At 66.6% G+C, this 54,534-nt stretch carries 54 protein-coding genes and 4 pseudogenes (1 of these 58 only partly in view); 18 read left to right on the top strand and 40 right to left on the bottom strand.

Annotated elements, in window-relative coordinates:
- A pseudogene (locus tag ACP69S_RS09570) lies at window positions 1-118 on the bottom strand (IS481 family transposase); the annotation flags it as partial.
- Between the two features lie 262 nt (window positions 119-380).
- On the opposite strand from ACP69S_RS09570, the gene ACP69S_RS09575 reads away from it, so the two are divergent.
- Genes ACP69S_RS09575 through ACP69S_RS09590 form a run of 4 tightly spaced genes read left to right on the top strand, consistent with a single transcriptional unit; the run spans window position 381 to window position 1,900 of the window.
- On the top strand, window positions 381-608 hold the full coding sequence (locus tag ACP69S_RS09575) for a hypothetical protein (protein WP_425996610.1): 228 nt from the start codon (window positions 381-383) through the stop codon (window positions 606-608).
- A 16-nt stretch (window positions 609-624) separates the two neighbouring features.
- Window positions 625-1,248: an HWE histidine kinase domain-containing protein gene (locus tag ACP69S_RS09580; RefSeq protein WP_425996611.1), complete on the top strand. Its 624-nt coding sequence runs from the start codon at window positions 625-627 to the stop codon at window positions 1,246-1,248.
- The gene (locus ACP69S_RS09585) at window positions 1,233-1,547 is read left to right on the top strand and encodes a hypothetical protein (protein ID WP_425996613.1); all 315 of its coding nucleotides are present in this window, start codon (window positions 1,233-1,235) and stop codon (window positions 1,545-1,547) included. Before ACP69S_RS09580 ends, ACP69S_RS09585 begins: the two co-directional genes overlap by 16 nt.
- The gene (locus tag ACP69S_RS09590; protein WP_425996615.1) at window positions 1,544-1,900 is read left to right on the top strand and encodes a response regulator; all 357 of its coding nucleotides are present in this window, start codon (window positions 1,544-1,546) and stop codon (window positions 1,898-1,900) included. The genes ACP69S_RS09585 and ACP69S_RS09590 overlap by 4 nt, the downstream gene beginning before the upstream one ends.
- A 678-nt stretch (window positions 1,901-2,578) precedes the next feature.
- On the opposite strand, the gene pseG is transcribed toward ACP69S_RS09590, so the two are convergent.
- The 3 genes from pseG to ACP69S_RS09605 all read right to left on the bottom strand — a co-directional run bounded on the left by pseG (window position 2,579) and on the right by ACP69S_RS09605 (window position 5,096).
- Window positions 2,579-3,586, bottom strand: a complete 1,008-nt coding sequence (gene pseG / locus ACP69S_RS09595) for a UDP-2,4-diacetamido-2,4,6-trideoxy-beta-L-altropyranose hydrolase (protein ID WP_425996617.1) — start codon at window positions 3,584-3,586, stop codon at window positions 2,579-2,581.
- Window positions 3,583-4,299, bottom strand: coding sequence for a cytidylyltransferase domain-containing protein (locus tag ACP69S_RS09600; protein WP_425996619.1), 717 nt, complete (start codon window positions 4,297-4,299; stop codon window positions 3,583-3,585). The genes pseG and ACP69S_RS09600 overlap by 4 nt, the downstream gene beginning before the upstream one ends.
- A 119-nt stretch (window positions 4,300-4,418) precedes the next feature.
- Window positions 4,419-5,096, bottom strand: a complete 678-nt coding sequence (locus tag ACP69S_RS09605) for a winged helix-turn-helix transcriptional regulator (RefSeq protein ID WP_425996621.1) — start codon at window positions 5,094-5,096, stop codon at window positions 4,419-4,421.
- Between the two features lie 191 nt (window positions 5,097-5,287).
- On the opposite strand from ACP69S_RS09605, the pseudogene ACP69S_RS09610 reads away from it, so the two are divergent.
- Window positions 5,288-6,128, top strand: a pseudogene (locus ACP69S_RS09610) (DUF899 family protein).
- Here ACP69S_RS09610 and ACP69S_RS09615 read toward each other — a convergent pair.
- The 7 genes from ACP69S_RS09615 to fdxA all read right to left on the bottom strand — a co-directional run bounded on the left by ACP69S_RS09615 (window position 6,086) and on the right by fdxA (window position 12,263).
- The gene (locus tag ACP69S_RS09615) at window positions 6,086-7,267 is read right to left on the bottom strand and encodes a mitochondrial fission ELM1 family protein (RefSeq protein ID WP_425996622.1); all 1,182 of its coding nucleotides are present in this window, start codon (window positions 7,265-7,267) and stop codon (window positions 6,086-6,088) included. The pseudogene ACP69S_RS09610 and the gene ACP69S_RS09615 sit on opposite strands and share 43 nt — an antisense overlap.
- 192 nt (window positions 7,268-7,459) lie before the next feature.
- The gene (gene greA / locus ACP69S_RS09620; protein WP_425996624.1) at window positions 7,460-7,933 is read right to left on the bottom strand and encodes a transcription elongation factor GreA; all 474 of its coding nucleotides are present in this window, start codon (window positions 7,931-7,933) and stop codon (window positions 7,460-7,462) included.
- A 175-nt stretch (window positions 7,934-8,108) separates the two neighbouring features.
- Entirely contained in the window at window positions 8,109-9,785 is a 1,677-nt protein-coding gene (locus tag ACP69S_RS09625) for a methyl-accepting chemotaxis protein (protein WP_425996626.1), read from the bottom strand.
- A complete protein-coding gene (locus ACP69S_RS09630; RefSeq protein WP_425996628.1) occupies window positions 9,782-10,063 on the bottom strand; it encodes a hypothetical protein in 282 nt (93 codons plus the stop codon). Before ACP69S_RS09630 ends, ACP69S_RS09625 begins: the two co-directional genes overlap by 4 nt.
- A gap of 201 nt (window positions 10,064-10,264) precedes the next feature.
- Complete coding sequence (locus ACP69S_RS09635; protein ID WP_425996630.1) at window positions 10,265-10,930, bottom strand: glutathione S-transferase family protein; 666 nt, start codon at window positions 10,928-10,930, stop codon at window positions 10,265-10,267.
- Between the two features lie 186 nt (window positions 10,931-11,116).
- Window positions 11,117-11,632 carry a CarD family transcriptional regulator gene (locus tag ACP69S_RS09640; protein ID WP_425996632.1) on the bottom strand — a complete coding sequence of 172 codons (516 nt, stop codon included), beginning with the start codon at window positions 11,630-11,632 and terminating at the stop codon, window positions 11,117-11,119.
- Between the two features lie 289 nt (window positions 11,633-11,921).
- Window positions 11,922-12,263, bottom strand: coding sequence for a ferredoxin FdxA (gene fdxA, locus ACP69S_RS09645; protein WP_425996634.1), 342 nt, complete (start codon window positions 12,261-12,263; stop codon window positions 11,922-11,924).
- A 251-nt stretch (window positions 12,264-12,514) separates the two neighbouring features.
- On the opposite strand from fdxA, the gene ACP69S_RS09650 reads away from it, so the two are divergent.
- Window positions 12,515-14,599 (top strand): putative bifunctional diguanylate cyclase/phosphodiesterase, encoded by a 2,085-nt coding sequence (locus ACP69S_RS09650; RefSeq protein ID WP_425996636.1) that lies wholly within the window; start codon window positions 12,515-12,517, stop codon window positions 14,597-14,599.
- 214 nt (window positions 14,600-14,813) lie between these two features.
- Here the strand turns inward: ACP69S_RS09650 and ACP69S_RS09655 are convergent, their stop codons facing one another.
- The 3 genes from ACP69S_RS09655 to ACP69S_RS09665 form a co-directional block, all read right to left on the bottom strand.
- Window positions 14,814-15,095: an RNA-binding S4 domain-containing protein gene (locus tag ACP69S_RS09655; protein ID WP_425996638.1), complete on the bottom strand. Its 282-nt coding sequence runs from the start codon at window positions 15,093-15,095 to the stop codon at window positions 14,814-14,816.
- Window positions 15,092-17,638 carry a helicase-related protein gene (locus tag ACP69S_RS09660; RefSeq protein ID WP_425996640.1) on the bottom strand — a complete coding sequence of 849 codons (2,547 nt, stop codon included), beginning with the start codon at window positions 17,636-17,638 and terminating at the stop codon, window positions 15,092-15,094. Before ACP69S_RS09660 ends, ACP69S_RS09655 begins: the two co-directional genes overlap by 4 nt.
- 162 nt (window positions 17,639-17,800) lie before the next feature.
- Window positions 17,801-18,283, bottom strand: coding sequence for an Lrp/AsnC family transcriptional regulator (locus tag ACP69S_RS09665; protein WP_425996641.1), 483 nt, complete (start codon window positions 18,281-18,283; stop codon window positions 17,801-17,803).
- A 113-nt stretch (window positions 18,284-18,396) separates the two neighbouring features.
- On the opposite strand from ACP69S_RS09665, the gene ACP69S_RS09670 reads away from it, so the two are divergent.
- On the top strand, window positions 18,397-19,029 hold the full coding sequence (locus tag ACP69S_RS09670) for a glutathione S-transferase family protein (RefSeq protein WP_425996642.1): 633 nt from the start codon (window positions 18,397-18,399) through the stop codon (window positions 19,027-19,029).
- A gap of 9 nt (window positions 19,030-19,038) precedes the next feature.
- On the opposite strand, the gene ACP69S_RS09675 is transcribed toward ACP69S_RS09670, so the two are convergent.
- A complete protein-coding gene (locus ACP69S_RS09675; protein WP_425996643.1) occupies window positions 19,039-19,533 on the bottom strand; it encodes a type II toxin-antitoxin system VapC family toxin in 495 nt (164 codons plus the stop codon).
- Window positions 19,533-19,778 (bottom strand): type II toxin-antitoxin system Phd/YefM family antitoxin, encoded by a 246-nt coding sequence (locus ACP69S_RS09680; protein ID WP_425996644.1) that lies wholly within the window; start codon window positions 19,776-19,778, stop codon window positions 19,533-19,535. Before ACP69S_RS09680 ends, ACP69S_RS09675 begins: the two co-directional genes overlap by 1 nt.
- 202 nt (window positions 19,779-19,980) lie before the next feature.
- On the opposite strand from ACP69S_RS09680, the gene ACP69S_RS09685 reads away from it, so the two are divergent.
- Window positions 19,981-21,351: a cation:proton antiporter gene (locus ACP69S_RS09685; RefSeq protein ID WP_425996646.1), complete on the top strand. Its 1,371-nt coding sequence runs from the start codon at window positions 19,981-19,983 to the stop codon at window positions 21,349-21,351.
- A 67-nt stretch (window positions 21,352-21,418) separates the two neighbouring features.
- On the opposite strand, the gene ACP69S_RS09690 is transcribed toward ACP69S_RS09685, so the two are convergent.
- Together ACP69S_RS09690 and ACP69S_RS09695 are read right to left on the bottom strand one after the other, a co-directional pair.
- Complete coding sequence (locus ACP69S_RS09690) at window positions 21,419-22,978, bottom strand: tryptophan halogenase family protein (RefSeq protein ID WP_425996648.1); 1,560 nt, start codon at window positions 22,976-22,978, stop codon at window positions 21,419-21,421.
- Window positions 22,979-23,025: 47 nt separating this feature from the next.
- On the bottom strand, window positions 23,026-24,663 hold the full coding sequence (locus ACP69S_RS09695; protein ID WP_425996650.1) for an amidohydrolase: 1,638 nt from the start codon (window positions 24,661-24,663) through the stop codon (window positions 23,026-23,028).
- Between the two features lie 77 nt (window positions 24,664-24,740).
- Here ACP69S_RS09695 and ACP69S_RS09700 point away from each other — a divergent pair, with 77 nt between their 5' ends.
- A complete protein-coding gene (locus tag ACP69S_RS09700) occupies window positions 24,741-25,316 on the top strand; it encodes a methylated-DNA--[protein]-cysteine S-methyltransferase (RefSeq protein WP_425996652.1) in 576 nt (191 codons plus the stop codon).
- A gap of 310 nt (window positions 25,317-25,626) precedes the next feature.
- Here the strand turns inward: ACP69S_RS09700 and ACP69S_RS09705 are convergent, their stop codons facing one another.
- A complete protein-coding gene (locus tag ACP69S_RS09705) occupies window positions 25,627-26,076 on the bottom strand; it encodes a DUF3617 domain-containing protein (protein ID WP_425996654.1) in 450 nt (149 codons plus the stop codon).
- 234 nt (window positions 26,077-26,310) lie between these two features.
- Here ACP69S_RS09705 and rpmB point away from each other — a divergent pair, with 234 nt between their 5' ends.
- Window positions 26,311-26,616, top strand: a complete 306-nt coding sequence (rpmB, locus tag ACP69S_RS09710) for a 50S ribosomal protein L28 (protein ID WP_425996656.1) — start codon at window positions 26,311-26,313, stop codon at window positions 26,614-26,616.
- Window positions 26,617-26,941: 325 nt separating this feature from the next.
- Here rpmB and ACP69S_RS09715 read toward each other — a convergent pair whose 3' ends face one another.
- From ACP69S_RS09715 to cobT, 4 genes are all read right to left on the bottom strand, one after another.
- Window positions 26,942-27,223 (bottom strand): hypothetical protein, encoded by a 282-nt coding sequence (locus ACP69S_RS09715; RefSeq protein ID WP_425996658.1) that lies wholly within the window; start codon window positions 27,221-27,223, stop codon window positions 26,942-26,944.
- A gap of 352 nt (window positions 27,224-27,575) precedes the next feature.
- Window positions 27,576-27,881 carry a hypothetical protein gene (locus tag ACP69S_RS09720; RefSeq protein WP_425996660.1) on the bottom strand — a complete coding sequence of 102 codons (306 nt, stop codon included), beginning with the start codon at window positions 27,879-27,881 and terminating at the stop codon, window positions 27,576-27,578.
- A 175-nt stretch (window positions 27,882-28,056) separates the two neighbouring features.
- Window positions 28,057-29,109, bottom strand: coding sequence for an esterase-like activity of phytase family protein (locus ACP69S_RS09725; RefSeq protein ID WP_425996662.1), 1,053 nt, complete (start codon window positions 29,107-29,109; stop codon window positions 28,057-28,059).
- Window positions 29,106-31,034, bottom strand: coding sequence for a cobaltochelatase subunit CobT (cobT, locus tag ACP69S_RS09730; RefSeq protein ID WP_425996664.1), 1,929 nt, complete (start codon window positions 31,032-31,034; stop codon window positions 29,106-29,108). Before cobT ends, ACP69S_RS09725 begins: the two co-directional genes overlap by 4 nt.
- 105 nt (window positions 31,035-31,139) lie before the next feature.
- Between cobT and ACP69S_RS09735 the strand changes: the two genes are divergently transcribed.
- The gene (locus tag ACP69S_RS09735; RefSeq protein WP_425996666.1) at window positions 31,140-31,316 is read left to right on the top strand and encodes a DUF1328 domain-containing protein; all 177 of its coding nucleotides are present in this window, start codon (window positions 31,140-31,142) and stop codon (window positions 31,314-31,316) included.
- A gap of 159 nt (window positions 31,317-31,475) precedes the next feature.
- Here ACP69S_RS09735 and ACP69S_RS09740 read toward each other — a convergent pair whose 3' ends face one another.
- Window positions 31,476-32,636 (bottom strand): DUF3089 domain-containing protein, encoded by a 1,161-nt coding sequence (locus ACP69S_RS09740; RefSeq protein WP_425996668.1) that lies wholly within the window; start codon window positions 32,634-32,636, stop codon window positions 31,476-31,478.
- Between the two features lie 142 nt (window positions 32,637-32,778).
- On the opposite strand from ACP69S_RS09740, the gene ACP69S_RS09745 reads away from it, so the two are divergent.
- A complete protein-coding gene (locus ACP69S_RS09745; protein ID WP_425996670.1) occupies window positions 32,779-33,450 on the top strand; it encodes a hypothetical protein in 672 nt (223 codons plus the stop codon).
- Here ACP69S_RS09745 and ACP69S_RS09750 read toward each other — a convergent pair.
- The 4 genes from ACP69S_RS09750 to groES form a co-directional block, all read right to left on the bottom strand.
- The gene (locus tag ACP69S_RS09750) at window positions 33,447-33,773 is read right to left on the bottom strand and encodes a hypothetical protein (protein ID WP_425996885.1); all 327 of its coding nucleotides are present in this window, start codon (window positions 33,771-33,773) and stop codon (window positions 33,447-33,449) included. The genes ACP69S_RS09745 and ACP69S_RS09750 overlap by 4 nt on opposite strands.
- Before the next feature lie 355 nt (window positions 33,774-34,128).
- Entirely contained in the window at window positions 34,129-34,860 is a 732-nt protein-coding gene (locus tag ACP69S_RS09755; protein ID WP_425996672.1) for a hypothetical protein, read from the bottom strand.
- A gap of 264 nt (window positions 34,861-35,124) precedes the next feature.
- On the bottom strand, window positions 35,125-36,768 hold the full coding sequence (gene groL, locus ACP69S_RS09760; RefSeq protein WP_425996674.1) for a chaperonin GroEL: 1,644 nt from the start codon (window positions 36,766-36,768) through the stop codon (window positions 35,125-35,127).
- A 63-nt stretch (window positions 36,769-36,831) separates the two neighbouring features.
- On the bottom strand, window positions 36,832-37,122 hold the full coding sequence (gene groES, locus ACP69S_RS09765; protein ID WP_007665932.1) for a co-chaperone GroES: 291 nt from the start codon (window positions 37,120-37,122) through the stop codon (window positions 36,832-36,834).
- A 45-nt stretch (window positions 37,123-37,167) separates the two neighbouring features.
- On the opposite strand from groES, the gene ACP69S_RS09770 reads away from it, so the two are divergent.
- Entirely contained in the window at window positions 37,168-37,680 is a 513-nt protein-coding gene (locus ACP69S_RS09770) for a VOC family protein (RefSeq protein ID WP_425996676.1), read from the top strand.
- A gap of 43 nt (window positions 37,681-37,723) precedes the next feature.
- Window positions 37,724-38,149 carry a DUF4345 family protein gene (locus tag ACP69S_RS09775; protein WP_425996678.1) on the top strand — a complete coding sequence of 142 codons (426 nt, stop codon included), beginning with the start codon at window positions 37,724-37,726 and terminating at the stop codon, window positions 38,147-38,149.
- Window positions 38,150-38,232: 83 nt separating this feature from the next.
- On the opposite strand, the gene ACP69S_RS09780 is transcribed toward ACP69S_RS09775, so the two are convergent.
- The 4 genes from ACP69S_RS09780 to ACP69S_RS09795 form a co-directional block, all read right to left on the bottom strand.
- A complete protein-coding gene (locus ACP69S_RS09780; RefSeq protein WP_425996680.1) occupies window positions 38,233-38,790 on the bottom strand; it encodes a methylated-DNA--[protein]-cysteine S-methyltransferase in 558 nt (185 codons plus the stop codon).
- A 90-nt stretch (window positions 38,791-38,880) separates the two neighbouring features.
- On the bottom strand, window positions 38,881-39,654 hold the full coding sequence (locus ACP69S_RS09785; RefSeq protein WP_425996682.1) for a peptidoglycan-binding domain-containing protein: 774 nt from the start codon (window positions 39,652-39,654) through the stop codon (window positions 38,881-38,883).
- 96 nt (window positions 39,655-39,750) lie between these two features.
- Window positions 39,751-41,058 (bottom strand): acyl-CoA dehydrogenase family protein, encoded by a 1,308-nt coding sequence (locus ACP69S_RS09790; RefSeq protein ID WP_425996684.1) that lies wholly within the window; start codon window positions 41,056-41,058, stop codon window positions 39,751-39,753.
- 103 nt (window positions 41,059-41,161) lie between these two features.
- Window positions 41,162-42,163 carry a transporter gene (locus ACP69S_RS09795; RefSeq protein WP_425996686.1) on the bottom strand — a complete coding sequence of 334 codons (1,002 nt, stop codon included), beginning with the start codon at window positions 42,161-42,163 and terminating at the stop codon, window positions 41,162-41,164.
- Window positions 42,164-42,336: 173 nt separating this feature from the next.
- On the opposite strand from ACP69S_RS09795, the gene ACP69S_RS09800 reads away from it, so the two are divergent.
- The 3 genes from ACP69S_RS09800 to ACP69S_RS09810 all read left to right on the top strand — a co-directional run bounded on the left by ACP69S_RS09800 (window position 42,337) and on the right by ACP69S_RS09810 (window position 45,297).
- Window positions 42,337-42,939, top strand: coding sequence for a GNAT family N-acetyltransferase (locus ACP69S_RS09800; protein WP_425996688.1), 603 nt, complete (start codon window positions 42,337-42,339; stop codon window positions 42,937-42,939).
- Window positions 42,940-43,054: 115 nt separating this feature from the next.
- Window positions 43,055-44,356, top strand: a complete 1,302-nt coding sequence (locus ACP69S_RS09805; protein WP_425996690.1) for a hypothetical protein — start codon at window positions 43,055-43,057, stop codon at window positions 44,354-44,356.
- A gap of 47 nt (window positions 44,357-44,403) precedes the next feature.
- Entirely contained in the window at window positions 44,404-45,297 is an 894-nt protein-coding gene (locus tag ACP69S_RS09810) for a hypothetical protein (RefSeq protein WP_425996692.1), read from the top strand.
- A gap of 17 nt (window positions 45,298-45,314) precedes the next feature.
- Here ACP69S_RS09810 and mutL read toward each other — a convergent pair whose 3' ends face one another.
- On the bottom strand, window positions 45,315-47,219 hold the full coding sequence (gene mutL / locus ACP69S_RS09815; RefSeq protein ID WP_425996694.1) for a DNA mismatch repair endonuclease MutL: 1,905 nt from the start codon (window positions 47,217-47,219) through the stop codon (window positions 45,315-45,317).
- A gap of 251 nt (window positions 47,220-47,470) precedes the next feature.
- Here mutL and ACP69S_RS09820 point away from each other — a divergent pair, with 251 nt between their 5' ends.
- Window positions 47,471-48,418, top strand: coding sequence for a TraB/GumN family protein (locus ACP69S_RS09820; RefSeq protein WP_425996696.1), 948 nt, complete (start codon window positions 47,471-47,473; stop codon window positions 48,416-48,418).
- 64 nt (window positions 48,419-48,482) lie between these two features.
- On the opposite strand, the gene ACP69S_RS09825 is transcribed toward ACP69S_RS09820, so the two are convergent.
- The 7 genes and pseudogenes from ACP69S_RS09825 to ACP69S_RS09855 all read right to left on the bottom strand — a co-directional run.
- Window positions 48,483-49,052 carry a DUF3035 domain-containing protein gene (locus ACP69S_RS09825; RefSeq protein ID WP_425996698.1) on the bottom strand — a complete coding sequence of 190 codons (570 nt, stop codon included), beginning with the start codon at window positions 49,050-49,052 and terminating at the stop codon, window positions 48,483-48,485.
- A 97-nt stretch (window positions 49,053-49,149) separates the two neighbouring features.
- Window positions 49,150-49,659, bottom strand: a complete 510-nt coding sequence (gene lspA, locus ACP69S_RS09830) for a signal peptidase II (protein WP_425996700.1) — start codon at window positions 49,657-49,659, stop codon at window positions 49,150-49,152.
- Between the two features lie 13 nt (window positions 49,660-49,672).
- A pseudogene (locus tag ACP69S_RS09835) lies at window positions 49,673-49,854 on the bottom strand (hypothetical protein); the annotation flags it as partial.
- Entirely contained in the window at window positions 49,838-52,759 is a 2,922-nt protein-coding gene (gene ileS, locus ACP69S_RS09840; RefSeq protein WP_425996702.1) for an isoleucine--tRNA ligase, read from the bottom strand. The pseudogene ACP69S_RS09835 and the gene ileS, both read right to left, overlap by 17 nt.
- A 317-nt stretch (window positions 52,760-53,076) precedes the next feature.
- Window positions 53,077-54,165: a S1C family serine protease gene (locus tag ACP69S_RS09845; RefSeq protein ID WP_425996704.1), complete on the bottom strand. Its 1,089-nt coding sequence runs from the start codon at window positions 54,163-54,165 to the stop codon at window positions 53,077-53,079.
- A 53-nt stretch (window positions 54,166-54,218) separates the two neighbouring features.
- Window positions 54,219-54,338 (bottom strand): annotated as a pseudogene (locus ACP69S_RS09850) (hypothetical protein); the annotation flags it as partial.
- Between the two features lie 13 nt (window positions 54,339-54,351).
- A protein-coding gene (locus ACP69S_RS09855; RefSeq protein ID WP_425996706.1) for a bifunctional riboflavin kinase/FAD synthetase crosses the window boundary here: on the bottom strand, window positions 54,352-54,534 show its final stretch. It continues 759 nt past the right edge of the window; the window shows 183 of its 942 coding nt (coding positions 760-942); its start codon lies beyond the right edge, outside the window; its stop codon occupies window positions 54,352-54,354.

A 54,534-nucleotide genomic window follows, 5' to 3' on the forward strand; every position in this document is an offset into this window, starting at 1 on the left:
CGGTCTTGGGGTTGATCCCATGACGCTTCGCCAGGCCCCTCAGGCTCTCTTGACTATGCTGTATCGCTCGACGGACCGCCGCTGTCGTTGTGGCGCTCCCGTGGTGTACCTGCCCCATAACGCATCCTTCCAACCATCGGAAAATAGTGCACCATCAAAGTCCGGGACCAAACATCTAGGGTTTGCGCCGCGCTCGCCTTAACCATGCAACTGAAATTAGTCAAAGCTTGACCGATCGCCTCGCCTTGTAGCGGAATCCGGCCGTGCTAGTGGTGAGATTCAGTCGCTTGGAACCCGCCTAAATCCTTCTCGGGAAAGGGATCGAGCGATTTCCAGAGGGACTCAAGCGTCGCGTTCTATCCACTAGGTTCGCCTTCCGAGTGAGTACCGGCGAAGCCTTGATGATGTTGGATCTGGCGACCAGCGACGCTCCCAGAGGGCCAACAGATACGGCTCTGCTGACCCTGGTCGAGACCATCGAGGCTCTCGCGGGCGCCCGCACAATCGATGACGTCGCTTCGGTGGCGCGGTCCTCGGCCCGCCAGATCTCGGGCGCCGACGGCGTCGCCTTCGTGCCGCGACGAGGGCGACTGCTGGTACCTGGATGAGGACGCCATCGGCCCGTTGTGGAAGGGCCGGCGCTTTCCGCTGACCGCCTGCATCTCCGGCTGGGCCATGCTCAATCGGCAGACCGTGGTCATCCCCGACATCTATCTGGACGACCGTATCCCGCACGACGCCTATCGCCCGACCTTCGTCAAAAGTCTGGTGATGACGCCGGTACGGCCCGAAGATCCTATCGCCGCCATCGGCGCCTATTGGGCCGACCGCCACACCCCGTCGCCGGACGTGGTGGCCAAGTTGCAGGTCATGGCCCGCGCCAAGGCGGCGGCGCTGGAGAGCGGCCGGCTTTACGCCTCGCTGAACGAGTCGCTGGAGCGTCGCTCTTTCCTGCTGCGCGAACTGGATCACCGGGTGAAGAACACCCTGGCCTCGGTGCAGTCGATCGCCAGCCAGAACCTGCGCACGGCGCTGTTGCCCGCAGCCTTCGCAGAGTCGTTCGAGGCGCGGCTGATGGCTCTGTCGCGGGCTCACGAACTGCTGACCCGCCAGGCCTGGGGACGGGCCGACCTGCGCGATATACTGGCCACCGCCGTGGAGCCGTTCGGGGACTGGAAGGCCGGCGCTTCACCGCGCGCGGCCCCGCCATCGACATCAGCCCCGAGACGGCCGTGGCCATGCACATGACCCTGCACGAGCTGGTGGTGAACGCCGCCAAGTACGGCGCTTTGTCGGCTTCCAATGGCCATGTGGTTGTCGACTGGGAGATCGAGAATGCGCCCGGCGGGCGGGAGCTGGTCCTGCGCTGGATCGAGCGCGGCGGGCCCAGAATCGCGGCCCAGCCCACCCGGGAAGGGTTCGGCTCACGACTGATCAAGCGGGGCCTGGCGCGGGATCTCAATGGCTCGGCGGTAATGGCTTTCGAGCCTGACGGTCTGTGCTTCACCCTGCGGATCCCCTTGTCGACGCGAGTAAGTCCGGCATGACCAAGCGCATCATGATCGTCGAGGACGAGGCCCTGGTGGCCATGATGGTCGAGGACCTGCTGGGCGATCTGGGCTGCGAGGTGGCCGGCTCGTTTGGTGCGGTCGGCGAAGCTCTGATCTGGCTGGACGGCAGCCAGGCCGACCTCGATGGGGCTGTGCTGGATGTGAACATCGGCGGCGAAATGGTGTTCCCGGTCGCCGACGCCCTGCGCCTGCTCGGTGTGCCCTTCGTGTTCGCCACCGGCTATGGTGACCTGCCGCGCCGAGGATTTGAAGACATTCGTGTACTGAGTAAGCCTCTCATTATCGGCCAACTGCGTCAGGCGGTCGAGGAATTCGGCGAAGCGGCCTGACTCCTCTTCAGGAGTCGCGGCCGCCAGCCGGCGCGATACGCGCTCTCCGTTCACAGCTTCGCAACCTCACGCGGGAAACCGCCGAGTTGGTGGGAAGGGTCGCGGAGCGCCCGGGCCTCGCCCGGATGAGGGGTATTTCAAGTACCGTTTCGACGAAGACAGACGCTCCGCGTGATCGTTATCCCTCTGGCCGGGGCGCGCAGGTCTCGTTCAACCTTTCACCCCCATCCGGGCTTGCCCTGCCTCGCGACGGACCCAGCCCTGAAGCTGCAAGCCACGCCGATTCCGGAGGACCCGGAACGAACCTTCGGGCGGGCGGGGATCCTGGCAGATCCCCGATGGACAGGTTTACGTCCCCTGTCCTCACTTTAAGCACGCCGACACGGACATTCGTCCGACCGGTGGCCCCGCTCGATCACGCCTGACAGCCGTCGCTGGTCGCCGGCCGGACGCCCTTCCCGTGCTGTCAGGTGGAAACAGTATGCGGGCGGTTTCAGCGCGTCTGATCGGCGCGCTCCAACTATTTTTAGTACGTTGATATCGTTGCGCTTCCTATCGGAAAGCTCAGGGATGGAGGGCAGCCAATCCCCGTTCTCAAGTTCAGGCGTCCCCGACCAGTGCGCCGAAGGGCTGTTAAAGAGCCGTGCGGGCGTGGTGGCCGCGGGGCGTTCGGCGGCCTCAGGCCCCGGCGATCCGCGCTCGGAACGTCGTCGCCACCCGCTGGGCTCCGCCGCCGTCGCAGACCTGGGCGCTGGCTGTCGATAGCGCTGCGCGCAACTCCGCGTCATCTATCAGCCGGTCGATCTGGGTCCTGAATGCCGTCTCGAACGTCCCGGTCGAGACGTCGAGGCTTGGGCTCGCGCCCACCGCTTCTAGCGCCATGGCGGCGGCGATCTGGTTGTCGGCCAGGATCAGGGTCAGGGTCGGCAAGGCCAGGACGCAGCGCTCCCAGCTGGTCGAGCCGCCGGCCCCGATGGCGAGGTCGGCGTTCAGGGTCAGGCGAGGCATGTCCTGGGTGTCGATGTGTAGAACCAGGCGCGGATCTTCAAGGGCGCGCAGGCGTGGCAGGCTGGGCGCGCCGCTTCCCACTGCCACGTCCAGGACGATGTCGCCCAATCGGGGCAGAAGCAGATCGACCACGCGGCCGGTGATCCCTCCCACATCGGTCAGGCCCAGCGAGATCAGGATGCGCCGCACGGGGCCGCCGGCCACGCGGCGGGCCAGGGCTGCCTCGCGCAGGGCCGGGAAGGCCGGACGCACTGGCGCGTGGTTGGGACCCAGCAGCAGCACCGCCCCCGGCGGGGTCAGGCCGGCATAGTCCTCCGCCCGCCGCGCCGGGCCGGCGTCGAGCACCAGATCGGCCTCCAGCGGGCGGTTGGCCAGGTCGTCGATGACCAGGGTGGGGCGGCCCCTGGCCAGGGCGCGGTGGTCGGGGGCGGAGAGGCCGTAGTGGTCAAACACCACGGCGTCGAAAGGCTCGGCGGCCACGGTGCTAAGGGTCTCAGGCGCGAAGGTGGCCAGCACCGAATCGACTGCCGGACGCGCCAGAAAAGCGCAGGTCGCGCCAGCGTCCGTCAGGGCCTGGGCCAGGGTCAGGGACCGCATCACATGACCGCCGCCGACATCGGGTCCGGCGTCGCAGACGAAGAGGATGGCGGGGTGCCCAAGGGGAGAAAGGAGAGTCATCCGCGCCGGTCGCCGCCGTAATTGGCCAGGTCCGGCCGCTTGGCGACGAAGGCCTTGATGTCGGCCGAACTGAAGTTCCTGCTCGTGGGATAGAGGTGGTCGTAGACCGTGGCGACGAAGGCGTAGTCGTCCGGCCGGTCGACCGTCCAGCGGATGGCGTCCTCGCCCGGGGTGGCTGGCAGCCAGGCGATCTTCCATTGCAGAGGGTTGTTCCAGACATCCCAGGTGACGTGCTCGCGAGCCTCAGGGCTGTCGGCCTGCCGCGCCGCGCGGCGCAGACCGTCGGCGGTGATCACCTCGACGTCCAGCCCCTTGGGCCAGGCCGCGCCGTCGGGGCTGTTGCTGGCATAGTCGGCGCCGGTCGACAGGTGCAGGTCGATGGTCGCGTCGATCAGTTCGGGATCGGCCAGCGGGCAGTCGGCGGTCAGGCGCACCACGTGGTCGGCGGGGTGGGCGTCCAGGGCGCCGATGAAGCGCTCCAGCACATTGTCCAGCGGCCCGCGGTGCACGGCGATCCCTTCCTTGCGGACGGCGTCGGCCAGCACATCGTCGCCGGGCTGGTCGCTGGTGGCCACCACCAGCTTGTCGATGCGGCGCGAGCGGGCCACTCGCTCGATCTGCCGCACGATCATCGGCTCGCGCAGGATGGGCATCAGCACCTTGCCCGGCAGCCGGGTGGAGCTCATGCGGGCCTGGAGGACAGCAAGGATCAAGGGCGCGCGATCAAGTAGACGAGGGGTTCATGGTGAGTCCTCCACCTTTCGTAGACCATAGTGAGCCGCGCCTCGCGGGACAATGAACGCGGCCAAGACGGCGCGAGGCCGGCGAGGCCTCAGCGCGGCGTCGCCGTGTCCGGCGCGGGCGCGGGCAGGGGGAACAGGGTCAGGAAGCGCTGGACGACGGCCGGGTCGCCCTCGATCCGGACCGCGCCCGAGGCAGTCAGGGTCGCCACGTCGCCAGCGTCATAGAGCAGAGCGGCCAGCGGGTCGGTCCCGGCCTCGATCACCGCGTCGGGAGCGGTGGTCGTCCCGGGGCGCACGTCCAGCGTCTGGTCCTCGATACGGGCGACGAAGCTCTGGTCGCCCAGCCGCAGCACGAGGACCGCGTCGAAACCCCAGGCCGCCTCGGCGTTGAACATCATCCGCAGCGACAGGACCAGCGAGGCCGCGCTCATCGGCAGCTCCCCGGGCAGGGTCGGCGAGCGCGCCGCCCAACGACCCAGGTCCTTGATCACCCCCTCCAGCTGGGCGCCCCACTCGGTGAGTTCATAGACCCACGAGGCGGCCGGTGGCGGCAGCTTGCGGCGGCGCACCACCGAGCCCTGCTCCAGTTCCTCAAGGCGCTGGGTCAGGACATTGGGGCTGATGCCAGGCAGGCCAGCGCGCAGGTCGGTGAACCGCCGCGGACCCAGCACCAGTTCACGCACCACCAGCAGCGCCCAGCGCTCGCCCACCAGGTCGAGGGCGTGGGCGGCGGCGCACCCGTCGTCATAGCTGCGCTTGCCGGCCATTAGGACAGAGCTTCCAGAATTGATATTGCCCCTAAACCAGATAGGTTTTTTTAGGAGTATAAGATCTTTGTATAATACCATACCGCGCCCCGACGCCGCAAACCGTCATTGAAGTCGAAGATGCAGGAGCCGAGCATGGGCCTTCATCCATCGTATCGCGAGTCGAATGGACGCAGGCCCGCAAGGCGCTGCTGGCGCGCGCGAAGGCCTATAAGCGGCTGCGCGACGAGCTGTCCGCCGAGCGCCGCGCCCTGCTGTGGGTTCGGATCGACAAGGACTATATGTTCGACGGTCCGCAGGGAAAGCTGGCCTTCGCCGACCTGTTCCGGGGCCGCAGCCAGCTTATCCTCAAGCACTTCATGTTGGGTCCCGGCTGGGACGGCTGCGTGGGCTGCTCGTTCGAGGTCGACAACCTCTTGGGAGCCTTGACGCATATCGAGCATCACGACGCAGTCTTCGTCAGCGTCGCGCGCGCCCATCGCCGAGATCGAGGCCTACAGGGCGCGGATGGGCTGTGGCATCCACTGGGTGTCGTCGTTCGACAGCGATTTCAACTTCGATTTCGAAGTCTCGTACCGGCCCGAGGCGATGGTGTCGGGCGACACCACCTACAATTACGAGACTAAGCTGGTTCCGATCGAGGAACTGTCGGGCCTCAGCGTGTTCTTCAAGTCCGAAGCAGGCGAGATCTTCCATACCTATTCGACCTTCGGGCGCGGCCGGCGCGCTGATCCTGGCGCCGCTGGCGATATGGAGCAGGGCGCGGGCCTGGTTCTCCGGCGGGGCGGCCGGGCTGGTCGGCATGGGCCTGATCGTGGCCGGGGCCCTGTTGACGGCCAACGCGATCCGACACCTGGGACATCACACGGCCCGGGCGCGGGCCAACCAGACGTCGCTTCTGGCCCAGATCGCGGCCCAGCCAATCTGCTCGGGACCCTCGGCCGCCAGACCGCCACCTGTCGGGTGACTGGCGGAACGCCGAGGCGGAGCTATTGGGCTTTGGGCTTGCGCCTGGCTCCGGGTTTTGGCTGAGCGGGTTTAGCGGCGCCTGGCGTGGCGGCCTTCGTTCTGGGCTTCCGAGTCGCCTTGGGCGCAGCTGCCGATTGCGGCGCGCTCGCGGCGACAGGTTCGGGCGTGGCGGCGACTTCGGTCTCGACTGCAACCTCCTTGACCACTGTCTCCCCCCGCATCCGCGCCAGCACTTCGCGGGCGGCCCGACCCGTCTCGTCCACCGGCTCATAGCTCCAGCCATGATAGGCCCCGCCATAGGGCCGGGCGGCGCCCTGGCGTTCCAGTTCCTCGTGGAAGATGCGGAACTTCAGGCTGGAGCCCTCCATCTTCAGGATGAAGACCGGCTTGCCCGTCGAGGCGGCCTCGGTGGCCATGTTGGTCGAGTCCTCGGTGACGAGGATGTAGTCGGCGGCCGCCAGGAAGGCGAAATAGGGATTTGGACCTTCACCGTCCCAGATCATGCCGGGCAGATGACGCAGGCGGGCGGTCAGCAGGGCGCGGGCCGGCTCCGGCGTGCGGCGCGAGAAGGTCATCAGCAGGGATCCGCCATCCTGCTCGAGCGGGATCTGGATCTGGTGGGCCATCTGGGCGGCGCGTTCCACCGGCAGGTCGAAGGCTTTTGACTTGCCGCCCAGCAGCACGGCGACGCGCGGGCGGGGCAGGTCGTCGAGCTGGGCCTTGAAAACCTCATACTCGCTGGCGAGCCGCGTGGCCGTGACCCGATGCGGCGAGCCGGTGATCGGCAGGATGTTGTCGCCGCTCAGCCGGTCGTGCTTGGGCGGGATCACCAGGTCGAACATCTGGGGCGGGACACGCGGGTCCTGGATCTGGACCACGAAGGTTTTGCCGCCCGACCAGCGCTTGGCGCGGATCGACAGGGGCAGGGTGGCGCGGCCGGCGGCGATCCACAGGTTGGGCCAAGGACCGTTGATCTGGCTTTCGGGCGTCAGCCAGCGGCGCGGGAGCAAGTTCAGCCACCAGGGCAGACGACCGATGCGGCCGGTCCAGCTGACGCGCTTGACCTCGATGGTCGCCTCGCCGCCCTGGGCTCGCGCCTCGCGAGCGACCGCTTCGGCCAAGCCTATGGCCTGGGCCTCGATGCCGGCGCGACCGTCGGAGATGGCCCAGATAATCACGGGAAGTTTCGCGGGTGTCTTCAAGGGGTCTTCCCGGCGAGCACGGTCATGCAGACAAGGCCGCTCCCGAGGGAGGCGGCCCTGCTCCATGGTCTCGCTTTATGGCGCGGGTTTGGCAGCCGAGCCACTCTGAAAGAGTGGCTCTAACTAAGGTTGGAGCGTGACGGTCGCCGAAACCGGCTTCCACTTTCGGCTGTCACGCTCTCGCCTAGAGGCCTACAGCCACTCCACCTTGAGGATCTCGTAGGCCTTCACGCCGCCTGGCGTGTTGACCTCGACGACCTCGCCCACTTCCTTGCCGATCATGGCGCGCGATAGCGGGGAGGACAGCGAGATGCGGCCCTCCTTCACGTCGGCTTCGTGATCGCCAACGATCTGGTAGCGAGCCTCTTCCTCGGTGTCTTCGTCGACGACGCTGACCGTCGCCCCGAACTTCACCTGCTTGCCTGAAAGCTTGGAGACATCGATCACCTGCGCGCGGGCGATCTTGTCCTCGATCTCGGCGATACGGCCTTCGATCCAGCCCTGACGTTCCTTGGCCGCGTGATACTCGGCATTTTCCGAGAGGTCGCCGTGTTCGCGCGCCTCGGAGATCGCCGCGATCACGGCGGGACGCTCGATCGTCTTCAAACGCTTCAGTTCTTCGTCGAGGGTTTGATAGCCCCCGGCGGTCATCGGCACTTTTTCCATTGCGGATTTTAGCTCGGTTCGCCTTGGGAGGAGAGACGTCCCGTCGCTGGCGCTCGCGACCGGGGGCTGAAAGGATAAGAGGCGCGTTCACGATAAGCAAGGGGGCGGGCGCCCCCGTTCCGTTCACGAGCGGAAATTGGCTCTGGTCTTCAGACCTTTTCCGGGGGCGGGCGGATCAGAATTCCTGCCAGTCTTCCTTGACCGCGACGGCGGCCGAACCGCGTCCGGGGCGAACGGCGGTGTTGGGCCGCGCGCGCGGCGGCGGCGCGCTGACGGCGATGTCAGCCCCTTCCGAGACCTTGAACCGGCCCACCAGCGCGGCCAGTTCACCCGCCTCGCCCTTCAGCGAATGGGTGGCGGCGGTGGCCTGCTCGACCATGGCGGCGTTCTGCTGCACCACATGGTCCATCTGGTTCACGGCGGCGTTCACCTCGTGCAGGCCGGTGGACTGTTCGTTGGCCGAAGCGGCGATCTCATTGACCAGGGTGTCGATCGAGGCGACCTGACCGACGATGCGCTGCAAGGCTTCGCCGGTCTGGCCCACCAGCGCGACCCCGGCGCCGACCTGCTGGGTCGAGGTCGAGATCAGGGTCTTGATTTCCTTGGCGGCGTCGGCCGAGCGCTGGGCGAGCGCCCGCACTTCCTGGGCGACGACGGCGAAGCCTCGGCCGGCTTCACCGGCCCGCGCGGCCTCAACACCGGCGTTCAGGGCCAGCAGGTTGGTCTGGAAGGCGATCTCGTCGATGACGCCGATGATGTTGCCGACCTTCTGCGAAGAGCCTTCGATCTGGGTCATGGCGGCGACCGCCTGCTCGACGATCTCGCCCGAGCGCTGGGCATCGGTGCGGGTGTTGGCGACCACTTGCGAGGCCTCCTTGGCGCCCGAAGCGGTCTTGCGGACCGTGGCGGTGATCTCGTCGAGGGCGGCGGCGGTTTCTTCCAGGCTGGCGGCCTGCTGCTCGGTGCGGCGCGACAGGTCGTCGGAGGCCTCGGCGATTTCGTCGGCCCCGGCGCTGACGGCCCGAGTGGTCCGCGAGATGGCCTGCATAGCCGCCTGCACACGCTCGGCGGCGGCGTTGAAGTCGGTTCGCAGCGCCTCATAGGCCTGGGCGAAGCGAGTCGTCAGGCGGACGGTCAGGTCGCCCTTGGCCAGGTCGGCCAGGCCTGCGGCGATGGAGGCGACGGCCTCGGCGCGCTGGCGCTCGGCGATCGCTTCGGCCTGGGCGGTCTGGGCGCGATTGGTCTCTTCGGAGCGTCGGGCGCCTTCGGCGACATCATTGGCCGCGCGGACGGCTTCAACGGCTTGTTCGGCCTCGGCGCGGGCCTTGTTGGCGGTGGCGAACATGTTGTTGACGCTGAAGGTGGTGGCGACCAGGGCGCCGGCCTCGACGATCAGGATCACGGCGTGGACCAACACCCGTCCAAGGCTGGCCGAGCCGGGGAAGACGGCCTGGGGCAGCAGGAAGCTCAGGCCAAGATGGTGCACGGCCACGGTGGCGGCGGCGGCGGCGATGACCTTCCAGTCGCAATAGACCACAAGCAGGGCCAGGGCGGCGAAATAGGCCATGTGCATGTCGACCTGCCAGGCGTGACCGCCCATGGCCGCGACCAGCAGCGAGACTTGGGCCATCAGGGCCACGCCCGTCAGGGACCGGCCCAGCGAGCCGGCGACTTGGATCGCCAGAGTGGCGGCGCCGGCGGTGATGATCGAGGCGATGGCGACGCCGAGCATGGGTTCATGCACCGCGGCGCGGGCGCCCAGAACGACGCCGACCATAACCCAGGTCAGCAGGACGACCAGCTTGCCGCCGGCCTGGCGTTGAGTGTCGAGGCTGGGAAGGGCGAAGGTCATGGGCGAGCTTCCTTGGGCGCGCAGACGCCCGCGAGGTCAGGGTCGAGAAGGATCAGGGCGCCGGCTGACCGGGCGCGTTGCGCCAGGTCCGTCGGGTCGCCCCGGAGAATGAGGATGAACGGCGCCGAGCCTGTCGCGGCGATGTCGCCGGCCGAACCGGCGGCCGCGACGGCTTGGGCGGGGCTCCACCAAGGCGGAAAGATCGCGGCGACGCGCGACGGGTCTCGCGGAGCGGCATTGACGGTCGCCGCCGCGAACAGACCCGAAAAAATCGCCAAGGTTGTGGCAAGGATCGGCCCAAGGGAAGCGGCCGCCTTTGCAAACATTGTCGTGGTCTTCGCCAAGATTCAGTCGTGCCTGAATGGCCCGAGAAGAATTTCCCGCAGCCGATCTCTCACCAGTGCTGAACTTTGGTTTCCCAAATCTTAAATCACCGCATTGCGCGACATTTTAGCGCTTCGAAAAAGTGCAAGTCCTGCTCAACTCGCGTAATCGTAAGGGCCGCCGCGTTCCAGGGCTGCGCGATAGGCAGGGCGCGCATGGATCGCCTTCAGGAACGCCTTGATGTTTGGCCGCGACGTCGCTCCGGCCCGCGCGGCGGCGGCCTCGAGCGGGAAGCTCATCATGATATCGACGGCCGTGAAGTCCTGGCCGGCGAACCAGGCTGTCCTGGCCAGTTCGGCCTCCCAGTAATCGACATGGACCTTGATCTGCGGATCGACGAAGCCGGTCTGGGCCTTGCTGGCGATGACCTTGACCAGCCCCTTCAGCAGGCCGGGCGCGCGGGTGGGCAGGGCGGTGAAGACCAGCTTCAGGAGCAGCGGCGTCATGGCCGAGCCCTCGGCATAGTGCAGCCAGTAGGTGTAGCGCAGGCGCTCGGCGGTTCCCGCCGCCGGGATCAGGCGGCCCTGGGCATAGGTCTCAATCACGTAATCGACGATGGCCCCGGTTTCGGCGACGGTCTTATCGCCATCGACGATCACCGGCGACTTGCCCAGCGGATGGATGGCCAGCAGCTCAGGAGGAGCCAGCATGGTGGTCGCATCGCGCTCGTAGCGTTTGACCTCATAGGCGACGCCAAGCTCCTCCAGCAGCCACAGGACCCGCTGGCTGCGGGAATTATTCAGGTGATGGACGATGATCATGGCGGGCTCTCCGGTCTAAAGGGCAGGGTCGCGCGGGGGCGTCCGCGTTAGTCAAGCAGGATCGGGCCAAGTCGCCGCTAACTGAGCAAGCTGTCGTCCCCCGCGACGTGCTTGTGATCCCCCAAACGACAAACGCCCCCCGCCGCGAGGGCGAGGGGCGTCGTGTCTTCAGCCGTGAAGTCCGCCTTAGGCGGCTGCGGCGGTCGCCTTGACCAGCGACTTGGTCAGGATGCCGATAGCGGCTTCGCGGTCGATGCGCTCGATTGCGGCGACTTCGCGGGCCATGCGGTCCAGGGCCGATTCATAGAGCTGACGCTCCGAATAGGACTGTTCCGGCTGGTTCTCGGCGCGGTGCAGGTCGCGGACGACCTCGGCGATCGAAATCAGGTCGCCCGAATTGATCTTGGCTTCGTATTCCTGGGCGCGGCGCGACCACATGGTGCGCTTGACGCGGGCGCGGCCCTTAAGAGTGGTCAGGGCTTGCGACACGACATTGCCCTCGGCCAGAGGGCGCAGACCGGCGGTCTTGGCCTTCTTGGTCGGGACGCGGAGGGTCATCTTCTCGTGATCGAAGGTGATGATGTAGACTTCGAGCGACATCCCGGCCACTTCCTGGATCTCGACGCCCTGAATGCTGCCCACACCGTGCGCGGGATAAACGACGTGATCGCCAACCGAGAATTCCAGACCGCTCTTGCTCATGTTCGTCCTCATCAATGCGAGCCCAGGGGCCCGGAACACCGTCATTCGTTCCGTCCATTAGAGACAGCCCGGCGACCGCGAACTGGGCGCGGGAGCCAAGCCAGGACAGGATGTGGAATTAACCTCTAAGACACCCTTCGCCTTCGATCGGGCGCGCCGGTTGAACGGCTCTTCGACAAAAAAACGGACAGCCGCAAATCGCCGCAACCGTCACGTTGGCTGCGACAATATCATAAAATTCAGCCTCATGAAAGGCTTGCGGCTGGTTCGGGTCCCGTAAGGGGGCGGATCAGGAGCCTTTGCCGGGCTTTTCGCTGAAGTATTTCTCGAACTTGCCGGTCTCGCGCTCGAAGTCGTCGCGGTCAGCGGGCGGTTCGCCCTTAACCGTGATGTTAGGCCAGACCTTGGCGTAGTCGGAGTTGATGCGCAGCCACTTGCCGTCGGCCTCATCTTCGGTGTCGGGCTTGATGGCGTCGACCGGGCATTCGGGTTCGCAAACGCCGCAGTCGATGCACTCGTCGGGATTGATGGCCAGGAAGTTCTCGCCCTCATAGAAGCAGTCGACCGGGCACACCTCGACGCAGTCCATGTATTTGCAACGGATGCAGGCGTCGGTGACGATGTAGGTCATCGAGAACTCGATTGGTGCTGACGGCGTTCGGCGCGGGCGTTTTCGAAGGCGCGGGCTCGCTTGTCAATGCGGCTTGCTCGCGCGGAGTCGCAGGAATTCTCGCGCCGTCGTCAGAGATGGCCGTGGGAGGCCCCCGGTGCGGACGAGGCCGCGACGACAGGTCATCTGGTCGCTCACGATTTCTTAGCCAAAATAACGCCAGTCTTCGAGCGAGGAAACGCTTAAAGAAAAAACGTCGAGAACCCGACACAATGAACAAGTCGACCGTGGAGGTCCGGCGGTCGCCCGAGTCCGAGTCCGGACCGGGGCGACTGGCCGACGCACGCGCCGCCGCCTTTTCGCAGTTCGTGCTCCAGTTGCCGTTCGCCGCGGCGCTGCTGGATCGCGATCTGCGCCTGCTCGCCACAAGCCGCGAGTGGGCCGCCCATGGCCTGGCGCCCGACCTGCGCCCGGGCGTCGACGCGCGTCGCGCCCTGGTGGCGGCCGAGGACGTCCTGCCCTTGATGAAATGCGCCGAGGAAGGCGAAGCCTTTTCGCGCTATCTGCCGGCCCTCGATCCCGACGGCGTCCAGCAAATCTGGCGCACCGAATTTTCCGCCTGTCGCGACGATGGCGACGAGCCCTATGCGGTGATGGTCACCGCCCGCGATGTCACCGGCTATGCCGAGGCCACTCTGCGCGCCGAGCGCGACCAGCAACGCCTGCGCATGGCGCTGGAGCTGGATGGCCTGCTGGTGCGCGAATACGATCTCCACACCCGCGAGCTGCTGTTCTCGGGCGCGACCCCCGATCTGGAAAAGTGGTGCCGGTTCAAGACCGACCCTCTGGAGATCATCCATCGCGACGACCGCGACCGGGTGGCCGCCCTGGTCGCCGCGCGCAAGCCGGGCGAGACGGGCGTCTACGAGTTTCGCCTCAATCGCGACGACGGGGTGGAGACCTGGGTGCGCTCGGCCAGCAAGGTGCTGATCGGCGCCAACGGCCGGCCCGAGCGCCTGGTCAATCTGTTCAAGGACATCACCGACCGTCGCCGCCAGAGCGAGGCGGTCGAGACCCTGGCCTTCAAGGATAACCTGACCGACCTGCCCAACCGGGCGCTCTTCCAGCTCCGGTTCCAAGAGGCGGTGAACGCCTCGGAGCTGCTGGGTGAGATGTTCGGCCTGATCATGATCGATGTCGATCACTTCAAGGATATCAACGACACGTTGGGCCATGACGCCGGCGACGCCCTGCTCAAGCGCCTGGCCGAGATGCTGCGCTACGCCTTCCGCGCCGACGACACGGTGGCCCGGCTGGGCGGCGACGAGTTCGCGGTGATCCTGCGCGGCCTGCACAGCGAGGCCGACATGCTGCGGCCGATCCAGACCCTGCAGGAGCTTTTGCGTCGTCCAATCGAGCATGGCGGCCGCAGCTTCACCTGCAGCGCCAGCATCGGAGCGGCCCTGCACGGCGACATGGACGCCGACCCTTCGCACATGGTCAAGAACGCCGACATCGCCCTCTACCGGGCCAAGGACGCGGGTCGCAATCGCAGCGTCATGTTCCAGCCCTCCATGCGCTCGGAGCTGGAGCAGCGGATCGAGCTGCTGCGCGACGTGCGGGCCGGCATCGCGGCGGGTGAGTTCTTGCTGTTCTATCAGCCTGTGGTTGATATCCGGGTCGGCGGCGTCACGGGCTTCGAGGCTCTGATGCGCTGGGCTCACCCCGAGCAGGGCGTGCTGGCGCCGGCCCGGTTCATGGCCGCCTTCGAGGATCAGGACCTGTCGCTGAAGCTGGGCGATGTGGCGTTCGAGGCCGCCCTCAAGCAGATGCGGGCCTGGCTGGACGCCGGCGTCGAATTTGGCCGGGTGGCCGTCAACATTTCGGCCGCCCAATTCCGCAGCGGCCGACTGGCCGAGGAGATCCAGGATCGCCTGGCTCGCTGGAACGTGCCGTGCGATCGCCTGACCATCGAAGTGACCGAGAATGTCTATATGGGCTGGGGCTCGGACATGGTCAGCGAGACCGTGTGCCGGCTGCACGACGCCGGGGTGATGATCGCCCTGGACGATTTCGGCACCGGCTATGCGAGCCTCGCCAATCTGCGCCAGTTCCCCATTGACCGCCTGAAGATCGACAAGTCGTTCGTCCAGAACGCCGAGGACGAGGCCATCGTCAAGGCCGTCATCACCCTGGGCTCGTCCATGGGCATGAAGGTGGTGGCCGAGGGCGTCGAGGATCAGGCCCAGCTGGACGCCCTCGTCGGCTACGGCTGCGATCAGGTTCAGGGCTATCACTTCGGCCGGCCGATGCCGGCGGCGGATGTGCCGGGGTTCCTGGCGGGATTTGTGCAGTAGTCTCAAATCCTCCCCCTGGCGGGGGAGGTGTCGCATATGGAGTTGCAGCGAAAAACGCTGTCATCCCGGACAACCCCGGCAAAAGCCGGGGGCAGATCCGGGACCGCTGGAAGTGCTGAGATCAGGCGTCGGTCCCGGATCGGCGCGCTGCGCGCTTGTCCGGGATGACAACCGTTTTTGGTCATGGGCGATAGCCCTGCCTTCAGGGGAGGATCTACCCCACCGCCTCGTACAGCTCGCGCGACTCGCTGGCTGACCCACGCCGTTCACCGGACGCCAGCACTCGCACGGCGATCACCCGGCCGCCGAGCCCAAACACCAGTAAATCCCCGCTCTTCAGCGCCCGCGACGGCTTGTCCACCCGACCCTCGACGCCACCGCGCGTCAGCCGGATCCGGCCTTCCTCGACGAAGCGCGAGGCCAGCGAGCGCGTCTTGAAGAACCGCGCGCGCCACAGCCAGACGTCGGCGCGGCAGGCGTCGTCGGTCTCGCTCATGACGCGGCGGCTTTTGGCGCGGGCTTGCGGCGGCGAGGGCGTTTGCGACGTGGCGGCGGCTCGGTGAGCTTGGCCAGGGCGGCGAACGGCGAGTCCGGGCGGGCTGCGACGGGTTTGGGATCGAGGCGCTGGGCGCCGCGCCGCTTCCAGATGATCGGGGCGTCCGACTTGGGGCGAATAGCCGGTGTGTAGTCCAGCGCCCGCAGCACTGCCGAAGCCTGGGCGGGGGTCCAGCTGAGGGTCTCCAGCGCCGCCTCGGTCAACACCACGCCGCCGGGCCGCTGCTCTGCCCGCAGCAGGTCGTCGAGCTTCTCCAGCGTCTCGACAGGAACCGTGAAGCCCGCCACTGCGCGCAGACCGCTGGCCGCCAGTTCGCGCGCCGAAGGGGCGGGCGAGGGCAGGGCGGCCAGCCTGGCCACATCGCCGCGCCAGCCGCCGGGGCTCAGGGCGCGGGCGCAGGCGACGGCCTCGGGCCGCAGCATGGCCGGCAGATAGAGGGTGAAGGCTCCGATCCGGACACCCAGTGATTTCAAGGTGCGGCGCTCGGCCTGGCTGAGGGCCTTCAGTTCCGGATCCAGCGGGCGCTTGTCCAGTATCCCGGCGGCTTCCAGCAGGCGGTGGGCCAGGCCGCGCGGCAGGCCGCGAAGCTCGCCGCCGGCCAGGGCTCGTTCCAGCTTGCGCAGCGGGGCCAGATGCCGGTCTGCTTCCGTCGCCAGGAAGGCGTCCAGCCGCCGCTCGGCCCGCTCGCGCACGGTCGCTGGACCCAGTTCGCCCAACAGTCGGGCGCGGGGCGACAGCAGGGGCAGGCCTTGCCGCGCGACGCCCGCGATCTCGCCGCGCCAGAGGATCGCGCTTTCGGGATTGAGGGCGAAGGCATCGTCGGGCTCGGCGGTCAGGGCGCCCAGGCGGCGGGCGATCTCGGGGCCGACCGCGCGAACCGCAGCGTTGCGCAAAGCCTTTTCCTCCAGCGCGCTGGCGCCCTTCTCCGGCGTGAAGGTGACGCCGGCCAGATGGCCCACGACATGGCCCTCGACCGTCACGGCGCCGTCTTGGCCGACCCCGGCCAGCATGGTCTCGCGCTCGCCCAGTTGCCGCATCAGCACGCTGGTGCGCCGGTCGATGAACCGGGCCATCAGCTTCTCGTGCAGGGTGTCGCTGATGCGGTCTTCGAGCTGACGGGTGACGCCTTGCCAATGGGCCGGGTTGGCCAGCCAGTCGCCGCGATTGGCGATATAGGACAGGGTCCGCACGCCCGACAGCCGCCCGGCCAAGCTGTCGATCTCGCCGTCGGTGCGATCCAGCGCCTTGAACTGGGCGTTGATCCAGTCTTCCGGCAGCCGCTTCTTGCCCGTCGTCAGGTCGTCGAACAGTGTCTTGACCATGCGCTGATGATCATCGTCGGTGGTCTTGCGAAAGTCCGGCGTCTGGCAGACGTCCCACAGGCGCAGGAGGGCCGAGCGGTCGGCCTTGCAACGGGCGATGACGTCGTCCTGCTGGGACAGCTTGCGCAGCGTACGCTCGTCCAGCACCTCGTTCGACAAGGTCAGGCCGGCGCGACCCGGGCCTTGGCCCAGCGACTTTAAGAGCAGAGGCAGGGAGCCGAAGTCGAGGCGGGTGTTGCGCCACTCGGCGGCGATGATCGGCTCGAACTGATGGTTGACCACGCTCTCCACGAGGTCCTCGTCCATCTCCTCGCAGTCGCCGGTCACCCCGAATGTGCCGTCACGGGTATAGCGCCCGGCGCGGCCGGCGATCTGGCCAACCTCCTGCGCATGCAGCCACCGTGTGCGCACGCCGTCGAACTTGCGCAGGCCCGCGAAGGCCACATGGTCGACATCCATGTTCAGTCCCATGCCGATGGCGTCGGTGGCCACCAGGAAGTCGACCTCGCCGGACTGGTAGAGAGCGACCTGGGCGTTGCGGGTGCGAGGGCTGAGCGAGCCCATGACCACGGCCGCCCCGCCGCGCTGGCGCCGGATCAGTTCGGCGATGCCGTAGACGGCGTCGGTCGAGAAGGCCACCACAGCGCTGCGCCGGGGCAGGCGGGTCAGCTTCTTTGAGCCAGCATAGGACAGGTTGGAGAACCGCTCGCGCGACACGATCTCGGCGTCGGGCAGCAGGCGGCGCACCAGCGGGGCCATGGTCCCGGCGCCCAGAAGCATGGTCTCGTACTTGCCCCGGGCGTGCAGCAGACGGTGAGTGAAGATATGGCCGCGCTCGGGGTCGGCGCACAGCTGGATCTCGTCGATGGCCAGGAACTCGACCTCGCGGGCCAGCGGCATGGCCTCGACCGTGCAGACGAAATAGACGGCGCGCGGCGGGGTGATCTTCTCTTCGCCGGTGATCAGCGCCACCGACGCCTTGCCGCGCAGCTTGACGACCCGGTCATAGATCTCGCGCGCCAGCAGGCGCAACGGCAAGCCGATCATGCCCGAGGCGTGGCCCAGCATCCGCTCGACGGCCAGGTGGGTCTTGCCGGTATTGGTCGGGCCCAGGACCGCGGTGAGCTTGGAAGGCGCCAGGCCGGTCGATCGGTCGCTCATGGAGTAGACATGGTGCGGGAATCGGAGGGAGGCAAGCGGGAGCGTGGGCGGTTGAACGACAAGCCCTCTCCCTGAAGGGGGAGGGGCGCGAAGCGCCGGAGGGGAAGGAAGCGGGCGTTCATTGCACTGCCCTCTCCGTCGGCTGCGCCGACACCTCTCCCTTCAGGGAGAGGATTTTAACAGCGGCACCCCCAGCCCCACCTTCACCCGGTCCATCACCACCAGGGTCCGGAAGCGCTTCACATTGCCGCCGTCGAAGAACAGTCGCCGGGTCAAGGCTTCGTAGTCGGCCATGGTCGGGACAGTGATAACCAGCATGAAGTCTGCGTCGCCGGTGACGTAGTAGCACTGCTGCACCTGCTGCTCGGCGATGAGCCGGGCCTTGGCGGCGTCCAGCAGGTCAAGGCGCTCGTTCTCCAGATGCACCTCGACGAGCAGGGTGACGGCCTGACCGACGCTGGGCGGATCGATGACCGCGACATTGGCGGTGATGACCCCCGCCGCCTCCAGCTTCCTGATGCGGCGCTGCACGGCCGGGGCCGAGAGGTTGACCGCCTCGCCGATGGTCCGCTGCGGCGTGCTGTTGTCGCGCTGAAGGATGTCGAGGATCGCCAAATCAAAAGCGTCGAGGTTTTGAGCGGGCAAGGCAGGTCCAGACGAAACAAACTTGCGTTAAAGCGAGCGAAACTAAGCCCATCTTTCGCGCTCCAAACAATAGTGTCTCGCTCGCCCACTCCCCCCGGCGAGGTCCCATTTCAATGCAGTTACTCTACCAGACCCACTCTCCCTATGCCCGCAAGGTGCTGGTCATGGCCCACGAAACCGGCCTCGCTGGTCTCCTTCACGTGATCCACCAGGAGACCAGCCCCACCCTGCGCAACGATCTGGTGTTCGCGGCCAATACGCTGGGCAAGGTGCCGGTGCCGGTGCCGGTGCTGATGTTGGAGGGCGGACTGACGCTCTTCGACTCATCGGTGATCTGCGAGTTCCTCGATGGTCTGCACGAGGGACCGCTCCTGATCCCCGTGAAGGGGCCGGAACGCTGGCGGGCGCTGCGGCTGCATGCCCTGGCCCAGGGCATGATCGACGCCGGCATCGCCCTGCGTTGGGAAACCGAGCGCCGTCCGGCTGAAGTGCGCTGGTCGCCCATGGCGGACGGGCAGACCGAGAAACTGATCGCCGCCTACGACTTCGCCGAGCGCGAGGCGCCGACCGGGCCGCTCGACCTTGGCCAGATCGCCCTGGCCGCGGCGCTGGACTGGCTGGAGTTCCGGGCTCTGCCGGACTTCCGCGCGGGACGGCCGCGGCTAACCGCGCGGTTCGAGGCGTTCACGCGGCGGCCGTCGATGACCGCGACAACTTATCGGGGCCAGACGCGGGACGCGGCTTGATCTAGATGTTTAGCCTCGCACGAAGATGTTTCTCAGCCACAGCGAACTGGCCTTGGATGCCTGACCCCAATCCTCGTCGTCAGCGGCCTCCGGGGCGTAGTCCCAGGGATTGAGCAGCTTCAGTCGCGCCGACTTGAACGCGGCGATGTCGCGGGTCACCAGGGTCAGGCCGTGTTCCAGCGCCGTGGCGGCCAGCAGGGCGTCGCGCGTCGTGGCGAGGGTCAGGTGCGCGCGGCGGCGCACGACTGCGGCGTCCACGGGCAGGATGCGGCCCTCGAAGGCCGGTCCGACCTGGGCGTCCAGCCAGTTCCGCAGCGCCGCGCCCGCCGCCTTGTCCGAGCGCTCGACCCGGGTGGCGCCGGACTCCAGTTCCAGCAGGGTCAGGGCCGAGATGAACAGGCTGGCGCGCTGGACGCCCGACCCCCAGGCGGCCAGGGCCGGCGAGGAGCCCCCGGATTTGGCGTTGCGCAGTTCGAAGATGATGTCGGTGTCGAGCAGGTACATCAGTCGCCGCTCCGGCCATCCCACGCGCCTGATCGGGCGGCGGCCAGATCCATGGGCTCCAGGCCCGGCATGGCCAGCAGGTCGACGATGGTCTCGGTCTGGCCGATCAGCTTGCGATAGGCCTCGACGCTCATCAGCACATGGGTGGCCTTGCCCCGGTCGGTGACGAACACCGGCGCGACTCGCGCGGCGCGCTTGGCCTGGCTGACATCCTGATTGAATGCCCGGCTCGTAATGACCTTCATGTGCCTATGTACCTACAATGACAAGGCTGTCTTGTAGGTACGTTACTACCTTGTTGCGTCGAGGCAACAGAAAATTCACGAGCAAATACAATCTTCTGCGCGACGCCGAAAATTACCGGCGCCGGGCTTGCACCATTTTCGAAAGCCTGCCCCCTTTTCGGCAAGACGCAGGCCGAAAGGGCCGCGCTTGGGGGAAACAAACTTGTCCGATCTCATCGCCAGCACCATCGCCGTCGTGGGGAAAGTCCTCGCGCCCAACGGGCCCGCCACTCTGGCGGCAGCCCACAGCTACACGCCGACAGACTTCAGCGTGCACTTCTTCCTCCAGCTGGCGGTGATCGTCCTGGCCTGCCGCGTGGTCGGCTGGCTGGGGCAGAAGTTCCTGGGCCAGCCCCAGGTCGTGGGCGAGATGGTTGCCGGCGTGATCCTCGGCCCGTCCTTGCTGGGCCTGCTGTTCCCGGCCTTCCAGGGCATGCTGTTCCCCAAGGAAACCAAGAACATCCTCTATGTCGGCGCCCAGCTTGGCGTCGGCCTCTACATGTTCATGGTCGGCACCAGCTTCCAGACCGGCCATTTCAAGGCCAAGGCCAAGAGCGCGATGAGCGTCTCGTTCGCCGGCATCGCCGCGCCGTTCCTGATCGCGGTCCTGATCACGCCGTTCCTGTTGAAGGTGCCGGGCCTGTTCGCGCCGGGCATCTCGCAGTTCAACGCCACCCTGTTCCTGGGCGCCTGTATCGCCCTGACCGCCTTCCCGATGCTGGCCCGGATCATCAACGAGCGCGGCCTGGCCAATACGACCCTGGGCACGCTGACCCTGACGGCAGGCGCCTTCGACGATGCGGTCTCGTGGTGCGTTCTGGCCGTGGTGCTGGCGACGTTCGGCGGCGGACCCGGCGTGGCCGTGCTGGCCATCGCCGGCGGCCTGGCGTGGGTGCTGTTCGTCACGCTGCTCGGTCCCAAGATCCTGGCCCCGCTGGGCCGCATCGTCGAGCGTGAAGGCCAGATGAGCACCTCGGTGCTGGCCATGGTCATCCTAGCCTTCTGCGTTTCGGCCTTCCTGATGGACGCCGTCGGCATCCACGCCATCTTCGGCGGCTTCATCCTCGGCGTCGTCATGCCGCGCGGCCTGCTGGTCGAGGAACTGAAGAAGAAGGTCGAGCCGATCGCAGTCGTGCTGCTGCTGCCGATGTTCTTCACCTATTCGGGCCTCAACACCCGCATGGACATGGTCAATTCGCCGAGCCTGCTGCTGATCGCGCTGGGCATCCTTGCCTGCTCGATCCTGGCCAAGTGGGGCGCCTGCTACCTCGCCGCCCGCGCGACCGGCGAGAACCACAGCACGGCCATGGGCATTGGCGCCTTGATGAACTCGCGCGGCCTGATGGAGCTGATCATCATCAATATCGGCCTGCAGAAGGGCATCATCGGCCCGACCCTGTTCTCGATGCTGGTGCTGATGGCCATCGTCACCACCGTGATGGCCAGCCCGCTGTTCGAGGTCGTCTACGGCAAGAAGGCCCGCGAATCCGGCGAGCTTGACGACCTGGAAAGCGCCGCCAAGGCCGCCGCCTAACCGCCTTTTTCGAAGTCGCCTCCCCTGTCCTCGCTCCCCCCGGAGCGAGGACTTTTTTGTCTGGAACTCAGACAGGCTCGAGGGAGCGGTCGAAGCCGAACTGGTTGATCTGCGCGATCAGGTCGCGGTGGCTGGGCAGGTCGTGGGTGGCGCGCTCGCCAAAGCCGCGGATCTTGGCGAACAGCTTTTCGGCCCCCGCCACATCGGGAAACTCGCTGCGCCCCGGCGACAGGTCGGTTTTGAAGCCCATGCCGTACAGAATGTATTGGTAGTTGAAGAAGGCAAACGTCTCGAGATCCAAGGTGAAGTCGTAGCGGGTCGGCGGCCGGTAGCGCCACTGCTCCAGCAGATCGGCCAGGCGTTCAGGGATCGAAGACTCATCGGCATTGTCGCGCCAGAACGGCTCGGTCCGCTGGCTCAGGCAATAGTGCAGCTTCAGGAAGGTGATGATGTTCTCGTAGCGGGCGCTCATCAGCTCGTTGAAGCGCCGGGCGGGCGCGCCGATCGGGCCGTTGTGCGGGAAGAGCTCGGCGATGATCGCCACCGCCGCCTCGATCAGCACCACACCGGTCGATTCCAGCGGCTCCAGGAAACCGGCTGACAGGCCGACGGCGACGCAGTTTCTGATCCACTGCTTTTGGCGATAGCCGGCGTCGAAAGACAGGGATCGCGGAGTGATCTCGACGCCCTCGCCGACATAGCCGCGCAGGATCGCCTCGGCCTGATCGTCGCCCATATGGTCGCTGGAATAGACGCAGCCGACGCCCCGCGCGCCGTTCAGGCCGATGTCCCAGGTCCAGCCGGCCTCGTGGGCGGTGGCGACGGTAAAGCTCTGGATCGGCGTCTCGGGTCCGTCCTGGACGATCTTGCAAGCCAGGGCCCGGTCGGCGAACAGGGTGGAGCGCACCGACTTGAACGGCGACTTCAGCGCCTGGCCGATCAGCTCGGCGCGAAAGCCGCTGCAGTCGATATAGAGGTCGGCTTCCAGTGTCCCATGCTGCTGGCAGGCGACCGAGGCGATGGCGCCGGTCTCGTCCAGGGCCACGCCGGTCAGCAGGCCCTGCAGATGACGCACGCCCAGTTCCCGGGCGCGCTCGGCCAGCACATTGGCCAGCTTGGCGGCATCGAAATGGTAGGCGTAGTTCAGTGGCCCCGAGAAGTTGCCCTCGTGCGGCCGCTTGGGCGCGCGCTGGGCCTCGGCGACGCGGGCCTGGATCGTCATGGCCTCGGCAAACGGCGCGCGCGTCGCCTCGTCCTGCAGCAGCCAATAGGGGGTCAGGCTGGTTCCGTCGGTCGAGAACGGGGCCTCGAACGGATGGAAGTACCGGTGGCGCTGGCCGTTGGCCTTCGGCGCCCATGCCCAGTCGTTGAAGCGGATGCCCTGCTTGAAGGTGGCCGAGGTCTCGCGGATAAACCGGCCCTCGTCGATGCCCAGGAACTGCAGGGTCGCGCGGATGGTCGGAAAGGTCGCCTCGCCCACCCCGATAATGCCGACATCAGGGGATTCCAGCAGGGTGATCTCGAGATGGGTCTGCTCGGCGATCCGCAGCGACTTGGCCAGATAGGCGGCCGTGAGCCACCCGGCCGCGCCACCCCCCACGATCAGGATTCTGCGTCTACGATCCATGCAGCCTGAATAGCGCTTTATGGCCAGCCGGGCAGGCTAAAATGCGCTCACTTGCCCCGCTCGAACGCCACCACCCCATCGACCACCGTCAGCACCGTTTCGGCGGTGAGGATCTCGGCCGGCGCGACCGACATCAGGTCCTTGGAGAACACAGTCACGTCGGCCTTCTTGCCGGCCTCCAGCGTGCCGCGATCCTTGTCGGCGAAGGCGGCGTAGGCTGGGGCCCAGGTCAGCATCTTCAGAGCCTGAGCACGGCTGACGGCCTCTTCCAGATGCCAGTCCTCGTTGGCAAAGCCCGTCAGGCTGTGGCGATGGACGGCGGCGTAGAACTCGATGCGCGGATCGCCCACCTCGACCGGAGCGTCCGAACCGGCGGCGACGACCGCGCCGCTCTTGAGCATGTCGTTCCAGCGATAGCCTTCGTGCAGCCGGGCCTTGCCCAGGCGGGCCGGGGCGAAATAGAGGTCGCCGATGGCGTGGCTGGGCTGCATCGAGGCGATGACGCCCAGCTTCGAGAAGCGCGGCAGGTCGGGGTCGGCGACGACCTGGGCGTGCTCGATCCGCCAGCGGGCGGTGGTGTCGCTTCCCAGCGTCTCCCCGAACCAGTCCAGCACCATGCGATTGCCGCGATCCCCGATGGCGTGCATGGCGACCTGGGCCTTAACGGCCTTGGCGGACTTCATCAGCGCAAGGCCCTTGTCGCGAGGGGTGAGCTGCAGGCCCGTGCCTTCGGCGTCGCTATAGGGCTCCAGCAAGGCCGCGCCGCGCGAGCCCAGGGCGCCGTCCATATAGAGTTTGACCCCGCGCGTGCGGATCAGGCCGGTGGCGTCCTCGAACGGACCCTTGGCCAGCACCTGCGCGGCGCCGCTGGGGTCCATGTAGTTGTCGACGCGGATGTGGAACTTGTTCTCGGCTGCCAGCGAAGTCATCAGGGCCAGGTCCGACGCCTCGACGCTCATGTTTCCCAGGCCAGTCCAGCCTCGCGAGGCGTAGAGCGCGCCGGCCTTCTCCAACGCCTGACGCTTGAGGGCTTCCGACGGCGGCGGGATCACCCCGGCGACCAGCGACTGGGCGTGGTCGATCAGCATACCGGTCGGCTGGCCGTCCGAACCTTTCAGGATCTGGCCGCCGGCCGGGGCGGCGGTGCCCTTCGTCACGCCGGCCTTGGCGAGGGCCGCGCTGCTGGCGACCGAGGCGTGGCCGTCGGAGCGTTCCAGCACGATCACGCGGCCCGGCGCGGCGCGATCGAGGTCGGCGCTGCTCGGAAAGCGCTTCTCGGGCCAGTGGGTCTCGATCCAGCCCCGGCCATAGATCGGACCGTCCGGATGGGCGCCGGCATGGGCGCTCACCGCCTTGACCAGCGCCTCGACCGAACCAACTTGGTCAAGGTTTAGGGTCAGCTCGCGCAGGCCGATGCCGGTCAGGTGGGCGTGGGCGTCGACGAAACCGGGGAAGGCGGCGGCGCCCTTCAGGTCGAAGTCGCGGACATCCTTGGCGGCCTTGGCGCGGGCGGCGGCCAAGTCGCCGACGAACAGGATGCGGCTGTCGCGGATCAGCACGGCCTGGGCGCTCGGCGCGGCCTCGACGCCGGTGTGGATCGGCCCGCCATGGATCAGCAGGTCGGCGGCAGAGGCGGTCGAGAGGCTGGTCGTGGCCAGCAAGGCGGCGAGGACAAGGTGGCGCACGGCGATCTCCAGACAGCAAGAAACGGAAATCGTAGGGCGCCGCTCGAAAGCCGCAACCGCGATGCTATAAATGAGGGATGAAGGGGACAGCTTTCGCGCTTTTCGACACCGTGATCGGCCGTTGCGGCGTCGCCTGGGGCGAGTCCGGGCTGATCGGCATGCAATTGCCCGAGGTTACGCCCGGCGCGGCCTGGGCCCGCCTGCGTAAGCGATTCCCCGACGCGGCCGAGCCGCCGCCGCCGCCGGAGATCGAGCGCGTCATCGACCGGGTGCTGGACCTGCTGGCCGGCGGTCGCGACGACCTGACCGACATCGCCATCGACCAGAGCCAGGCCCAGAGCTTCAACTGGCGGGTCTATGAGATCGCCCGGGCCATCGCGCCCGGCGAGACCTCGACCTATGGAGAGGTCGCCCGCGCCATGGGCGAACCCGGCGCGGCGCGAGCCGTGGGCAAGGCACTGGGCGAGAACCCTTGGCCCATCGTGGTGCCCTGCCACCGGGTGCTGGCGGCCTCCGGCGGAATGGGCGGCTTCACGGCCGACGGCGGGACCAATACCAAGGCGCAACTGCTGACTATAGAGCGGGCGCGAACCAGTGCGGCGCCCACCCTGTTCGACCTGGAATTCTCGGTGGCCCCGCCGCGGGGCGGATAGGCTTCAATACAATCCGCTTTTGATCGTCATCCCGGGACTTGTTCCCGGGACCCATCTGTCGGCCGCATGATCAATGTTCAATGATCGCTCGCCGTGAAGCTGCGCCATGGACCCCGGGAACAAGTCCCTGGATGACGGAGGTGTGTTTGCGATGGTCGGGCCGAACGCCGGTTAACGTCGCGAGCGGAACTCGCGAACAGGGGCGAAACGAATCGTGACCGAATCGGCGACGTCGGCCGATTCAGTCTTTGTTCCCTACAACCCATTGTATCTTAATTCGGATTAACCACAAACGGTCCGCGAGGAGCCGCTATTTGGTGTCGGCGGGGCAGGTGGGCCCCACGCGCTTGGCGTCCATCACGCCCGCGAGCGGGATTCCGTTGATGGTCTTCATCTTGACGTCCAGCTGGAAGCTCTCGGCCGTGTAGCCGCCATTGGCGGTCACCGGGGCGACGCGACCCTTCTTGTCGGTCCATGTGCCCTTCAGGCTGATCTTGCCATTCTGGACCACGCGGGTGGTGTAGTCGCAGGTGTATTTTCGGGTGCAGATGCCCTTGGCGAACTGCTCGACATCGGTCTGCTTGAGGCAGCGCGACTCGTCGCCGGCCGGGATGGGGCCGATTCGGTAGCTGTACTCCCAGTGACCGGGGAGAATTGTGCTCGGCGTGGGCTGGGCGGCCAAGCTCATGCCGGCGGTCGTGGCGAGACCTGCAGCGGTCAGGGCGATGGCGATCAGGCGCATGGGCGAGTGTTCCTTCATGGGCTCTCTATATCGGGGCGGCACATGAACCCGGCTTGAAGGCGGTCTTGAGGCGCCCTTCATACAGCCCGCTTCCGGGCCGGCTCCTGGCCCGACGTCCGGAGGCGGGCATCTCGCCTTGACTCGGCAAGCCCCCTTCGCCTATATCGCCCGCTCTCGCGGAGTGGCTAGCCCTTCGCGTCCCGAATTCAATGCATGCGGAGCCTTTGGGTTTCGCTCAGCCAAGGTAGTCCCATGTCGCGCCGCTGCGAACTCACCGGTATCGGTCCCATGGTTGGCCACAATGTGAGCCACTCCAACATCAAGACCAAGCGCCGCTTCCTGCCGGCCCTGTCGCCGGCGACGCTGGCCTCGGATTCGCTCGGCCAGACCTTCCGTCTGCGCATCAGCAACGCGGCCCTGCGCACCCTGGACTTCAAGGGTGGCCTGGACGTGTTCCTGCTGGGCGCCAAGGACGAGCAGCTGTCGCCGCGCGCCCTGAAGATCAAGTCGCAGGTCAAGGCGAAGGCCAAGGCCGCCGCCGTGGCCCTCGCCGCCTAAAGCGCGTCAGCCGAAAGTGGATGCCGGTTTCGGCGTCCGACGCGCGGCAACTAGAGCGACGTTCGACTCACTATCGAAAAGCCCGCGAGGAGCGATCCTCGCGGGCTTTTTCGCGTCTGGAGTCCTGGGTCTGAAGTCCGGACCAGACAAAGCAAAGCCCGACGCGGAGGACCGCGCCGGGCTTTGTATGCTTTACTGAGATCAGGCCTGACTAGAGCCCTTTCCGACCTGATGGCTTCATCAGGGTCGGGCGAAAAGGGCTCTAAATCATAAGTTTAGAGCATTTTTCGATCCGATAACCGTTTCACACTTATCGGAAAATGCTCTAGCGGGCCGAGACCATCGAGCTCGAGGCGACCTTGGCCGGAGCGTTGATCTTGGCGTAGGCGTCGCTGACCGAGGCGCGGATGCAGGACGGATACAGATAGCCAGCCATGGCCTGGCCGCGCAGGTCTTCCCAGCACACGGTGCTGGCGGCCTTCACGACGTCGGCGCGGACTTGCTCGGCCGACTTGCCGGCAACCTTGACGCGGAGTTCGGCGGCCGAAACGGGAGCGGCGATGGTCAGGGCGATGGCCGAAACGGCCAGGGCGATGGTGCGGATCATGGTCTTTAGTCCCGGAAAGGGGGTTGGGTTCAACCTCCTCCCGACGCGTTCCTCTGACGATCCCTACGGTTCTAGCCGCTTGGCCGTCGATAAATGCTAAGCTCTCCTTCTTATATTATCAACGGTTATGTTGCGGCGCACGCGCGATTTTTCCAGCCATTTCCGCAACAAAAACGACCCGCGAAGCGGGGGCTTCACGGGTCGCTCCTGTGCGAGGGGTACGCTATGAAACAGGCAGCTAGAGCATTTTCCGATAAGTGTGAAACGGTTATCGGATCGAAAAATGCTCTAAACTTTTGATTTAGAGCCCTTTTCGCCCGACCCTGATGAAGCCATCAGGTCGGAAAGGGCTCTAGCGGCTGATTTTCACCAGATAGGCCGACCGGCCATAGGCCTTGTCATAGGCGATCAGTTCGGGGCGACGGACCTTGGCGATGGCGGTGCGGGTCACTTCGCGAACGCAGTAGGGCATCAGGTCGGCGGCGAAGGTGACGCCGTCGAGATCTTCGCGACATATGGTTTTCGCGGCGTCCACCAGGTCGGCATGGACCTGGGGCGTGGGCTTGCCGGCGACCTTTACGGTCAGTTCGGCGGCGCCGGCGGCGCCGGCGGAGAGGGTCATCAGGGCCGAGATGGACAGAACAAGCAGACGGATCATGGTTTGTAGTCCCGGAAAGGGGGTTGGGTTCAACCTCCTCCCGACGCGTTCCTCTGACGGCCTGTGGGTCTCGCCTCGTGAGCCGTCGACGAAAGCATAAATGACAACGTTGTCAGTGCAAGTGAAATACTGCATCGCAACACGAAATGTTAGCGGTAACTTCAGGGCCTTCAGCCTAACGCTTGCGGACCGGCTTCCTCGGTTTGCCGGGAGGCGCGGGTGGGGGCGGCGGAGGCGGGGTCCAGTCGAAGGCCATCAGCAGGGTGCGCTGGCCCGGCAGGCTGCCGTCGTCGGAGATCAGATAGATCCGCGTGGCGCCTGACGGCGTGCTGCTCAGGGCCACGCCTTCGTAGTTGTCGCGGGTGATCGAGCCATCCAGATGCAGGCTGGCGGCGTGCACCTGCTTGCCGGCCGGCGCCATCGGATTGGCCACGAACCGCAGTATGCCGCGCCAGCCCCGGATGGGGTCGAAGCCGCGATGGAAGGTGGCGATGGCGGGGCCGTTGAAAGTCGCCATGGCGGTTAGGCCCCAGGTGAAGTCGGGCCCCTGCTGCGGGGCCAGCGCCTGGCAGGCGGCCGACAGCTTGCAGAGCCAGACCTCGCCCTCCTCGCCGCCGACCAGATAGGCGTCGGGACCGGCGGCCGGATAGGCGGCCAGGGCCTCCATGCCTTCATTATAGGGGAAGATGGTGGCGGGTTTCGAGGCCGGGCGGGGCGGGCCGCCGGCCGCCGGATAGAGCCAGATGCGGTGGTCGCGTTCGAAGCTGATCAGCCTGTCGCCATTGGCCAGGATGGCCACCCCCTCGGCGTCGGCCTTGTCCTTGCCTTGCAGCGGTTGACCGTCGGGACCTTTGAGGCCTTCCAGCTTGCCGTCCGTCAGGCCGATCAGTCGGCCAGTGGGGTCGAGCACCAGACGGGCCTGGAACAGATCGCCGTCGTCAGTGACGGCGACCAGACCGCCATCCGGCGCGATGGTCAGGTCCGACAGGCCGTGCAGGCGCGAGGTCTGGGGGCTGGTGATGGCGACACCGCCGGCGAAGACGAAGCCTTCCAGTGTGGTCCTGGCCCGATTGGACGCGTCCAGCGGCACGGGCGTCGTCTGCAGGGCGATCTCGGGACCGACCTTGACCGGCGCCATGGGCAGGGGCGGCGGGGCCGGCTTGCGGCTACAGTGGCCCAGCATGCCGGCGGCCAGCGCCAGGACCAGAGCGGCGCGCAGTCCAATCACGCGGGAACCTTGCGCGCCGCCTTGGGCGCTGAGGGCTGGACGGTCTGCAACGGGGCCAGCAGGCCGCGCGCACGTTTGACGGCGCGGGGCTCCTCGTCGAACAGCGCGGCCAGCTGCTCGACCAGCACGCCGCCCAGTTGCTCGACATCGACGATGGTGACGGCGCGGCGGTAGTAGCGCGTCACGTCGTGGCCGATGCCGATGGCGATCAGTTCGACGGGGCTCTTGCCCTCGATCTCGGAAATGACCTGGCGCAAATGGCGCTCCAGATAGTGGCCCGAATTGACGCTCAGGGTGCTGTCGTCCACCGGCGCGCCGTCGGAGATCACCATCAGAATGCGGCGGGCTTCGGGCCGGCCGACCAGGCGCTGGTGAGCCCACATCAGGGCCTCGCCGTCGATGTTCTCCTTCAGCAGCCCCTCGCGCATCATCAAACCCAGGTTCTTGCGAGCCCGGCGCCATGGCGAATCGGCGGCCTTGTAGATGATGTGGCGCAGGTCGTTCAGGCGACCCGGCGCAGGAGGCTTGCCGGCCTTGACCCACTCGTCGCGGCTGGTCCCACCCTTCCAAGCGCGGGTGGTGAAGCCCAGCACCTCGGTCTTGACCCCGCAGCGCTCCAGGGTGCGGGCCAGAATGTCAGCGCAGACGGCGGCCACCATGATCGGCCGGCCGCGCATAGAGCCGGAATTGTCGATCAACAGGGTGACGACGGTGTCGCGGAACTCCTGGTCCTCTTCCTGCTTGAACGACAGAGGGGCGGTGGGATCGATGATCACCCGGGTCAGGCGGGCGACGTCCAGCATCCCTTCCTCGAGATCGAAGGTCCAGGCGCGGTTCTGCTGGGCCAGCAGGCGGCGCTGAAGCTTGTTGGCCAGGCGCGAGACGACGCTGGAGAGGGCGCTGAGTTGCTGGTCGAGATAGGCCCGCAGCCGGGTCAGTTCCTCGGCGTCGCAGAGGTCCTCGGCCGGCACGACCTCGTCATAGCTGTTGGTGAAGATCTTGTAGGCCGGCTCGCCGGGCTGGGCCGGACGGCTGTCGGGACGAGCAGGCTTGGCGCCGTCGCCCATTTCCGGGCTCTCGTCACTTTCCTCGGGCTCGCCGTCCTGTTCGGACTGCACCATCTCCTCGTCGCCGGCCTCGCTCTCGCGGTCGGAGGCTTCGGTTTCCTGGGGGGAAGAGCCTTCGGGCTGCTCGCCCTCGCCTTCGCCTTGGTCCTCGTCGGAGCTCTGCTCCTGCTGGTCCTGTTCGCCGTCATCCTCGTCAGAGCTTTCGGTGGCGTCGGACATCTCCTCGCCGAGATCCAGATCGCGCAGGATCTCGCGAGAGACGCGCGAGAAGGCGACCTGGTCGTCGATGGCGGCGGCCAGACGGTCCAGGTCCTTGCCGGCCTTGGCCTCGATATCGGCGCGCAGGATATCGACCAGGGCCTTGGCGCCCTCGGGCGGGGCGTCGCCGGTCAGGCGCTCGCGGACGAGCAGGCCCAAGATCTCGGCCATCGGCGCCGACTGGCGATCCATCGCCACGTTGCGGGTAAGGCCCTGCTTTTCGAGGCGGGCTTCCAGGGCGGCGGTCAGATTGCCGCGCACGCCGCCCAGGGCGTTGGCCCCGATGGCTTCCAGCCGGGCCTGCTCGATCGACTCGAAGGCCGCCTGGCCGTCGGGCGAGGAGGGCCGGGCGCGGGCGTGGGCAATCTGGTCGTGGTGGGCCAGGCGCAGGGCCATCTGGTCGGCCAGACCCCGGATGCGCGCCGCTTCCTTGCTGCTCAGGTCGCGCGGCGGGTGCGGCAGCACCGCCCGCTTGCCCAGCAGCTGCGGTCCATCGCCCGAGAACACCACCTCGAGATCCGGCATTTCGGCGAGCGAACGGGCGGCGTGCGCCAGGGCGCGCTTGAAGGGTTCGGTCGGGCTTTCGGGCTTGGAGGCCATGACTATCGGTTACCGGCCCCGGGCGGCGAAAACAAGGAACGGTGTGCGCTCTGGCGGGTTGTTTTGCCAGAAGCGACACTGGCTTCCCAACCAAGGAAACGCACCATGCTGAAGTGGGCCATCATCCTCGCCGTCGTCGCCCTGATCGCCGGGGCCCTGGGCTTTACCGGGCTCGCGGGCGCCGCTGCGGGCGTCGCCAAGATCCTCTTTGTAGTTTTCCTGATCGGCTTCGTGATCATGCTGGTTCTGGGCGCGACGATTTTCAAGACCGTCGCCAAATAGTTCAGGCCGGCGACCGTTCCTAGAGAGCGGTCGCCGGCCCTTGTTCTAGAGCCCTTTCCGACCTGATGGATTCATCAGGGTCGGGCGAAAAGGGCTCTAAATCAGAAGTTTAGAGCATTTTTCGATCCGATAACCGTTTCACACTTATCGGAAAATGCTCTAGTGCCTGGCCGCGTAGGCCTTCGTTTGCTCGCCGACCAGAGCCACCAGGTCGCCCATCGCCAGGTTCACATCGATCAGATGCAGGCCCCAGTCCTTCAGCGGCTGGCCCGTGATCAGGATGTCGCCGGTGATGTCGTCGACGCGCGGATCGGCCGGATCGCCATTCACCGCCACCGATAGATAGGTGAACTCGCCCTCGCTGACGCAGCGGCCCGACACTAGGCCCGGCGCCGAAACGAACGGCGTCGTCACGGCTACGTCCTTGGCCCAGGGCTTGGGTGTCGCTGCGGTCGAGCCCATCGCCTTCGCATTGAAATAGGCGTGCAGCGGCATGGCTTCGGTCGAGGCCTTGTCGGCCAACAGAGCGGCCGGGTTCACGCAGCCTGAGCGCAGGCCGTTGTCGGTCTTGCCAAAGCGGCTGGTCGCGGGGGGCGGGCTGGAGGCCCGGAACGAGACATAGGTCACCATGCAGCCGGTCTGACTGGCGCTTGTGCAAAGCGGCATCGCCCCATATTTGCCGGCCGCATCGACCGGCGCGTTCATGCCCAGGACCAGAGCCGAGACCACCTGCTTCTGAGCTGGCTTGCTGTCAATCTCGTCCTTGATCAGTTGCAACAGCATGCGCGAGCCTTGGCTGTGTCCGATCAGAACCACGCCGCGTCCCTTGTTTTCGTGGGCCAGATAGTGCTTCCAGGCGTCGCGCACGTCGCCATAGGCCAGGGCGCCGTCGCCGGCCTGGCCGCCCATCATCACCTTGCGCAGGGCCGCCAGGGTTATCTGGCGATACATCGGCGCATAGATCCGGCATTGGCTGCCAAAGCGGGACAGCTGCTGTTCGACCACCGAACGCTCGGCGGCGTCAATGGCCATGTCGCTGTTGTTCCCCGGATCGGTGGAAACCGTCGGGTAGACGTAGAAGCAGTCGACCGGCGCATTCGCGACGGGCTTGAAGGCTTCGGTGCTGGTCTTGCCGTTCGCGGCGACGATGGTGGTGGTCTGGTCAGTGGAGCAGGCGTCGGACCGGCCCGGCAGGCACAGCCAGTTGTCGGTCTCGGCATAGTCGTTTGGCGTGGCGGCGGCTGGCGTCTGAGCGCAAGCGGCGCTTCCCAGCAGCAGGCCGGCGGTCAGGCCGATAGCGGCCAGCATGGTCTTGGACATCGTTTCCCCACTTTGCGCTCAAACGCTTGTTTGGGAGAGCATGGCGAAAAGCGGCCGCCGAGCCAAGGCCTTCTGGCTTCGTAGTTGCGGCGCGGCGGAACGCCGTCTCGAAACGGCACGCGTTTTTAGTGCGAGACCGATGATGACGCCGTTCAGGACCCTTCTGCTCGTTAGTGCGCTGGCGGCCGCCAGCGTGGCCGCGCCGGCCCTGGCCGATGGCTACCCCGCCGAGCTTCGCAAGAAGCCAGCGTCTCGACCTGCCCCGGTCAAGCGGGCCAAGCCGGTGACCGAGGTGGTCTATGTCGACCGCGTGATCGAGAAGATCGTCTACGTGGAGCGTGACTGCGATTGCGGCCCGCGTCACGACCGCCGGCGAGACGACTCTCGCGGAGCCAGCGGCGCCGTCATCAGCGACGAAACCTACGAGTCTGAAAGCTCGCGCTACGAGGAAAGCAGCGAGAGCCGTTCCTCGAGCGGCGCGACCCATTATGGCGGCAACCAGAGCTACTCCACCCGCTATGGACCGGGCGGCGGCTGGCTGCCTCGACCGGTCGAGACGGCGCCAATCGACTATTACGACCCGCCCTATATCGGCGGCGGCTATGTGGGACGTCCGTCCGGCGGGCGAGGCGGCGGCTATTATGGCGGCGTGGTCGGCGGATCGGGCGGCGGCTGGGCGGGCGGCTTTGCCGGCGCCTCGGCCAGAAGCTCGGCTGCGGCTTCGGCCTCAAGCTCGGTCAATATCAGGGTCGGAGGCGGCGGACACTCAGGCTGCGGCGGCGGTTGCGGCGGCGGCGGCGGCAAGCGCTACTAGGACTCGGTCTGAACCGGCAACCAGCGGCGCGGGAACTTGTCACCCAAGGCGCGGATCTCGCCAGACTTGAGGCCCAGTTCGCGCATCCGATAGGCGACGATCTCGCGAATGGCCTCGACCGGCTCGGTTCCCCGGAACGGGCTTGAGGCTACCGCGCCCACCTCGAGAGCCAGATCGACGGCCGCCCACTCGGCCTGGGCCCGCTCGGCCTTGCCGACGCCGAAATAGTGGCGGACGGGCAGACGCTCGCCGGCCACTTCGACCATCACGCCAACGACCCAGCCCTGGGGGATCAGATCGGCGTCGGGGCGTTGTCGGAACATGCCTGCCATGTAGCGGTCGCCACGGCCGGGCGGAAGATCATTCCGCCAGCGGCGTGAGAATGGGTCTTAGCCGACTAGCTGGAACGCTGCCTGGCTGATCAGGCCCAAAGCGAGCCACAGGGTTACGGCAAACACGACGAGATTAAGGCGCGGAATGCGTCGGTGGAGATGATGTACGCGGCGCATAGGCATGACGACCTCCCGTCGGCTTTTTTTGCTTCTTGAAAGAAACGAAAGCAGGGGCGGTTTGGATGCGTACGGATGGTTGTTTTTCTTAGATGCTACTTACGGCAAGAAAGGGCGGGACCTTTCGGCCCCGCCCTCGACTGTCGTTCAAACAGCGTAGTTCGGGCCTCTAGTAGCCCGGACGCGCATAGGTCTGTTCTTGCGGGGGCGCCGCCCCAAACACAGAGTCCATGGTGCGCGGCAGCCAGCCGCCGCCGGTGTTGTAGCGGGTGTCTTGCTGGGCATTGGCGCTCCAGCCGCCTTGCTGGGTTGAGCTCTGGCCATAGACGCCGGCCGAGCCGTAGCCATAGGGCTGAACCTGGCCGCCGCCTTGGTGATAGGGCTGGCCTGGGCCGCCGTGGACGGGGCGCTGCGGCGCATAGGCCGGCTGGCCCGAATAGTTGGGGCCGTAGTTGGAACCATAAGCGGGCTGGCTCGCATAACCGTTGCTGTAGCCGGAGCCGTAGGCGGGCTGGCCGGGAGCCTGGTTTGGGGCCTGAACAGGATAGCCAGTCCCGCGGTCCACATAGACCGGACGGTCGATATAGACGGGGCGCTCGATGATCCGCTCGACCACCGGCTCGTCCTGGTCGCGGCGCGAGCTGCGCTTGCGGTTGTCGCGCGTGTCACGGGCGCTATAGCCGCCATTGGCGTCGCGGCTGCGCGCGTAGAAACGCTCCAGCAAGACGGCGCGCTCGGCGAGCACCTCACGGCTCGACGCGGACTGCGCGGCGGCGGGAGCGGGGTAGCTGCTACAGCTGTAATAGCCGCAGGACTGGGCTTGGGCCGAGGTCGGCGACGCGACCATGGCGCCGAGCAGCACCGGACCGGCGACCGCAGCGGCTAGTGAGCGAATAGACATATGAAGAGGCTCCCCAAAAAGGACATGCAAAGGTTGTGTCCTTTTGGAACAACCCACGGCGAAGGTTGCAAAGACCTTGCCGCGTATGGCGAGCCCGTCACGGAATGGTTGTGTGCGAAATGAAAAAGGGCGGGACCTTTCGGTCCCGCCCTCGATTTTTTCAACCCGAGCGGTGACGCAGACTTCTTAGAAGTCTGCATCACCGCTCGGGATCGACATGTCGATCCCGAGCTCTTCCGGGGGATAGGCAACTTTATGGATTTCTTAGAAATCCATGTCGCCCATGCCGCCCATGCCGCCGCCGGGAGGGCCGCCAGCGCTGCCCTTCTTGGGGGCTTCGACGATCGCAGCTTCCGTGGTGATCAGCAGGCCGGCCACCGAGGCGGCGTCCTGCAGGGCGGTGCGAACCACCTTGGCGGGGTCGATGACGCCGTCGACGATCAGATCGACATACATTTCAGTCTGGGCGTTGAAGCCGAAGGTCGGCGAGTCGCTTTCCAGAACCTTGCCAACCACGATCGAGCCTTCAACGCCGGCGTTTTCGGCGATCTGACGGATCGGGGCCTGCAGGGCGCGGCGGATGATCGCGATGCCGGCGGTCTGGTCGGCGTTTTCGCCGGTCAGGCCAGCCAGGGCCTTGGAGGCCTTCAGCAGGGCGACGCCGCCGCCGGGGACGATACCTTCTTCAACGGCCGCGCGGGTGGCGTTGAGGGCGTCGTCGACGCGGTCCTTCTTTTCCTTCACTTCGACTTCGGTCGAGCCGCCGACGCGGATCACGGCAACACCGCCGGCCAGCTTGGCCAGACGTTCTTGCAGCTTTTCCTTGTCGTAGTCCGACGTGGTGTCTTCGATCTGGCGCTTGATCTGGGCGATACGGGCTTCGATCGCTTCCTTGTCACCGATACCGTCGACGATGGTGGTGTCGTCCTTGGTGATCGTGACCTTCTTGGCCTTGCCGAGCATCTCGAGTGAGACGTTCTCGAGCTTGATGCCCAGGTCTTCCGACACGACTTGAGCGCCGGTCAGGATGGCCAGGTCTTCCAGCATCGCCTTGCGACGATCGCCGAAGCCCGGAGCCTTGACGGCGGCGACGCGGAGACCGCCACGCAGCTTGTTGACCACCAGGGTAGCGAGGGCTTCGCCCTCAACGTCCTCGGCGATGATCAGCAGGGGACGGCCTGACTGAACGACGGCTTCCAGCACCGGCAGCAGGGGCTGCAGCGACGAGAGCTTCTTTTCGAACAGCAGGATGAGCGGCTCTTCGAGCTGAACTTCCATCTTGTCGGCGTTGGTGATGAAGTAGGGCGACAGGTAGCCGCGGTCGAACTGCATGCCTTCCACGACGTCGAGTTCAGTCTCGGCGGTCTTGGCTTCTTCGACGGTGATGACGCCTTCGTTGCCGACCTTGTCCATGGCCTTGGCGATCATCTCGCCAACGTCCTTGTCGCCGTTGGCCGAGATGGTGCCGACTTGGGCGATCTCGGTGTTGGTCGTGACCTTCTTCGACGACGCCTTGATGTCGGCGACGACGATGTGGACGGCCTTGTCGATGCCGCGCTTCAGGTCCATCGGGTTCATGCCGGCGGCAACCGACTTGAGGCCTTCTTGAACGATGGCTTGAGCCAGGACGGTGGCGGTGGTGGTGCCGTCGCCGGCCTTGTCATTGGTCTTCGAAGCGACTTCGCGGATCATCTGCGCGCCGAGGTTCTCGAAGCGGTCAGCCAGTTCGATTTCCTTGGCGACCGAGACGCCGTCCTTGGTCGAGCGCGGAGCGCCGAAGGACTTTTCGATCACGACGTTGCGGCCCTTGGGGCCTAGGGTCACCTTCACCGCATTGGCGAGGATGTTGACGCCGCGCAGCATCTTGTCGCGCGCGTCCGAGGAGAAATAAACGTCTTTAGCGGCCATGTGTATGAGCCCTTCTAAAAGAGAAACTGGAATTGAAGGCGGGTCGAACGGTATGAGAAGCGGTTAGGCCTCGATCACGCCCAGGACGTCGCTTTCCTTCATGATCAGCAGGTCTTCACCGTCGACCTTCACTTCGCTGCCCGACCACTTGCCGAACAGGATCTTGTCTCCGGCCTTCAGGTCCAGAGCGACGACGTCGCCCTTGTCGTTACGCGCGCCGGGGCCGACGGCGACGACTTCGCCTTCTTGCGGCTTTTCCTTGGCGGTGTCGGGGATGATGATCCCGCCCTTGGTTTTGGTTTCTTCTTCGACGCGCTTCACGAGGACGCGGTCGCCAAGGGGACGAAATTTCATGGTTGTTCTCCGTCGGGACGGTTATCGATAAAGGGGTCGTTGGCGGTGGAAACGCTGCTGTTAGCAGTCGCGGCCTATGAGTGCCAACGCAGGCCTGAGTTAGGTCCGGGGCTCCCGGGAGTCAAGGACGCGCTGGGCGAACTTTTTGCGATGACGGTTAAGGGAGAAGCCGAAATGTTCGACCATCTGGGCTTTGGCGTGACCGATTTCGAACGGTCCACGCGCTTCTACGACCAGGCTCTCGCCCCTTTGGGAATCAACCGCCTCTTCACTGTGCCGCTGGAGCGCAGCGGCGGCGTCGATGTCACCGGCTATGGGGTCGAGCGGCCGCAGTTCCGGATCTCGGGCCGAGGCGACACCTCGGGACGGCTGCACGGCTGCTTTCTGGCCGGGACGCGGGACCTGATCGATGCCTTCTACGCGGCGGCGATGGCGGCCGGCGGACGCGACAACGGCGCGCCCGGACTTCGCCCACATTACCATGAACACTGCTATGGCGGGTTCGCGCTCGACCCGGACGGCTTCAATGTCGAAGCCGTCTGCCACGCGCCCGCCTGATCCGACCTGCCCGCTTAATCCGACCTGAAGGAGCGCCCCGCGCATGTCGAGCTACGCCCTGTCCCTGCTGCTGGCCGTGATCGCCTGCACGATCGGCGGCGCGCTGGGCGGTATCGCCCTGGCGCGGCCGGCCCAGGTGCTGGGTCTGGCGGGCCTGGCCGAGGGCGAGGCTGCGCCGACCCCGCTGTTGGCGGAAGGCCGAGCCTTCGGGGGCCTGCTGGTTCTGTCCCACGCCGGGGCGGCGTTATATTTGGGCTATCAGCCGGGGATCGGCGCGGCGATGGCCTTCGTCCTGGCTCTGGCCTGGTTCGGCGCGGCGCTCGGCCGGGCCGCTTCGCTGCTGATCGACCGGGCCGGCGGCAGGTTCAATCTGGGCAATCTGGCGTTTGAGGTCCTTATCGGCATCACCCTCAGCCTGCCCTTCCTCAATCCCGGCCGGCTGGTCTTGCGCGGCGGGATAATCGCTTAGGCCCGCGCGCCCTCGTGTCCTAGAGCCCTTTCCGACCTGATGGCTTCATCAGGGTCGGGCGAAAAAGTCTCTAAATCAGAGGGTTAGAGCATTTTTCGATCCGATAACCGTTTCACACTTATCGGAAAATGCTCTAGCAGCCAGGCCCTGCGCTCAAGCCCTCCGCCATAGCCGGTGAGCGCGCCGCTCGCCCCGATCAGGCGATGGCAGGGTACAAGGATAGCTATGGGATTGGCGCCATTCGCCGCTCCGACGGCGCGCACGGCGGCCGGCTTGCCGATGCGGGCGGCGAGGGCGGCATAGGTCGAAGTGGTTCCGACGGGCACGTCCATCAGGGCGGCCCAGACTGCGCGCTGAAAGTCCGTCCCGCCCGTGGCCCATGAGATGGCGGAGAGGGCGTCCAACTGGCCTTCGAAATAGTCGGTTACCGCCTTGCGCGGGGCCATCGGCGCCGGGCCGTTCTCCAGCGTCAGTGCGCCGTAGTGCAGGCGCAGCAGCCGCATCATGCGCGGCGCGTAGTCATGAAAATCGAGCGCCCGCACCGTTCCCGCCTCATCCGTGACCAGCAGAATCTCGCCGATCGGGGAGGCAATTCGGCTGAAGCGTAGGCTGACGGGGCGCAGGCGGGCGGGGCGAGTCATGAGCGGACTATCGGGCGCGCGAGGCCGGCTGTCCGCCCGATTGTTGCGCTGAGCAAGGGACGCATCGACCGGGGCCAGCGCGCCCTTGGGTCACCAGACGATGAAGTCCTTGTCCCTGTAACCGCGAACCCGCTCCACCGCTTCGAAGCCGTTGGACGAGCCTTCGTCATTGGTATTGCCCTCGTAGGTGGCGAAGGCGTCGGGGCCGGCGGATTTGACCACGCCGACATGTATCCAGTCGTTGGAACTGGCCCGCACCAGGAAGAAGCTGCCAGGAGCGATGGCCGACTTGGAAACCTGGCCGCTGGCGATCCTGGAGCCCGGGATGAACTTGCCGATGGCCTTGGCGCGATCGGCCAGGGTGTCGCAACTGGCCGAAGACTGGATGGGCGGCTTCTGGCCCACGGCGGCGGCGGCCTGTTCCAGCGCGAAACAGGCAAAGCCGGCGCACCAGCGGGCCGCGCTGCCCTCCCAGCCCAGATAGGCTCGCACCCAGGGGCCCAGATTGTCCCCGCCCGCCTCACGAGGATGCTGGGCCACGTGCAGGGCGGCGTACTGGGCGATTAGCGGGGAGAGGGCCTGGCCGGCCGCCGGCGCGTACTGGATGGCCTTGGTCATGGGAGCTGTCAGGGCGGCGAAGGTGGCCGCGTCGACGATTCCGGTCTTTGGCAGGCCGGCCTTGGCCTGAAAGGCCTGCACCTGGGTGAAGGTAGCTCCGCCGAAGTCGGAATCAATCGACAGGGCCAAGCCCTGTAGCGTCAGCCATTCCTGCACCCGTTTAACGCGGGCGTTCTTTAGGCCGCGGGCCAGAGGGGTGGAAAAGGCGAGTTCAGCGGATACGCGTGACGGTGAGTACTGTGGCATGACGAGTCCCCCGCGGTTATGCCCGGAAAGGTTGACCCGTTTAGCCGATGCTCGCAAGCTGTAATGGTGGAGCTACGAGAGCTCCACCATATTGGATCAGCGAATCCCCGCCACCTGCAGGGCCGCTTCCTTCTCGGTCTTCTGCTTGAAGACCAGATCGCCGTACTTGCCGTATTCCATGCGGGCGATGGTGCGCTGGTGGACCTCGTCCGGGCCGTCGGCCAGGCGCAGGGTCCGGATGCCGGCATAGGCCTTGGCGAGGCCGAAATCGGTGGTCACGCCGCCGCCGCCGTGGGCCTGGATGGCGTCGTCGATGATCTTCAGGGCCAGGCGGGGGGCCGCGACCTTGATCATGGCGATCTCCAGTCGGGCCGACTTGTTGCCGGCCTTGTCCATCATGTCGGCGGCCTTCAGGCACAGCAGCCGGCACATCTCGATGTCGATGCGGGCGTCGGCGACGCGTTCTTCCCACACCGACTGGTCGGAGATGTACTTGCCAAACGCCTTGCGGCTCATCAGGCGCTTGCACATCTTTTCCAGCGCGACTTCCGCCGTGCCGATGGTGCGCATGCAGTGGTGGATGCGGCCAGGGCCAAGGCGGCCCTGGGCAATCTCGAAGCCGCGACCTTCGCCTAGCAACAGAGCCTCTTCCACCGGAACGCGGACGTTCTTGAGGATCACCTCGGCGTGGCCGTGCGGCGCGTCGTCATAGCCGAACACCGGCAGCATGCGGACGATCTCGATGCCGGGCGCATCCAGCGGCACCAGAACCTGGCTTTGCTGGGCGTGGCGGCTGGCGTTTTCCGGATCGGTCTTGCCCATGACGATGGCGACCTTGCAGCGCGGATCGCCCACGCCCGAGGACCACCACTTGCGGCCGTTGATCACATAGTGGTCGCCGTCGCGCTCGATGCGGGTCTCGATATTGGTGGCGTCCGAGGAGGCGACATCAGGCTCGGTCATCAGGAAGGCGCTACGGATCTCGCCGTTCATCAGGGGGCGCAGCCAGCGCTCCTTCTGCTCCAGCGTGCCGTAGCGCATCAGCACTTCCATATTGCCGGTGTCGGGCGCCGAGCAATTGAACACCTCGGACGCGAAGCCTACCTTGCCCAGCTGTTCGGCGATCAGGCTGTATTCGAGGTTGGTCAGCTGCACGCCCTCGAAGACGAACGTATCGTCAACGTGGGTCTGGCCGCTGTGCGGCGGCATGAAGAAGTTCCACAGACCCGCGGCCTTGGCCTTGGCCTTCAGCTCCTCGACGACCTGCACCACCTTCCAGCGCTCGGCCCCCAGCACGTTCATCTCGGCCTCATAGCGGGGGATGGCGGGGACGATGTGCTCGTGCATGAACGCGGTGACGCGATCGAGGAACTGCCGCTGCGTGGGGGAGATGTCGAAATCCATGGCGCTTCCCAATCCCGTTCTTGTGCTGTCAAACGCTTGTTTGAACGATTTCTAACACCGAATTGACGCGGACGGCAAGCGGGTCGGATCGGGAAGCGCTGGTCTAAAGCACGTAGTTCACCGCAATCACCGGCGTGAACGAGGCGGTGGTGTTGCGACCCGCCGGGATGATGCATGCGCCCACGATCACGCCCACAGCGCTGGTCATGTTGTACTCGATCGCCTGGGCCCGGATCAGCGCCTTGCCGACCGGCGAACGGCGTTCGAAGGCGGTCCCATCGACCCCGGTGCGGAACACATGGGTGCTGGCGTCGCGCTGATAGGCGATGTCCATCGCCGCAACCCATTGGCGGGTGATGCTGTATTCGAAGGCCAGGTCGAGATTGAACGAGTCGCCCGGCCTGGCCTGGCCCGAAAAGCCCGATGGCGTGCCATCGACACTGGCGCCGCGCACATCGGCCTGGGCCGAGCGGGTATAGGCTAGGTTCAGGCGGGTGCGCAGGATCCGGCCATTGGGCGTCCAGAAATAGGTCTGGGAATTGACCCCCAGCGTAGTGGCGTAGGCGCCGCTTCCAAAGCCGTCGTTAGGACGGTTGTCGAGCTTGTCCTGGCGACCAACCGGCAGGGTATCCTGCAGGACCAGGGAGATCGTCGGCGTTCGCCGGCCCTCGCGGTACTGGGTCAGGCGGTACTGGCCCTGGAGGGTCAGGTCGCCCAGTCCGAAGCCAGAGCTCGAGCGCCCGCCGGCCCGGCGATAGCCGAAGCGGGGGATCAGGCCGGCCGTGAAGGTGTCGGTCACGCCATAGAGCAGATAGGTCTGCGAGCCCCAGTTATCCTCGTCCGGCGTGTCGTGACGACGGCCCTTGGCGTCGATCCGGCCATAGGGCTTGGCGTTGCATAGATAGGGCTCGATCAGGGCCCGGCCCTTGGGCAGGGTCGAGGCGCCCGAGGCCAGCAGCGGACCTGTCCACCAGGCTTCGTCCAGGGCTTGCCGGTAAGGCGCGCCCTCGGCGGCGACCGCCGGTCTGGCCAGGCCGACGCCCGCCGTTCCCAGGAGCAGGATGAACCACAGGCCATAGCCTGCCCATCGCGGTTTCGACGTCATCCATCCCCCCAAGCTGCAGCGTGGTCGTCATCGACCGTCGGCTGCCAATAGGCCGCGCTCTGCGTGGCGGCAGCCCGGAACTTGCGGCGTCGGTGTGTCAGGCTGTGTCAGCATGCTGACGGCCGCACCGACCGCCTTGCGCGGAACCGCTCGGCCGAGCCATTCTGCGCTTCATGGACATCCAGATTCTCCCCCTCGAAGGCCGCTACGTCCGGCTGGAACCGATCACCCCCAATCTTCCTGGCGCTCTGCGCGACGAACTGCGCGGCGCCATCGATTGCGATCCCGCCAGCTGGGAGATCATGTCGATCAATGGCTGCGGGGAGGGTTTCGAGGACTGGTGGGGCGCGCTGCAGGGCGAGACCCAGCGCGGCGAACGGATCGGCTTCGCCATTCGCCGGCTGTCGGACGGCAAGGTGGTGGGCACCTCCAGCTATTTGAACATCCGCCGCCTGCATAAAGGGCTCGAAGTCGGCTCGACCTTTCTGCACCCCGACGCGCGTTCAGGTCCGATCAACCCGGAGTCAAAGCGCCTGCTGCTGACCCACGCCTTCAATGCTGGCGCGATCCGGGTCGAGTTCATGGTCGATGTCCGCAACGCTCGTAGCCAGGCAGCGGTCGAAAAGCTGGGCGCCGACAAGGACGGCGTGCTGCGCAATCACAAGATCACCTGGACCGGCCACGTGCGCGACACCGCGGTGTTCTCGATCACCGACGCCGACTGGCCCGGGGTCAAGCAGCGACTGGATTTCAGGCTGACCGAGAGCTTCGTCTGACGGGGCCGGGCGGCGCCGGACTGCGCGAAACGGTCGCAGCCCATTCAACAAGGATAACGGCGTTCCACCATTACGTGTAACGAATTATCGAGCATTCGACCTTAGCTTTGCGGCCATGACCGCGATCGCCTGTCTTCGACTGCTTATTGATGACGACGCCTTCCCCGCGGCGCGAGCCCAGACGGCGGCCGATATCTATCTGAAAGCGCGATGGAGGGCGCCGCGCCGTTACGGCGCCGTGGCTCCGCTGGCCTTTGTCCTCGCCGACAATCGCGCCGAGCAGCTGGACCCAGTGGAAATGCAGGCTCTGGCCGCCGAGATGGAGGCCCAGCTGTTCCCGGGCCGCAAGAGCGGTCAGGTCTGCCTGATGACCTTCGAGGGCGACGAGAGCGCCGTGCTCAAGTTCGCCAGTCTGAGCCAGGGCGAACTGGCCGGCCTTGTGGCCGGCAAGGGCTATGGTGGCGCCGCCGGACGGGTTCAGGTGATCACGGCCGACGAGATCCGGGCCGTGCCCAGCACTCACGAGGAAGCCCGGCAGGCCGCCGAAGCCGAAGCCGCCGCTTCGCCTCCGCCAACTCCTGCGCAGCTCGCGCCCGCGCCCCAGGCAGCCGCTCCGGCTCCGGCTCCGGAGCCAGCGCCGGTTCAGGTCGCGAAGCGTACGACTCCGACTCCGACCCCCGCGCCGGTCGCGCGGGCCAAGCCTGCGCCGCCTCCGCCGCCCCCGCCGGCGAAGACCGGTTGGTGGGGTCTCTATGACCTGCCGACCGAGGCCTTTGTCGGCTCGATGATCGGCCTGCGCGCCGATCTCACCGAGCCGCCGCCCGAGGCCGACTCGGCGCTGCTGACCCGCGACCTCAGCTGCCTCAACGACGCCCAGACCGCGTTCAAGACCGCGCCGTTCGGCGACTTCTACGTGCCGTTCGGCTTCTGGAACCTGACGACACCGCATGCTCAGGACGCCTACAAGGGCCGGCTGTCGCGCTATCCGCTCGACCTCCAGCCGCGTCTGGGCGCCAGCGTCTATGGCACCCCGCGCGAGGCCTCGCTGGGGCTGGTCAGCCAGATCCGCGCCTTCCTGAAGGGCAGCTTCGCCTTCCTCGATCTCAACGTCTTCGATCCGACCTTCCCGGTTCACAACCTGCCACCGGAACTGATCGACAGCGTCACCCTGACCCTCACGGGCGAGGACGAGCGCGAGCGCCTGACCCAGATCCTGAAATTCGTCGAGCGCCAGGGCGTCTATCGTGGCAAGGGCGTGGCCCAGATAGTGGCCGGCGTCGCCAGCGCCAACGAGCTGGAAGCCTGCCGCCAGGGCGGCGTCGCCCGCGTCCGCGGACCGGCGGTCACCGCCTTCCTCGACAAGCCGGTCGCCCAGGCGGAAGGCACCCCCATCGCCCAGGCTCGAAGCGCGGCCTGATCGGACGGCGCTTCGCGGGGTCGCCGGCCGACCTGTTGAAGCGGCTGGTGAGCGGCGAACAAGACGACGCCTTCGCTGGTCGGGTCTGCAGGATCACCCCAACCGAGGTCCTTTCGGTGGCTCCGCCTGGCGGACCTGTGGCGGGCGAGCCTCCCATGGAGGTCCTGCGCGCCCAAGCGTCTGTGGTTGCTCCGGCTCGCACCGCCTATCGCGGCGTCTTTCACACCCAGCGCGAAGTCTTCGTGGGCAATTTCGCTGTCCTGCGCGAAGTTGGTTCGATGTCTGCCTTCGGTATGAAACTGCCGCCAGCCTCTGACACGAACGAGGCGGCGCATGATCTGCCCAACCTGCAAGGCGCCAAGCTGGCGTTGGAGAGCATGGAATCGGGGGTCATGTTCTTCCCGATCAGCTTCTCGAGTCTCGTCAAACCCAGCGTCCGGGCCGAATTGAAGCCGTATCTCGAAGCCTTGCCGCAAGCGCACCGGGGCCGGCTGGCGGCCGCAGTCTACGGTACGCCCCGCGCACCGTCTTTTTCGGCCTTGTCGCAGATGAAGCGTTTCCTTTACCCCTTTTTCTCGCGGATCGACCTGCGCGTCGCCGATCCGGCGTTTCAGATCGACGATCTGGCGCCAGAACTGGCAGCCAGTGTGACCCTGACCTTGCCGACAGGCGCGGAGTTCGTGCGGCTGGCAGCCATCTCGCGCTTCATGCGCGCCGCCGCCACCTATCGGCGCAAGCGAATGTGGCAGGGCGTGACTGACGTAAGCCGCCGCCGCGAGGTGAACGCCTGTATCGAGTTGGGTGTGCAGTTCATCACGGGGCCAGGCGTGACCGACCTGTTGGAGAACCCGGCTCCGGTTTCACCCTGCTCGGCGCTCCAGCTGCCCCTGCACGATTGGTCGGTTCGGCCAGACCCGGACATGGTCTCAAGCGTGGCCTGATCAGTAGGCCCGATGGCCTATCGACGCCCAAACAGGCGCTCGATGTCGGCCAGCTTCAGTTCCACATAGGTCGGACGGCCGTGGTTGCACTGGCCAGAATGGGGCGTGGCCTCCATCTCGCGGAGCAGAGCGTTCATCTCGGCCCCGTTGAGGCGGCGACCGGCGCGGACGCTGCCGTGGCAGGCCATGGTCGAGCAGACCTCTTCCAGTCGCTCCTTCAGGGCCAGGGCCTGACCGTTCTCGGCCAGATCGTCGGCGATGTCGCGGATCAGGCCGCCGGCGTCGGTCTGGCCCAGCAGGGCCGGGGTCTCGCGCACCAGAACCGCGCCCGGACCAAAGCTCTCGACGATCAGGCCCAGGGTCGCCAGCTCCTCGGCGCGGGCGATGACGCGCTCGGCCTCTGCTGGATCCAGGTCCACCACCTCGGGCAGCAGCAGGGTCTGGCGGGCGACGCCGCCGCTCTCCATCTCGCCTTTCATGCGCTCGTAGACGAGGCGCTCGTGGGCGGCGTGCTGGTCGACGATGACCATGCCGTCGCGCGTCTGGGCGACGATATAGGTCTCGTGCACCTGGGCCCGGGCCGCGCCCAGCGGGAAGTCGACGGGATCGAATGGCGGCGCGGCGCAGTTGCCAGCCCGGGGATAACTCTGCGAAGGGTCGGTGTTCTGGACCGCGTCATAGGCCTGGCTCAGCACGTCGCCGAACCCGGGCTCGACCCGCGCCGAGACGTCAGACAGACCGGGCAACACCTGCGGGCGCGGCGGCGCCCAGCCGCCCTCGCGCCAGGCCGAGAAGCCGGCAGGCGAGGGATCGGCCCGGAACTGAAACGGTGAGCCACCGAATGACGCCCCTTGCGCGCGGATACTGTCCAGCGCCTGGGTCGCCACCGTGGTCGAGGCCCGGTGCCCGGCTCCGGCCAGCGCATGGCGCAGCGCCCCGACGATCAAACCCCGCACCAGGGCCGGATCGCGGAACCGCACCTCGGCCTTGGCCGGGTGGACGTTGACGTCGACCTCGGCGGTGTCCAGCGACACATAGAGCGCCGCAGTCGGGTGGCGGTCTCGGGCCAGAAAGTCGGCATAGGCAGCGCGCAGGGCGCCCTGCAGCAGCCGGTCGCGCACCGGACGGCCGTTGACGAACAGGTACTGATGGGCCGCGTTGCCGCGATTATAGGTCGGCAGGCCAGCGAAACCTGTCAGCCGCACGCCGTCGCGGGTCTGGTCGATCTCGATGGCGTTGTCCTGGAAATCGCGCCCCAGCACGGCGGCCAGGCGCGCCAGACGGCCTTGCGGACCCGGATGCTCGGGCAGGAGGCGCAGCACCCGGCGGCCATCGATGTCCAACGAGAAGCCGACCGCCTCGTGGGCCATGGCCTGGCGCTTGATTTCCTCGGTGATCGCCAGGGCCTCGGCGCGCTCGGATTTCATGAACTTGAGCCGCGCGGGAGTAGCGTAGAACAGGTCGCGCACCTCGATCCGCGCGCCGTGCGGGCCGGGGAAGGCGGCAGGAGCCACCTCGCCGACCTGACCGCCCTCGACCAGGATCGAGAAGGCGTCCTTTTGACCCTTGGCGCGGGAAGAAATCTGCAAGCGCGCCACCGAACCGATCGAGGGCAGGGCTTCGCCCCGAAAGCCCATGGTGTGGATGCGCAGCAGGTCCCACAGGCCGTCTGCGTCGGGGGCCAGTTTCGAGGTGGCGTGGCGCTCGATGGCCACCGGCAGTTCCTCGGCCGACAGGCCCATGCCGTTGTCGGCCACCAGGATGCGGGTCAGGCCGCCGCCATGGGCTTCCACCTCGATCCGCGTCGCGCCGGCGTCCACTGCGTTATCAACCAGCTCCTTGATGGCGCTGGCCGGCCGCTCGACCACCTCGCCGGCGGCGATGCGGTTGACGGTTTCGGGCGGCAGGCGGCGGATCGGCATGGTCGGACTTTCGGAGGGAGCGTTATTCTAGATCGATTCCGCCGGGGCTGTAGAAACAGAGAGCTTGATGGTTATGGCTCTGTCATCCCGGACGAAGCGCGTCGCGCGAAGATCCGGGACCAACGCCTGAACTCAGCGCTTCTTGCGGTCCCGGCTTTCGCCGGGATGACAAGGTTTTGAGTGCCCAGGCCAAGCTTTAGCCGCAAGGATCGCGCCATCGTCGCGCCGCTGTTGAAACTCACGGAACGTGCATGAAACGCTCAGGTCTGATCGCGGTCTCCGCCCTTGTTGCGCTGGCGGTTCAAGCCCCGTCTGCCCACGCCCAGATCCCCGAAGATCCCGAGGCCAATCTGGTCGAGGAGTTGGTGGTCAACGCCAAGCTGCCTGGCCCCGCCTGGTGGCGGATCTCCGACGGTGACACCACGATCCATATGCTGGGCACGCTGGCCTCCCTGCCCAAGGGCGCGGCCTGGGACACATCGGTACTGGAGCGCCGGTTGGAGGGCGCCTTCGCTCTGATCTTGCCGCCGGTTGGGCGCGCGGGCGTGACCGACATCCCCGCCATGCTGAAGCTGCGGGGCAAGCTGAAATCCGACCAGTCGCTCGACGCCGCTGCGCCGGAGCTCGCGCCGCGCCTGGCAAAGGTTCGCGCCCAACTGGGCAAGAAGCCCGACGCCTATCGCGAATGGAGCCCGCTCGGCGCGGGGATCATGATCGCCATGGACTATCAGAAAACCACGAAGCTGGACCCCGGCGAGCCCGAACGCACGGTCGGCAAGCTGGCGCGCAAGAAACGCGTCAAGGCCAGGCCAGCCGGAACCTACAAGGCCATGCCCGTGATGAAGGCGGCGGTGCGCGATCATTCCGCCGAGGCGGGGCAGCTATGTCTGGAGGGCGTGCTCAGCGAAGTCGAGGCGGGCTCCGCCGCGGCCCGCTCGGCCGCTCAGGCCTGGGCGCGAGGCGATGTGCGCGCGGCTATCGCCGGGCCGCGCAACTTCCAGCGCTGCATCCGCAGCCTGCCGGGCATGGTCGAGCTGGAGAAGCGGGCAATGGACGACGAGATCGCCGCCCTGACCGAGGCGATGAAGACTCCCGGCCACGCGGTGGCCCTGTTCTCGATCCGCGGGCTGGTGGCCCAGAACGGCTTGCTGGACCGCATGCGCGCCAAGGGTTTCACGGTGCGGACGCCGGGGGATTGATCTCAACGAAAACGGCCCGGAAGCTTGCGCGTCCGGGCCGTCAAATTCGCGGATGGCTCAGAGGCTAGAGGCCCGGCAGCTTGATCCGGGTTTGCTTGTCGCGGCTGATCACCACCTTGCCTGGGCCCATCAGGGCCTTCAGGCGGGCTTCTTCGGCGGCGGCGTCGACGACGATCGGGGCGTTGGCGCCGGTTTCGGTCGCCGTAGCGGCCACTTCAACCGACTTGTCCTTCTTCCAGAACATCACCTTGCTGGCAAAGCTCTCGTCCTTGTGGGCCAGGTCGCCGGTTTCGTCATCGACGACGAAGCGGATCAGCGGGTCGGCCTTGTCGACGCCGGCGCGGGCGACCAAGAGCTTTTCGCCATCCGAGCGGCTGGAGGCCATGCTCTGGCCGATCAGGGCCTGTCGGGCGGCGCTTTCGGGCTGCAGTTCCTGCGGGCGGGGCTCGCCGGGGGCCGGCGGGCGCAGGGCGTAGTCGGGCGGAACCACCAGCGGCGCCTTGGTGACGACGCGGAATTCGTCGGGGACCACCTTGCTCATGCCGAGCGCCTTGGAGGCCGATTGGCAACCGGCGAGGCCCGTGGCGGCCACGGCGGCCAGAACGCTCAGGGTCGCGACCCGATTGAAACTCATGAACAGATGCTCCACGTGGCCCGCCCAGGGCCAAAATTTCGAGCGCTCTCGATACGACATCACGGCGCGGGCGCCAATGTCTCTCGCGATTGCGGCCTTATTCGGTCGGATGGGCCAGCTTGTCCTCGCCCGTCAGGAAGCTGTCGAGCAGCAGGAAGGCCACGCCCACCGATATCGCCGAGTCGGCGATGTTGAAGATCCACGGGAAATAGAGGTCGCGCACGTCGATGAAGTCGGCCACAGCGCCATAGATGACCCGGTCGATCAGGTTGTTGCCGATGGCCCCGCCAATGATCATGCCCAGGCCGACGGCCATGAACGGCTTGGTCGCCTTGCGCGCCCAGATAGCCAGGCCCACCACCACGACGGTCGAAAACCCGGTCAGCAACCAGCGGCTCCACCCGGCGTCGCCGTTGAGCAGGCCAAAGCTCATTCCCCGATTCCAGACCATGGTCAGGTCCATCGGGCCGGGCAGGGGGACCGTGCCCTTGGACGGCAGGTCGAGGCCATGGAGAATCCACAGCTTGCTGAGCTGGTCGAGCACGACCGTGGCCACGGCGATGGCGTAGGCGATCCAGCCGTGGCGGGTGATGTTCAGTGCGGTCACTCTGGAACCCTCTTCCTTCTCCCCCTGCGGGAGAAGGTGGCCTGCCCCCGGGTCGCGCGAAGCGCGCGCCCGAGGATAAACTCCGCAGGTCGGATGAGGGGTTTCTCGGTCGCGCCGTGCAACCCCTCATCCGTCGCTGCGCGACACCTTCTCCCGCAAGGGGAGAAGGAAGCAAAGCCTAAGCGTGTTGGCTATCCCACCACGCTACAGCTTCCGCGTCGCGAAGGCTAAGCTCCGGATAGCGCGGATCGGTTCCGACCTCGGGCAGGATACGCCATGAGCGGGCGCATTTGGCGCCCTCGGCCAACTTGGGATTCACCCACACCGCAATGTCCGTGCTTGCCATTGAGAAGGTGTTCTCCGGCGTGCCCTCGGTAGCCGCATTTCGGATGCTAGCTTGGCTGGTCCGGAAAACCTCTGCTGCGTCCAGGCCTTTGAAAGCGGCAAGCAGGCCATCATCGTTGATGTAGACGACAGGCGCGGCTTCAAGCGCTGAACCGATCCGCTTTTCACGGCGCTCGACTTCGAGAGCGCTTGTGACGGCCGACATAACTACACCGACCTTGGCCCAGCGCGCGGCCTCGGCGTCGTTGCGCCACGCGGCCGGCGTCTCGGGAATCACCCGCAGGCTGTTGGACCCCGCCTCGGGGAAGCGCGTCTGCCACGCCTCTTCCATGGTGAAGCTGGTCAGGGGCGACAGCCAGATCGTAAGGCGCTCGAAGACGTAGTCCAACACCGTGCGATAGGCCCGGCGGCGCATCGCATCGGGACGGTCGCAATAGAGGCTGTCCTTGCGGATATCGAAGAACAGGGTCGACAGGTCGCCCTGGCAGAACTCGATCAGCGGCCGGGTGACGTCGGCAAAGCGATAGGTCTCGTAGGCGGCGCGGACCTGGCCATCCAGTTCCCACAGGCGGTGCAGGATGAACTTTTCCAGCGGCGGGAAGTCGCCGTAGTTCGTGACCCGCTCGGCCTCGTCGAAGCCGGCCAGGGCGCCCAGCAGGTAGCGGGTAGTGTTGCGCAGCTTGCGATAGGCGTCGGTGGTGGTGGCCAGGATCGTCTTGCCGATCCTCTGGTCCTCCGAATAGTCGACCATCGCCGCCCACAGACGCAGGATTTCGGCGCCGCTTTCCTTGGTGATGGTCTGCGGCTCGACGGTGTTGCCCTTGGACTTGGACATCTTCTCGCCGTTCTCGTCCTGGGTGAACCCATGGGTGAGAACCGCCTTGTACGGCGCGCGGCCGCGCGTGCCGCAGCCTTCGAGCAGGGACGACTGGAACCAGCCGCGATGCTGATCGGAGCCTTCGAGATACAGGTCGGCCGGCCAATGGCTGTCGTCGCGGCCCTCGATGGTGAAGGCGTGGGTGCAGCCGCTATCGAACCAGACGTCGAGGATGTCGCCGATCTTCTCGTAGGCGTCCGGATCGTGAACGCCCAGGAAGTCGGCGTCGGGACGCTTGAACCAGGCGTCGGCGCCGCCTTCGCGGATGGCGGCAAGGATACGGGCGTTGACCTCCGGGTCCATCAGCGGATGGCCGGTGTGCTTGTCGACGAACATCGCCAGGGGCGTGCCCCAGGCGCGCTGGCGGCTGACCAGCCAGTCGGGACGGCCTTCGACCATCGAGCCGATGCGGTTGCGGCCGGCGTCGGGGTGGAAGGCGGTGTCCTTGATCGATTGCAGGGCGCGTTCGCGCAGGGTCGAGCCGCTTCCATCGGCATGGTCCATGCGGATGAACCACTGCGGGGTGTTGCGGAAGATCACCGGGGCCTTGGAGCGCCAGCTGTGCGGATAGCTGTGCTCGACCCGGCCGCGCGCCAGCAGGCCGCCGGCCTCGATCAGCTTGTCCATCACCGCGCCATTGGCGGCCCCGAACTTGCCGACCTTCTTGCCCTCGGTCTCGATGACCTTCAGGCCGCCGAACATCGGCACGTGCGGATAATAGGCGCCGTCGGGATCCACGGTGTCGGGGATCTCGCGATGACCGTGGGCCAGCCAGACATTGTAGTCGTCTGCGCCGTGCCCGGGGGCGGTGTGGACGAAGCCCGTGCCCGCGTCGTCAGTGACGTGGTCGCCGGCCAGCATCGGCACGGCGTAGGCGTAGTGTGTGTCCAGCGCCGACAGCGGATGGGCCAGGACCATGCCTTCGCAGTCGACGCTTTCGACCTTGGTGAAGGCCGCGACCTTGGCCGCCTTCATCACGTCATCAACCAGCTTTTCGGCCACGATCAGGCGGTCGCCCGCCGCCGACCAGGGGGCGAACTCGAGGTTCTCCTCCAGGGCCGTGACCTCATAGACGGCGTAGGCGACGTCGGGATTGTAAGAGACCGCACGGTTGGCCGGGATGGTCCAGGGGGTGGTGGTCCAGATCACTACGCTGGCGCCGCTGGCGTCGTCCGAGCCCTCGACTACCGGGAACTTCACCCAGATCGTGGGCGAGACGTGGTTGTGATACTCGATCTCGGCCTCGGCGAGGGCCGTGCGTTCAACAGGGCTCCACATCACCGGCTTTGAGCCGCGATAGAGCTGTCCGCTGGCGGCGAACTTGTGGAACTCGGCGACGATGGTGGCCTCGGACGAGAAGTCCATCGTGGCGTAGCGGTTCCACCAGTCACCCAGTATGCCCAGGCGCTGGAATTCCACCTTCTGGGCCTCGATCCAGCCGCCGGCATATTCGCGGCAGCGGGTGCGGAATTCCTCGGCGGGGACCTCGTCCTTGCGACGACCCTTGGCGCGGAACTCTTCCTCGATCTTCCACTCGATGGGCAGGCCGTGGCAGTCCCAGCCCGGCACGTAGTCGACGTCGTAGCCGAGGGCGAAACGCGAACGGACCACGAAGTCCTTCAGCGTCTTGTTCAGGGCGTGGCCGATGTGAATGGCCCCGTTGGCGTAGGGCGGGCCGTCATGCAGCACGAACAGCGGGGCGCCGTCGGCCTGGCGACGGCTGCGGATCGCGCCGTACAGGCCCTTGTCGGACAGGGCGGCCCAGCCCTCCAGGATCTCGGGTTCCTTCTTGGGCAGGCCGCCGCGCATCGGGAACGGGGTGTCGGGAAGGAAGACGGTTTCGCGATAGTCGCGGGCGGTCGTGGCGTCGTCGGCCATGGGAGAGCTATCCAGCTGGGAAGTTCGGAAAAGAGTGCGGGGTGGTCTTCCCGGCGCGCGCGGCAACCTGTCCGGCGTCACGCCGGGCGGATAATTCGCGGGGTTTTCCGAACGAAAGTCATGGGCTGGGGATAGCAGAGGGTTGCGGGAGGGGCAAACCCGCAAGCTGAAAACATCCTGTCATCCCGGACGAACCCGGCGAAGCCGGGTGAAGATCCGGGACCGATCTGGAACGCTGCGCTCAGGCGTCGGTCCCGGGTCGGCGCGCTTCGCGCCTGTCCGGGATGACAGTATTTGGGGTCAGGCCTCTCGTTGGTTCAGCTCCGCCTGCGAATCTTCGGCGTGATCGACACCGTCATGAGTCGCCCCTCGCGGATCAGGGTGAACAGCGTGGCCTTGTCGATGCTGTGGTGGTCCAGCGCCCGCAGCAGGTCGTCGAGACCGGTCAGCGGCTGGTCGCCGGCCTGGATCAGCAGGTCGCCTTCCTTGACGCCGGCCCTGGCCGCCGGTCCGCCGGTGTCCACATGGGCCACGAACACCGCATAGGGCTGGGTGACGCCGGTGGCGCGCGCCAGGCCGGCGGGGATCGGGGCCTGCTGGGCTATCATGCCGATGGAGCCTCGCCGCACGAAGCCGTGGTCCAGCAGCTCCTGGATCACATAGGTGGCGGTGTTCACGGCGACGGCGAAGCACAGGCCCTGATAGCCGGCGATCACGGCGGTGGCGATGCCGACCACCTCGCCGCTGGAATTGACCAGCGGTCCGCCGCTGTTGCCGGGATTGAGGGCGGCGTCCGTCTGGATCAGGTCCTCGATCAGCCGGCCGCGCTCGCCGCGCAGGGAGCGTCCCAGCGCCGAGACGACGCCGGTGGTCACCGTGGCCTCGAAGCCCAGCGGCGCGCCGATGGCGATGACCAGCTGGCCGCGCCGCAGCTTCTTGGAATCGCCCAGGCGGGCGATCGGAATGTCGATGTTCTGTTCGATCTTCAGGATGGCGAGATCGGTATCGGGGTCGTCGCCCACGCAGCGCGCCGTCAGGCTGCGGCCCTCGGCGGTGATGACCACGAAGCGATTGGCTCCCTGCACCACGTGGCTGTTGGTCAGGATAAGCCCGCCGGCCGCGAAGGCAAAGCCCGAGCCGATGCCCTGCATGCGGGGGTCTTCCAGCATCGGGTGGACGCGGACCACGGCGGGACCCACCACCTCGACGGCGCGAACCACGGCGTTGGAATAGGCGTCCAGCAGGTCGCCATTGGGCAGGGCGCAATAGCCGCCCTCGACCTCTACCGCCTTGCCGGTGTCGAACACGAACTGGGCGTCGGCCGGATAGGACAGGATTTCGTGATGCCGCTTGGGCGCAGGACGGCGCGCCCTGGCGAAGAGTTCGTACTTGCGCGCCTTCAACATTCCCCGCCCCCGCACTGGTTAAGAGAGGTTAACAGCAGGCCGCAGCGCTTGAACATCCCTTCTCCCCCTGCGGGAGAAGGTGGCCCGCGCCAGCGGGTCGGATGAGGGGTTGAAAGGCCTGGATAGGTTCGCGCGACCCCTCATCCATCGCTTCGCGCCACCTTCTCTCGCAAGGGGAGAAGGGTTCTAAAACCCTGGGGCCACGATGGCCCGCGCCGCCGTCTCATCGCGTCGGATCTGCTGAATCATCAGTTCGATGCTGTCGAACTTTTGCTCCGGTCGCAGGAAAGCGATCAGCTGGGTTTCTATAACCTGGCCGTAGAGGTCCTCGTCGAAGTCGAACAGCCAGGTTTCCAGCCGTGTCTCGAC

It is taken from the genome of Caulobacter sp. DWR1-3-2b1, from assembly GCF_049895765.1.
In the GTDB taxonomy this organism is placed as follows: domain Bacteria; phylum Pseudomonadota; class Alphaproteobacteria; order Caulobacterales; family Caulobacteraceae; genus Caulobacter.

What these genes read in the sequence shown, in the direction of transcription:
- ACP69S_RS09590 (WP_425996615.1), top strand. Translation starts at nt 1,544, where the DNA reads ATGACCAAGCGCATCATGATCGTCGAGGACGAGGCCCTGGTGGCCATG.
- pseG (WP_425996617.1), bottom strand. Translation starts at nt 3,586, where the DNA reads ATGACTCTCCTTTCTCCCCTTGGGCACCCCGCCATCCTCTTCGTCTGC.
- ACP69S_RS09605 (WP_425996621.1), bottom strand. Translation starts at nt 5,096, where the DNA reads ATGGCCGGCAAGCGCAGCTATGACGACGGGTGCGCCGCCGCCCACGCC.
- greA (WP_425996624.1), bottom strand. Translation starts at nt 7,933, where the DNA reads ATGGAAAAAGTGCCGATGACCGCCGGGGGCTATCAAACCCTCGACGAA.
- ACP69S_RS09625 (WP_425996626.1), bottom strand. Translation starts at nt 9,785, where the DNA reads ATGACCTTCGCCCTTCCCAGCCTCGACACTCAACGCCAGGCCGGCGGC.
- ACP69S_RS09635 (WP_425996630.1), bottom strand. Translation starts at nt 10,930, where the DNA reads ATGATCATCGTCCATCACCTGAATAATTCCCGCAGCCAGCGGGTCCTG.
- ACP69S_RS09640 (WP_425996632.1), bottom strand. Translation starts at nt 11,632, where the DNA reads ATGAGCAAGAGCGGTCTGGAATTCTCGGTTGGCGATCACGTCGTTTAT.
- fdxA (WP_425996634.1), bottom strand. Translation starts at nt 12,263, where the DNA reads ATGACCTACATCGTCACCGACGCCTGCATCCGTTGCAAATACATGGAC.
- ACP69S_RS09650 (WP_425996636.1), top strand. Translation starts at nt 12,515, where the DNA reads ATGAACAAGTCGACCGTGGAGGTCCGGCGGTCGCCCGAGTCCGAGTCC.
- ACP69S_RS09655 (WP_425996638.1), bottom strand. Translation starts at nt 15,095, where the DNA reads ATGAGCGAGACCGACGACGCCTGCCGCGCCGACGTCTGGCTGTGGCGC.
- ACP69S_RS09660 (WP_425996640.1), bottom strand. Translation starts at nt 17,638, where the DNA reads ATGAGCGACCGATCGACCGGCCTGGCGCCTTCCAAGCTCACCGCGGTC.
- ACP69S_RS09670 (WP_425996642.1), top strand. Translation starts at nt 18,397, where the DNA reads ATGCAGTTACTCTACCAGACCCACTCTCCCTATGCCCGCAAGGTGCTG.
- ACP69S_RS09675 (WP_425996643.1), bottom strand. Translation starts at nt 19,533, where the DNA reads ATGTACCTGCTCGACACCGACATCATCTTCGAACTGCGCAACGCCAAA.
- ACP69S_RS09680 (WP_425996644.1), bottom strand. Translation starts at nt 19,778, where the DNA reads ATGAAGGTCATTACGAGCCGGGCATTCAATCAGGATGTCAGCCAGGCC.
- ACP69S_RS09690 (WP_425996648.1), bottom strand. Translation starts at nt 22,978, where the DNA reads ATGGATCGTAGACGCAGAATCCTGATCGTGGGGGGTGGCGCGGCCGGG.
- ACP69S_RS09700 (WP_425996652.1), top strand. Translation starts at nt 24,741, where the DNA reads ATGAAGGGGACAGCTTTCGCGCTTTTCGACACCGTGATCGGCCGTTGC.
- ACP69S_RS09705 (WP_425996654.1), bottom strand. Translation starts at nt 26,076, where the DNA reads ATGAAGGAACACTCGCCCATGCGCCTGATCGCCATCGCCCTGACCGCT.
- rpmB (WP_425996656.1), top strand. Translation starts at nt 26,311, where the DNA reads ATGTCGCGCCGCTGCGAACTCACCGGTATCGGTCCCATGGTTGGCCAC.
- ACP69S_RS09715 (WP_425996658.1), bottom strand. Translation starts at nt 27,223, where the DNA reads ATGATCCGCACCATCGCCCTGGCCGTTTCGGCCATCGCCCTGACCATC.
- ACP69S_RS09720 (WP_425996660.1), bottom strand. Translation starts at nt 27,881, where the DNA reads ATGATCCGTCTGCTTGTTCTGTCCATCTCGGCCCTGATGACCCTCTCC.
- cobT (WP_425996664.1), bottom strand. Translation starts at nt 31,034, where the DNA reads ATGGCCTCCAAGCCCGAAAGCCCGACCGAACCCTTCAAGCGCGCCCTG.
- ACP69S_RS09735 (WP_425996666.1), top strand. Translation starts at nt 31,140, where the DNA reads ATGCTGAAGTGGGCCATCATCCTCGCCGTCGTCGCCCTGATCGCCGGG.
- ACP69S_RS09740 (WP_425996668.1), bottom strand. Translation starts at nt 32,636, where the DNA reads ATGTCCAAGACCATGCTGGCCGCTATCGGCCTGACCGCCGGCCTGCTG.
- ACP69S_RS09745 (WP_425996670.1), top strand. Translation starts at nt 32,779, where the DNA reads ATGACGCCGTTCAGGACCCTTCTGCTCGTTAGTGCGCTGGCGGCCGCC.
- ACP69S_RS09750 (WP_425996885.1), bottom strand. Translation starts at nt 33,773, where the DNA reads ATGTTCCGACAACGCCCCGACGCCGATCTGATCCCCCAGGGCTGGGTC.
- ACP69S_RS09755 (WP_425996672.1), bottom strand. Translation starts at nt 34,860, where the DNA reads ATGTCTATTCGCTCACTAGCCGCTGCGGTCGCCGGTCCGGTGCTGCTC.
- groL (WP_425996674.1), bottom strand. Translation starts at nt 36,768, where the DNA reads ATGGCCGCTAAAGACGTTTATTTCTCCTCGGACGCGCGCGACAAGATG.
- groES (WP_007665932.1), bottom strand. Translation starts at nt 37,122, where the DNA reads ATGAAATTTCGTCCCCTTGGCGACCGCGTCCTCGTGAAGCGCGTCGAA.
- ACP69S_RS09775 (WP_425996678.1), top strand. Translation starts at nt 37,724, where the DNA reads ATGTCGAGCTACGCCCTGTCCCTGCTGCTGGCCGTGATCGCCTGCACG.
- ACP69S_RS09780 (WP_425996680.1), bottom strand. Translation starts at nt 38,790, where the DNA reads ATGACTCGCCCCGCCCGCCTGCGCCCCGTCAGCCTACGCTTCAGCCGA.
- ACP69S_RS09785 (WP_425996682.1), bottom strand. Translation starts at nt 39,654, where the DNA reads ATGCCACAGTACTCACCGTCACGCGTATCCGCTGAACTCGCCTTTTCC.
- ACP69S_RS09790 (WP_425996684.1), bottom strand. Translation starts at nt 41,058, where the DNA reads ATGGATTTCGACATCTCCCCCACGCAGCGGCAGTTCCTCGATCGCGTC.
- ACP69S_RS09795 (WP_425996686.1), bottom strand. Translation starts at nt 42,163, where the DNA reads ATGACGTCGAAACCGCGATGGGCAGGCTATGGCCTGTGGTTCATCCTG.
- ACP69S_RS09800 (WP_425996688.1), top strand. Translation starts at nt 42,337, where the DNA reads ATGGACATCCAGATTCTCCCCCTCGAAGGCCGCTACGTCCGGCTGGAA.
- ACP69S_RS09805 (WP_425996690.1), top strand. Translation starts at nt 43,055, where the DNA reads ATGACCGCGATCGCCTGTCTTCGACTGCTTATTGATGACGACGCCTTC.
- mutL (WP_425996694.1), bottom strand. Translation starts at nt 47,219, where the DNA reads ATGCCGATCCGCCGCCTGCCGCCCGAAACCGTCAACCGCATCGCCGCC.
- ACP69S_RS09820 (WP_425996696.1), top strand. Translation starts at nt 47,471, where the DNA reads ATGAAACGCTCAGGTCTGATCGCGGTCTCCGCCCTTGTTGCGCTGGCG.
- ACP69S_RS09825 (WP_425996698.1), bottom strand. Translation starts at nt 49,052, where the DNA reads ATGAGTTTCAATCGGGTCGCGACCCTGAGCGTTCTGGCCGCCGTGGCC.
- ileS (WP_425996702.1), bottom strand. Translation starts at nt 52,759, where the DNA reads ATGGCCGACGACGCCACGACCGCCCGCGACTATCGCGAAACCGTCTTC.
- ACP69S_RS09845 (WP_425996704.1), bottom strand. Translation starts at nt 54,165, where the DNA reads ATGTTGAAGGCGCGCAAGTACGAACTCTTCGCCAGGGCGCGCCGTCCT.